Raw genomic sequence first — 57671 nt, 5'->3', positions numbered from 1 at the left:
CTATCCACGTTAAATTGGCGTACAGATGTACGCTCAAAGAGAGATAGAACTATAATGAAAAAACCTCCAATCATCTGGATGAATGTGAGCCTATTCACCATCACATTCGCCTCTGCAGTAATCTTCGTACCTTGGTACGGAATTGCATACGGATTTGAAGCTATCGAGTGGCTAGCCTTTGTGGTACTTGCTTTTGCTAGCGGCCTATCTATTACCGGTGGTTACCACAGATTGTGGTCGCACCGTACTTATAAAGCTCATGCTTCAATCAGATTTTTATATGCTCTAGGTGGCGCGCTTGCCCTGCAAAACAGCGCATTGCACTGGTCTTCCGACCATAGAGTTCATCACAAGCACGTTGATAATAACGACAAAGACCCCTACTCAGCCAAGATGGGTTTTTGGTACAGCCACATTGGGTGGATGCTGCGCGAATATCAATCACAGCGTTACCATGATTATAAGAACGTACGTGATCTGCAAAACGATAAAATCGTCATGTGGCAGCACAAGTATTATCTGCCGCTACTACTAATTATGAACTTTGGTTTACCGATACTATTAGGTTGGTTAAACGGTGACATACTCGGCATGCTTCTGTTAGCTGGATTGTTACGCCTAGTTGTGGTTCATCACTGCACCTTCTTTATTAACTCTTTAGCACATATCTGGGGCTCACAGCCGTATACAGATAAAAATACCGCTCGCGATAATGGCTTCTTGGCGCTGTTAACCTATGGCGAGGGCTATCACAACTACCATCATATTTTTGAGAATGACTACCGTAACGGTATTCATTGGTGGCAGTACGACCCAACTAAATGGCTAATTGATGGCTTAGCATTGGTAGGCTTAGCAGATGGCCGCCGCGTGGTGCCGCAAGAAAGAATTGAACATGCACGCCTGCAAATGCAGCTGAAACGTACCCAGAATAAGGTGGCACACTTACCAAATAGTGAAGAGCTTATCGACAAGCTTCAAGCCGAGTATGAAACCTTAAAAACTCACCTTGCTGAATATTACGCGGCCAAAAAAGCCTTGCTTGAGGCCAAGAGACAACAGCTTGCTGATAAGCATCTGCTTAGCCAAGTAAAAGAGCTAAAGCTGCGCTTTAAGCAACAGCAAAAAAGCTGGCACAGCCTTACTGCCAGCTTTGGTTAACCCGCAACTCAAAAAGCCGCTCCCTAGAGCGGCTTTTTATTTTCAGGTCAAAAATTACCAATTGAGTTGTTTATTCTCTTTAGGATAAGCCCCAAGTCTCAACTTGTACTTGCGGTTGATTGAAGTCACTGGGGTATGGGTCTATTATGATCGGCTACTTACCTTTTTAGGGCGATTTAAGCTCATGTCAGATTCAGAAATCAAACTTACCGAATATAGCCACGGTGCGGGCTGCGGCTGCAAAATTTCACCGAAAGTGCTGGGAACCATTCTTGCCACTCAGTTACCCGTTTTTGATGATCCTAATCTGCTGGTAGGTAACCAGACACGCGATGATGCTGCGGTTTATAAGCTAAATGAAACCACAGGTATTATCAGTACGACTGACTTTTTCATGCCTATTGTTGATGACCCGTTTACCTTCGGCCGCATTGCAGCGACGAACGCAATTAGTGATATTTACGCCATGGGTGGTACACCAATGATGGCGATTGCGATTTTAGGCTGGCCGGTTAATAAACTGCCAGCAGAAGTGGCCCAACAAGTAGTTGATGGCGGCCGCAAAGCCTGTGCTGACGCAGGTATTATGCTAGCCGGTGGTCACAGTATTGACTCGCCAGAACCTATCTTTGGTTTAGCCGTTACTGGGCAAATTCCGCTGGAAGAGTTAAAGCAAAACGATACCGCTAAAGCTGGCGATAAACTTTACCTGACTAAACCTTTAGGGATCGGCATTTTAACTACTGCACAAAAGCAGAAGAAACTTGCCGATGCAGACCTAAATACGGCAGCCGAAGCCATGTGCCAATTGAATATTCTTGGCCCTAAAATCGCAAAAATCCCACAAGTTAACGCACTAACAGACGTAACTGGCTTTGGCCTCGCAGGTCACTTACTAGAGATGTGCCACGGCGCAGATCTTAGCGCTAAGATTGATGTGAATTTATTGCCGCTGTTACCAAATGCACGCCACTACATAGAATTAGGCTGCATTCCTGGTGGTACACACAGAAACTTCGACAGTTACGGTGAGCACTTACCATCACTAACTAATGAGCAAAAAGCGATTATTTGTGACCCACAAACCAGCGGCGGCTTACTTATTGCCGTTGCCGAAGAGGGCGAAATAGCACTAACAGCATTACTCGCTGAAAACGGCATTGAGCCTATTTGTATTGGTCAGCTAATTAAAAATAATGCGGGTAAAACCGTGGAGCTGGTTTAATGTCATTCAATAAAGTGCCCGCTAGCGAATATCGCCGCATACTCGTTAGCGATCACCCAATAATGGATGCACGTGCGCCCATCGAGTTTGACAAAGGCGCCTTCCCTGCCAGCGTTAATCATCCACTTATGGAGGATGAAGAACGCCGTCTGGTAGGCACTTGCTACAAAGAGCAAGGTCAACAAGCCGCAATAGAGCTAGGCCATTCATTGGTGAATGGCGATGTAAAACAGCAAAGAGTCGCTGCCTGGGTTAAATTTTTTAGCAACAACCCTAATGGCTACCTTTACTGTTTTCGTGGTGGACTTCGCTCGCAGCTAACCCAACAATGGCTCAAAGAAGCAGGCTTAGATATTCCGTTTATCGAAGGTGGCTACAAAGCCATGCGCCAGTTTTTAATTGAAACCATTGATACTGCGCCAAACATAAAACCTATGCTGATTTTAAGCGGCATTACTGGCAGCGGTAAGACAGATTTTCTATTAAAGCGCCAAGAGGCCATTGATCTTGAAGGGTTAGCACACCACAGAGGATCTAGCTTTGGTCGTTACCACGAAAGCCAGCCAAGCCAGATCAACTTTGAGAATGCGCTTGGCGTCGCGCTGCTGAAGCATCAAGACAGTGCAGCTAAACACTTACTGCTTGAAGATGAAAGCTATCTCATTGGCCGTTCAGCGCTGCCACAAGCATTTTATGCGGGTATGCAGGCTGCCAATGTATTGGTATTAGAAGAGTCGTTAGAGGCTCGCTTAGCACGTCTGTTAAACGAATATGTACATAAGATGCATAGCGGTTATGTTCAAAGACTTGGTGAAGCTAAAGGCTTTGAGGCGTTCTCTCAATACCTAGCCCAGAGTATTACCGGGATTCAGAAACGTCTTGGCGGTAAACGCCATGATGAGCTGCAAGCAATGATTAGCAATGCGCTATCGATTCAGTTTAACCAAAACGATACCAGTGCGCACTTAGCCTGGATTGAGTTGCTACTGGTAAAGTACTACGACCCTATGTATCAATATCAAATTGATAAAAAAGCTGAACGGATTATCTTTAAAGGCGATCACCAAGCCATGCATCAATGGTTAGATAACCAATAAAACACTTGTACCTCACTAACAGCTGGCAATTTTTACTAACTAGGCTGCTGTTAGTGGGCGTATTTCTACCACTAATCGCTTTGCTGCATCATCTTTAACAGTCACTTCAATCACCTTGGTAGCGACACTAATGTAATCTTTTTGCTCTGCCTGAGCTTGCTTTAACTGCGTAGTACTGACGCAAATAACACTGTCGACATCAAGCTCAGCAGCCTCAATATTTGCAGTTCTATTACCATTAGCCAGATTACTTATACTCAATAACGTACGCGATAACGCACGACGATAAAGTCGATTGATACTTAAGCTTTGAGCCATGCCATCCGCAAAATGTACTGGGTGGGTAAAGCTGCCGTAAAGCAGCATCATGTCTCGCCAACTTAAGTTATCAGCCACTACAAGCAGCTTAGCTTGTTTATGCAATGCGTTAGGATCATCCAAGCTGACTTTATATTTAACTCTGCGATGGTAATAGCTGCTTATGCTTAGCAACAACTCCGGCCAGCCTAGCAATAACCAAGAGAACACCAGCATATTCGCCGCAGCCAATAGTAAAAACAGTTGTTCAATTTGCCACTGAAAAACATTCAAAATCAGCATGGCAAATATCGCAGAAGTCACCATAAATAACGCATTAATGATGTTGTTACTGGCAATAGCTTGCGCACACTCACCATCTTTAGCACGAGCCTGTATGTAGGTATACAGCGGCACAATAAATAAGCCGCCGCCCACACCTATCATAAACAGATCAAGCATCAGTCGATAATGACTCGCAGCGCCAATAAAGTCTTGTAGATTATAAAGCACTGCTAGCTCAGGTTTAGTAGGGATCGCAAAGTACAGATCAATACCAAAGCCTGCAAGTAAGACTAAACCTAGCGGCATAATAGCTAACTCTACTTGGCGACAAGACAGGCGTTCACAAACGAAAGAACCGACGGCGATACCGACAGAAAATAGCAATAACAACAAAGAAACCACTGTAGGATCTGCATGCAAGGTCACCCGCGCAAAATTCGGAAATTGCGTGAGATAAGTTGCGCCCACAAACCAAAACCAGCTTATGGCTAAAATGGCTATCCAAATACCCGGCGTGCGACGGGCTTTTTTAATGCTAGCAAGAGTTGCAGCAACAATAGAAAAATGCGGTTTTTGCGTAGAATGGGCCGGAATACTCGGAATAAACCAACTAGCAAACGCACCAATCAAGGCCAAAATGAATACGCTTGCAGCCGCCAGAGATGCTGCATTATTGCTGGCAACGATCAATCCTGCAGAAATAGTACCGGCCAAGATAGCGAGAAAAGTGCCCATCTCAACCCAGGCATTACCCGACACCAGTTCGCTATTATCCAGCACTCGCGGCAATAGTGAGTATTTTACCGGACCAAAGTAAGCTGACTGTACGCCCATTAAAAACAGTAATAGCAGCATTATCAGATAGCTATGACTAACAATAGCAAAAATCGCCACCGACATAATGGCCAATTCAAGCAGCTTTAATCTTCTAATTAATAATGCTTTATCGACGTAATCAGCAACCTGCCCCGCATGAGCAGAAAACAGTAAGAAAGGCAGGATAAATAAACCCGCCGCCAAGTTAACAAACAGGTTTACATCTATAGGTAACTCATCGACTTGGGAATAAGCCACTAACAGTAGCAAGACGTTTTTAAACACATTGTCATTAAGCGCCCCCAAGCATTGGGTGACAAAGTAGGGTAAAAAACGTCGGCTAAATATCATCGGCTTTAAGTATGCTCCGCTTTTAAATAGCGCATAACTTGTCTTGGCTCACCCTCACCAAAATAATCAGCTTCAAAGGCGTGTTCGACAAAGCCACTACGGGCGTACAAGGCTTTGGCTGGGTTGTTTGGGTCTACGGTTAGGTTAACTTGGGTTATCTGAGCTGGCAGCGTTTCAATCAGCTTTGAGATAAGCTTAGTGCCAATGCCTTTACCTCTAGCAGTATCGGCAACGGCAATAGATAAAATCCAGCAAACATCGGCCTCAGCGCCTGTTGATGCGAGTAGGTAACCCATCACTTTAGCTTGCGCGTCTTTTGCTACCCAAAAACTATGTGGCCAGCAATCTAGGGCTTGTCTAAAGAAAAAATCTGGATAGCAATGTCCAGCAAAGCATTGCTGTTCGAGGGCATCAATCGCGATAAGATCTGACTTAGTCGCAAGACCAAACTCAATCACATCATTCATTGATTAAGATCTGATCCCATTCTAAGGCTGGAGAACCAACAACGATAAAGTTAGGGTTTTCTAACGACTCACGCTCGTTATATGTCAAAGGTTGCAGGTTGAGATCCATTATCTGACCTCCCGCCTCTTCAACAATAATTTGCGCTGCGCCTGTGTCCCACTCACCTGTTGGACCAATACGTACGTAGCAGTCAGCGCGACCTTCAGCAATTAGGCAACTCTTTAACGCTGCGCCGCCTAGTACCACCAATTCACAGTGTTTATCTTGATTAAACAGCTTGATTACTGACTTAGGATCTTGACGACGACTGACTGCTAAGCGTAGAGAATCAGAGTCATTCGTTAGCTGTTTGCTGCTAATACGTACTTCAGCTCCATCTTTACGCTTATAAGAACCTAGACCAGCGATACCGTAGTAACAAACTTCGGTCATCGGCGCATATACCACGCCCATGATTGGGCGGTTATGCTCGACCAGCGCAATGATCACAGAGAAATCACCGCTACCGGCAATAAACTCGCCGGTACCGTCAAGTGGATCCACTAACCAATAACGAGGCCAATCACAGCGCTGCGCAAAAGGAATATCGGCATCTTCTTCCGATAATACCGGAATATCTGGAGTCAGCGCCTTTAACGCGTTGGTGATAATTTCATGGGCAGCGAGATCTGCAGATGTCACTGGCGTATTGTCAGACTTAATCTCACGCTCAAAATCCCCCTTTTGGTAAATATCGCGGATCTTTTTACCTGCAAGTGTGGCGATTTCAATAACCTGATCTACACAATTCTCTGGCTTCATAACTACTCCAACAGCCTAATACCCATGACCTACTTCGAATTTTGCTAACTTAGTTGTAGATGTTTTTGCGCTAAAAATAAAGCACTTACACTACGGGATTCAGAAAAATCTTCTTGATTCAATAAATCCTGCCAATCCGCTAGCGGCCAAGTCACCATATCTATCGGTTCTGGCTCGTCGCCTTCTAGGCGGCTTTCATACAAATCTTCAGCAATAAAGATCTGCATCTTACTGGCAAAGTATCCCGGGGCTAAGCTTAGCTCCATTAAATGAGTTAGCTTTTTAGCACCGTAGCCAATCTCTTCTTGCAGCTCGCGATTTGCTGCCTCGTGAGCTTCTTCACCAGGGTCAATTAGGCCCTTAGGAAAGCCCAGTTCGTAGCTATGAGTACCTGCGGCATACTCACGCCCAAGCAGTAACTGCTCGCCGTTGAGCACAGGGACAACCATTACTGCGCCACGATTATTGCCTTTCATGCGCTCGTACTGGCGCTCTACTTGGTTAGAAAAGCGTAAGTGCACTTGTTCGATTTGAAACAGTCGGCTTTGAGCAACGACTTCAGCGTGCAAAATTTCCGGTTTCTGATTTTTTTTAGTCATACACATCCCAGTGCCGCTGCCGACTTGTCATTTAATTCAGTATAATCTTACTATTGTTCACCCAATCTACAACATGAATTTTCTAGGATCGCGCAACTATGTTTCCATGGACAGATATTGACACCATTTTACTCGATATGGATGGTACGCTTTTAGACCTGCATTTCGATAACCACTTTTGGGTGCAGTTGATCCCTAAAGTACTCAGCGAGCAACGCAATATCTCAGTGCAACAGGCCAGTGAATGGGTTGAAGAGTGCTACACCAAGGTTGAAGGTACGCTGAATTGGTATTGCCTTGAATATTGGGAGCAACAGATGGGCTTAGACATTATGGCGCTGCACCGCACATTGGTTGAGCGGATTCAAATGCGCCAAGACAGCATGCCGTTTCTAAATGCGCTTAAACGTGCGGGTAAACAACGGATTTTAGTCACCAATGCGCATCCTAAAAACCTAGGGCTAAAATTGGAACATACCGAGCTAGGTTTAGGGTTAGACAGCATGATATCGAGCCACGAAACTGGTTATCCCAAAGAGCATCCAGAATTTTGGCTGCAATTATTTGAGCGCTTTAACCTAGAGCCTAGTCGTTGTTTGTTTATTGATGATAACGAAGCCATTTTAGCAGCAGCAAAACTCGCTGGTGTCGGTTATCAGCTAGGTATCGCTAATCCAGACAGCCAAAAGCCGAATAAGGTGTTTGATGACTTTCCTGCGATAGAGGATTATCACCACTTACTTGATGAACTACTGCAGCAAAAGTAAAGAGTCAGCCATAAAAAAGGCGCTATATCAGCGCCTTTATAAACTCTATCAAGAATGCTCTAACTAGATAGGTAAGCGGCCTTGATAAGTAATAGGGTAATATCCTTGACTGTCTTTCTTGCCTAAGAAAGAGAGCGCCTTTTTCAAATCATCAGGCTGAGTGTTCACTTCACGGATTTTGGCGTTAACTTGTACCATCTTGTTATCCGCTAAAACGATAGTGCCGTCTAACCCGAGTCCATTTAACTTTTCATCAGTGGTTAATTCCACTTTGCCATCAAGACATGCCAAGCCCAATGCGATATCGCCAAGTGGGTACTTACCAAACTGGTTAGTAACGTTTACCTGATTTAAAAACAGCTTACCTGAAAGCTGCTCACACCAAGGTAAGCCTTGCTCAAAGTTATCAACTAACACACTGAGGTCGCCATTAATCTTGGTTCTAAACGGTAAGTTAGTGCGTCCTAACAAAAAGCTGCTTGGCGCTTCAAACCTTAAGCCTGAGGCATCAAGTCCAGACATTGAATAAGCAACCGTCCCCTTGCCATTAACTGCACTTGCGCGGCTACCAATCACCACATCAGCCTTAACAGTGCCTGTTAATAATGACAGCACATCTAAGTCCCAAGTGATCATTTCTACTTGGCGCTTTTGCACGCTTAGCATATCAATGCTGCCAGCCCAAATCGTGCCAGATACACCGCTAATAGCGACATTGTTTGGCAGTGGAGCTAGCTTTACCGCCATGCTGGCTGGAAACAACACCACTAAAAATACCAAGTAGATTAAAAAGCCTAACGCTATCTTTTTTGCTAATTTCACCACAACACCTTATTTCGACAGCTGAATACGACGCACATTAACGTAGCCCGGAGTATCCGATTCGGCTAAATCTAAACTCTCTAGCGACAAGCCTTTGTTTTGCACTAGCTCGTTAAGATAATTCAATAACGTATCGAATGGCACTTCATCCATCCATACTTGAATTTTATTGCCTTGAGGCTGCATCCGGGTGATCTCTAGGCCGAATGCCCCCGCAGTTTGGTTTACAGCCGCGCTTAAACTGCCTTTAAAGGCATTATTAGTGCCGCTCTGTTTTAGGCCTGCAATACGGTTAGCGGTTTGCTTAACGTAGTTAAGCGTGCTTTGCTGACCTTCTAGGTTGCGCTGCGCCTCTGCTTCAGCATTAGCGATTGGCGTCCAAACGCCCCAATATAAAATGCCAATAACCAAGACCACGCCACAAGCCGAAACCATCTGCTTTTCACGTAAAACTAAGCCGTTCCACCATGCTTTTAAGTTTTCCATCTTATTTGCTCCTTATGGTTAAGGTGCTGGTGACTTCTGATTCACCGCTATTCATCGCACCACCAGTCAGCTGATAAGAACGTGCCACTATCTCTTTAAACTTCTCAATCTGCTCGTAATTTTTCGCCGTTACCTGCATGCGGATTTCATTACGATTGCTATCAAAACGCAGCGTGGTTGGCTTAAGCGCAGGCACTTGAGCAAAGGCATCTTGCATGCCTGAAAGCATGACAAAGAACTGAGTACCACTGCCACCACCTTGCAAAGTACGTACATAACTGCCCATTTGTGAGCGCAGGTTTACCACTCGAGAACTGCCAGGCACAACTTGCTTATAGATCTGCTCACTTTGCGCTTGTAATTCATCGGCGGCTGTATTCATTTGGTGGATGTTTAGGCCTTTGTTAACTAAGGCTAGAACGATCACTACAGCAAATGCGATAGCGGCATTACGCCACAATAGTAAGTGCTTACCGTATTCTTTCTTTGGCTTGTATACGCCTGATAGCAAGTTCATTGGCGCATTGAGTAAGCCCTTAGCCAGCACCAACATAGGCAAATCTAATGGCTGAGCTTTTATTTGCGTGCCCGCCAATTGCAACTCAGTGTAACCAGCAACCGTGGTTTGCGTGTCAGCAATTAACAGCTGAGGTAACGCCATATCAAGCCAGTTTTGGCTCAAACTCACGCCGCTACCCGCTCCTGTGCGTAGCAAGACTTCTTTGCCTAGGGTCATTGCCGCCCAATCGCAATCGGCAAGTGGCAGTGCTAAGCAATCTGGCACAATACATTTAGCTTTAAGGCCAGCATCACTAAGCCACTCGATCCACATTTGCATTTGCTCGTGTGCCACCACTGCAATACTTAACGCGTCGCCATTACGCGGCCCCGTCACAAAATGCAGTTCATCAACATTTTGCGCGAGGTTTTCTTCCAGCATAAATGGCAGCGCCTTAATCGCTTGGCGTTGGCTTTTTTCCGGCAAATCGACTTCGGTTAGCGTAATGCTTGATGCTGGCACTAAAACGTCAACACCGCGATTACCCGCTCTTTCAGTAAGGGTCGATAGTGCACTGGCATTGTTAAGCTCGCCAGAACCTATAATTTCTTGTTCCTGCTCAGACCAAACCAGCCAAGAGCATGCTTGCTCTGCGGTTTGTCCTAAACGGATAAATAGTCTTTCACTCACTGATTTATCTCCACAAGTCTCTTTAAATGGATTTAAAGGACTGTTGTTATTTTTGCCCACCAAACTGGCGAGATAACACTTCTAATTTCTTACTGTCGCCGTAAAGCACGCTTTCTAATCTAAATACTGCGGTGTCGACCTTCGCCCCCGCATCGAGTAGAAAGTACTTACTGGTTACCCCAAAGCTTGATTTTAGCTTGGCGTCACCGGCAAGCGATGCCACTGATGAGTTTTCCCAAAACTCATTGATGTCATCATAACCGTCGAGCGGTCTTTGATTGATGATGCTCTCAGCCTCACCAACAGAAATCTTGTTATCGAACATACCCGCAATAATTGCAGCATGCTCTACTGGCACGGTATTAACGTTTAATACCTGCGTTGTGTTGCCTGGGATAGCACATACGTAAGGTGCCAGTTTTAAATAAATATCTTGAGTAAAGCCCATAACAGCGCGCAGTTCGCTTTTATGGCTCAGCAAAGTATTTGCTGCTCGGTACGGTACATTACGCGACTCATATTCCGCATCTTCTGCACCATAAGGGCCACTTACGGTATCTTCATCTATGTAATCTTTGGTGGTTTGCGCTAAACGCTCTGCGGCAAACTCATCCATACCCAGCGCGACCAATAAGCCTTTAAACTGCACCGCTGGTAATGGCATTTTAGGCTGACCGTTTTCAACTTTCTCACTCGGTGCTGACAACGAATTGAGATTAAAACAGGCGCGCATATCGGTGATCTTACCGGCGATTTCACCTTTCTCAGCCGGAAAAATAACATCAGCCAGAGCCCAGTACTGCTGCAAGTGCACGGTATCAGAGTCTTCCAAATCTTGTTTTAATACTTTCTTGGCAATCTCTTCACCTGAAATGGCATACCAAAACGCTTGGTCGTATTGCGCCATATTCAACGTACGCCTAACAGACAACTGATTACGCGAAGTAATGTTGGTGGCAATAATGGCCACCATAGCCACAATCAACAAGACTACGATAAGAGCAACGCCGCGCTGCTTAGAAGGCATAATTACTCTCCTCCGCCTTGTTGGTTACCGTTGTCGTCATCAGGCTTAGAGTCATCACTATCGTTGTTATTGCCGCCATTATTATTACCACCATTGTTGCTGTCATCGTTACTGCCAGCAAGCGCGCCTTGTGGTACTAAAAACTTACGCTGAACTTTACCAATATCTTCAAATTCAATTTCGATGGCGATGGCTTTTGGTAGCTTGGTTGCGTCAGTTTTACGCTCCCATTTATCATCGGCAAAAAAGGCATATTCCACTGAAATAACCTTATCCATTATCACCGTTTTAATCGGCTCTGCGCCAAATTCAGGCTCAGGATATGCGTAATACCAGCGCTGTAACTTGCCTTCCATCACCACGTAAGCCACCGACTGCAAACTGCCTCTTGGCAGCAGTCCGTCAGGATTTAACCAGCCTAGGCGGAAAAACACTAATGACTCGGATTCCGAGTCGAGCATATTACTGCCCGTTTGAAATACTGTGGTGCCACGACCGCCCTCTAACAATCTCGGCGTGCGTGCTACCATTTGATTCAAGTCACGCTCAATAATACCGAACCCTTGCTGCATCGCCTTTAACTTGGCGGCAAAGTCACGGGTGGCGGTATCGTTTTTCATCACAGTACTCAGCACTGTGTTTGCTGCTAGCCCTAACATGGCAAAAATCGCGATAGCGATTAGCATCTCTAGCAGCGTAAAGCCGCGCATTGTGTTAATCCGCTTTAAGTACATAACTACTCACTTCAGCGATAGTACGGGAAAATCGCTCGTCATCACTGATACTGATGCGGATCATTCTAAAATTATCATCGGTCGTTTTAATGACCTCTTTACGCCAATACCACTCTTGATTGGCGAGCTCTACTTGGCCGTCTTTACGACCAATATCTGGAAACTTTGGATCAAGGCGTGCCTCAACCATTTGGTTGTGGGCGACCCATTGCGCCATGGTGCGCTCTTCTAAAATCGGCATATTGGCAATTTGTTCGCCAAGACTTTTGGTAATCGATACCGCGGCGATTGAAAACACCGCTAATGCGACGATCACTTCTAGCAAGGTCATGCCTTTTTGCTTAATAGCCATGGCTATAAGACTTCTTCATCTTCAAAACCCATTCGCAAACGCCCTAGCGCATCGCCAAACACCACCACTTCGATGTCTTGCTGCATTTCATCTTCACTGACAAAAGCCAGCTCAAATGCGCTCATTTCACCGCTTGGGAACAGCAAAATTTGTGGCTCAGGGAATTTCTTTTTATCTTCAGCTGACTTTTCAATTAAAGGCTCGTCAAACCAAGAATCTTGCTCTTCGTCTTCTTGCACTAACGGTAAACCATCAAGCACTAGAACTAACTCAACGCCTTGATCCATTTGTCTTTCAGCTAGCAATCTATCTTGCTGTAACGGTTGCCACTTACCTTCGTCGTAATACACATATTTATAGCTAGTGTCTTCGACCACAATGCCAACAAAATGGCCACTGAGCACTGTTTCATCCAGCACCATTTCGGTGGCCATCATAAATTGCTGCGCCGAGCGCTCAAGTGCCTTTTCTTTACTTGCTCCGCCCATACCCAGAGTCACGGCGGTTGCCGCTAGCCCCATAAGCAAAACAACGAGCAACACCTCCATTAAGGTGAAGCCCGTTTGGCGTGTAAAGTTCACTCGCGACAAGGTCACTTACTGGAAGTTCTGTAGGTTCCAGTTACCGATATCGTCTTCAGTACCTGGTTGACCATCTGGGCCTGAACTGAAGATATCTAACTTGCCGTTTTCACCTGGGCTTAATAGTAAGTAGTCATTGCGCCATGGATCTTGTGGTAAACGCTTAACATAACCATCAGCACGGTAGTTACGTGGTTCTGGCGAAATAGTTGGCTTTTGTACTAATGCTTCAAGACCTTGCTCAGTTGTTGGGTACACGCTGTTATCTAGCTTGTACATGTCCAACGCATTTTCCAATGCAACGATATCTGAAACCGCTTTCTGTTGGTCAGCTTTGTCCTTGTTACCCATTAGGTTAGGTACAACCATAGAGGCCAAAATACCTAGAATCACGATAACCACCATGACTTCTAATAGGGTAAAACCTTTTTGTTTATTACGTGTTTGCATTAACAAATTCCTTAAACTAAAAATCTCATGCCTCAACTAGTAACTGGGTTACCAAGTGCGCTGAGTATTAACCACTAATCATATTATTCAGCGCCAAAATTGGCTGAAGAATAGCGAGAACAATAAACAGAACCACGGCGGCCATACTAACGACCAACATAGGTTCAAATACCCCTAAAGCAATTGTCACATTCGACTCAAACTCTCGGTCTTGGTTATCAGCAGCGCGCTCAAGCATCTGCTCAAGCTGACCACTTTTTTCACCTGAGGTGATCATATAGAGCATCATTGGCGGAAAAAGTTTAGTGTTGGCCAATGCCGCACCTAAACTTGTACCCTCACGCACCCGCAGTGTTGCTTCTTCAACTGCCGCTTTAACTTTTACGTTTAGCAGTACATCGCTAGCGATACGCATAGCATCTAGCAATGGCACTGAACTGGCCGTTAAGATACTTAAGGTACGTGCAAAACGTGCGGTATTAAGACTCTTACTGACTTTGCTAATCACTGGCAGACGCAGCAACATGCTGTCGTATTTCATGCGGTTTTTCGGTGACACCAATAACCGCTTGGCAATAACGAACAAAGCGATAATCACACCCAATACAATGAGACCGTAATCGCGGATAAAATCTGACGATGCAATTAATAGCTCGGTAGTCCAAGGCAGCTCTTGGCCCATATGCTCAAACTGACCCACAACCTGTGGTACAACCGCTGCAAGCAAAATGGCGATAACACCAATAGCGACGACTGTCAGCACGATTGGATAAATCATCGCTTGAGTCATTTTACTCTTAAGCTGCTGACGACGCTCGGTGTAATCAGCAAGACGATTAAGTACCACTTCGAGGTGACCAGATTTTTCACCTGAAGCCACCATAGCGCGATACAACTCATCGAAAATATGCGGAAACTCTGCCATTGAATCAGCAAGGCTATAACCTTCAACGACCCGTGAACGTACTGCCATTACCATGCTAGCAAGGCGGTCTTTTTCACACTGTTGACCAACGGCTTTTAATGCTTCTTCAACCGGCAAACCTGCGGCAACCAAAGTCGCAATTTGCCGAGTAATCAATGCCAGCTCAGCGGTTGATATACCGCGCTTAAAAAAGCTAAAGCTGGCAGATTTTGCCTTACTTTCTTTTTCTACCACCGGTGTAATTTCCAGCGGCATTAAGCGTTGCTCACGCAACTGAGTACGAGCGTGTCTGGCGGTATCCGCTTCAACTACGCCCTTTTTCTGCTTACCGGTTTTATCTAACGCCTTATATTCAAATGCTGGCATGGCTTACTCCTCTCGAGTGACACGCAGCACTTCTTCAAGGGTTGTTTTACCCGCAAGCACTTTACTCATACCGTCGTGACGAATACTCGGCACAGACTGGCGAATATATTTCTCGATAGCTAACTCGCCGCGACCTGTATGGATAAGCTCGCGCACGTTATCGTCAACCACCAATAATTCATGAATACCTGTACGACCACGGTAACCATTATGCCCACAAGCCTGACAACCTTTAGCGCGGTAAATCACCTGCGGATCATCACTGCTAATACCTAACAACTCACGTTCGCGGTTATCAGGTACATGTTCTTCTTTACAGCTAGGGCATAAAGTACGAATGAGTCGCTGTGCAAGAACGCCAAGTAAACTCGAAGAAACCAAGAACGGCTCTACGCCCATATCTTGCAAACGGGTAATCGCACCTGACGCTGTATTGGTGTGCAAAGTTGAGATAACCATGTGACCAGTAAGCGATGCCTGTACCGCAATTTGTGCGGTTTCTAGATCTCGAATTTCACCAATCATCACCACATCAGGATCTTGACGTAGAATTGCGCGCAGACCACGAGCAAATGTCATGTCTACTTTGGTGTTAACTTGAGTCTGACCTATGCCTTCCAACTCATATTCAATTGGATCTTCTACGGTCAGAATATTGGTATCTTTTGAATTGATTTCAGTTAGGCCGGCGTACAAGGTAGTACTCTTACCCGAACCTGTTGGACCGGTCACCAAAATAATGCCGTGTGGTCTGCGGATCAGCTCATCAAACTGATGACGCACAGAATCGGTCATGCCGAGCTGCTCTAAGTCTAAGTTGCCGGCGTTTTTGTCTAACAAACGAAGCACTACACGTTCACCATGGCTCGAAGGCATGGTTGATACACGCACATCTACTGCTCGGCCAGCGATACGCAGTGAAATACGGCCATCTTGTGGTACACGTTTTTCAGCAATATCAAGCCGTGCCATAACTTTAATACGCGATACTAATAACGATGATAGTTTGCGATTTGGCTTAAGCACTTCTTTCAAAATGCCATCAACACGGAAACGTACGATTAATTGCTTTTCGTAAGTTTCAATGTGGATATCAGAGGCTTCTTCTTTAATCGCTTCAGATAACAAGGCATTGATTAACTTAATAATTGGCGCATCATCATCACCTTCAAGCAGATCTTCAGTTTGTGGTAGCTCTTCGGCAAGAGTGAACAAGTCCATCTCGTTACCGATATCTTCCATCATCTGCTGCGCTTCTGACGAATTAGCTTGATAAGCTTGAGTTAAGCGGGCTTCAAATGCCGCATCTTCAAGCTTAATTAATGGCAGCTCTTTACCGCAGTAACGACGTACCTCTAATAGTGCGCTTAAAGGCGTACTTTGCACATGATATAACGACAACTCTTGGTTATCGTTAGGTGCTAACGCCACCTTAAAACGGTGTGCAAAGGCAAACGGCAAACGCTCTTTACTGCTTGAATGAAAGACCTGATCGGCTTCTTCTTCAGAGACTAGCCCAAGCTCACTTGATACTTTGGCTAGCTCTTCATCAGCTGGAACTAAATTATCACTCATCTGCTGCATCTTTATCTGTTGCGGCTGCTTCTGCATCGGCATCTTTACTGCCCGAGATGCTCTTTAGGGTTGGATCTGTTTCACGCATCTTAGTGTCTAAGCCTTTACCGTCTTTATAACGATTAAGCACTTCGTTCACGTCATCTGGTAGATACGCTTCTTGATCCCACTCTTCCAATACTGGTACATCAGTATTTGGCATCAAGTTAACACCACGTTCTTGCTGCTCAAGCTGCAATGCACGGAAATAGTTATACTTACGACCTGCGATGCCTTCCATGGTGATGCCGTCACGGATAATTGTTGGCTTAATAAATACCATCAAGTTTTTCTTCTTCTTACCGCTTGAAGATGACTTGAATAGATGGCCAATAATTGGGATATCACCTAAGAATGGTACTTTCTGTACCGACTCTTGCACTTCTTCGTTAATCAAACCACCAAGCACTACGATTTGACCTGAATCTGCCATCACAGTTGTGGTTAAACGACGAGTAGCAAAGGTTACGTCGACGCCGGTTTTACCATTAATACCTGAGACTTCTTGTTCAATGGTCAGCTTAACGGCATTACCTTCGTTTACCTGTGGAACAACTTTAAGCTTTACCCCCACTTCTTTACGCTCAACCGTTTGGAACGGGTTGCTGTTACCATTACTTGAGTTTTGGCTACCAGTAAGAATTGGCACTTCGTCACCGACAATAAACGAGGCTTCTTGGTTATCTAGAGTGGTGATTGATGGCGTTGCCAGTACGTTTGACTTAGTGTCACTTGAAACCGCTTGAATAAGCGCACCAAAGTCGCCCATTGCCACGCCCCAAGCCATACCGTTAACTTTACCTAAAGCTTGCGCCAGTAAAGTAATATCGCCGCGAGTGTCAGGGTTTTCAGTACAGGTACCGTCATTACAAACGGTAGAACCTTCTTCACCTTGTGCCTGCCAAATACCGGCACCGATTTCACCAATAGTTGGGCCTAAGTTATTAAACTGAGTACCACCGCCAGCTTCAGTGGCCCACTGCACACCAAAACCAACATCATCGCCTTCAGATACTTCGACAATAATGGCTTCTACAAGAACTTGAGCGCGGCGAATATCTAATTGATTAATCACACTTTCAATTGTGCGCATTTGATCTGGTTCAGCACTAATTACCAATGCATTGGTATCTGTGTGAGCCATAATATTGATTTCGTTACGACGCTTGCTGCCACCGCCAGCTTGTGGAGCACCTTTATCATCGACTAGCTGCTCAGCAAAGCCTGTCAATACTTCAACTAAATCTTCCGCCTTGGCATAACGTAAATAGCGAACTTTGGTGTTACCTGTGTTGGCTTGTTCAGCATCAAGGTTTTTAATTAGCTTAACTACACGCTCGCGGCTTTTTTCATCACCACTTACCACTACAGCATTGGTACGTTCATCGGCAACGACTTTTGGCGCTTGACCAGGCATTTGTGCTTGGTTGGCTGTTGAGCGGTAAAGGGTATCAACAATACGCACGATTTCACCCGCAGAGGCGAATTCAAGCTTAACCACTTCAACCGCGGTATCACCTTGCTTATCAACGCGGCGAACAATTTCAACTAACTTGTTTACTACAGCCGCACGGCCAGAAATCATTAGTACGTTGGATGGGTCGTAGTTCACTACGTTACCGCCGCCAGCATTGTCGTTTAACTGACGTAATAACGGTGCAAGCTGCTTAGCTTCAGTGTTGTATAGCGCAACAATGCGGGTAACCATCTCATCGCCTAGGCCCGGTGCATTATCATCAGCAACACGAATAGACGCCGTTTTGGCATCTTTATCTTTGATCACCTTGATGATGTTGTTGTCCATTTCGACAACGGCGTAACCATAGACTTGCAGTACGTTGAGGAAGAATTGGTAATATTGTTCGTCGTTAAGTAGATCGTAACTACGCACATTAATTTTACCGCGAACCGTAGGGTCGACAATAATAGTCCGGTTCAAGTTTTTACCAACGATATTGATAAACTCTTGAATATCCGTGCCCTTAAAGTTAGCCGCATATTGCTCAGACCAAGCAAGTTGAGGTGCTAATAATGAAGCACCCATAACCATACCGGCGATTAGTCTGCGTCTAATCCGCTTATTATTCATTGTTTTACTTCCCCTAAACCCTTTCGTTGCCGCAAATACTAATTGTGTATTACTGCAAAATTTTATTGTTATTTCTGCTCAAATTACTCTGGCAGACTAAACATTATTTCTATCAGCTGGCTATCTCGCTCTACCATTAAGGCAACTTCAGTCATCTCTGGTAGCTGTGCCATTACTTCTAGCGCTTGACCCATGTCCGTTAGGTCATAGCCATTAATCGATTTGGCTAAATCGTTTGCTTTGAAACCTGCTTGAGTAAACAGTTCCCTGTCTTTACCCGGATTAAGACGATAACCCGCTAATTCACCGCCACTTTTAACCGGTGAAATTGACAAATAGTCAGTTATCTTACTTGGATCCGCTAAAATTTCGTCTCGTGATTGGCTTAACTCTGCTGCCACGGCACGATTTGTACGGTTATCAATGGTTTTGCCTTTTGACACACTTTTGGCTTTTTGCAATTGCTGATTAGCTGCGCCATTCGTGCTGTACTCTAAGCCATCTAACATTAGCGTCTCATAACGGCCGCTATTAGTAATGATGATACGGTCGGCATACACTTCTTTCAGTGAAGCGGATGTGCCTTTAATCTTGTCACCCAAGCTGTAGGTATCTTGACTACCACTTGAGGCAATAACAGCCAGACCTTTCTTTTCTGTTGTTGAGGCAACCACACCCGTTAACTGAATTGATAAAGAAGTCTTAGGCGCATCGGTAATAATCTCTTCTACCGGCGCCGCTTTGGGTTTAGCGCCTTCAGCGTCAGCTTTACCAAATAATGAAAGTTGTTGTAGACCAAGTACATTGACTTGCCCAGGAGAGTTACTTGAAACAGGCGTAGGTACCCAGCGCGTAGGAGCTGAGTCATTAGGAATGAGTTTCCAAGTCATTTGCGCGAGCAAATACAGAGCAATTAATACTCCGAGACTAAATATTGCTGTGCTAACTGGTTTTTGAGGCACTCCAGCCGCTTTCGTTAAAAATTTATCTAATAAATCCATATTTATTTGGACCTTATGTACAGGTCTCTGTTCTGTTTATAGTAATTTTTTGAAACCTGACTCATGCTACCCCACACTGCGTATTGCAACAAGCCCATAACAGCAGCAATGTTGGCGATATTTGGACAAATATGCTAACTTTACGCGCCTTAAAAGGGTGTGAAGCTTGCCACTATTTTGCCAGTAAGAGCGTAAAGATTTGTATATTCTTGCTGAGCTTGTGAAGTTCCCCCTACTTTACCTATGCTTAATTTACTACTGGAGTCGTTCATGAACGACAACGAACAACAAGTGTTCAAAGTCCGGCTTGATAAATGGCTTTGGGCTGCACGTTTTTATAAAACCCGTGCCATCTCAAAAGAGATGATCAATGGTGGTAAAGTACACTACAACGGCCAACGTACTAAATCGAGTAAATTTGCTGAAGTCGGTGCCACGATTAGATTACGGCAAGGACATGACGAAAAAGAGATCGTCATAAAACAATTATCTGAATATCGCCAAAAAGGGTCTATTGCACAAACCCTTTATGAAGAAACACCGCAAAGCATAGCCAAGCGAGAAACCTATGCTGAGCAACGACGCTTGAACATTCTTAATAATCCGGCACCTGCTCAAAAGCCAGATAAGAAGCAACGTCGTCAAATTATGCGCTTTAAAGAAAGCTAAAAATTGGAAAACTGTTATGACAGAGAAAATGAGTAAAGACAATCTATACCGCTACCTTTTCGAAAACGCCAGCGTTCGCGGAGAGCTAGTACAACTTGAAAGCAGCTATCAAGAAGTCATTTCAGCCCATGACTACCCGCTAGCCATCCAAAAAGTACTGGGTGAGTTAATGGCGTCTACGTCACTATTGACTGCTACGCTAAAATTTAGCGGCGATATCAGCATTCAATTGCAAGGCGACGGTCCTGTGTCTCTTGCAGTTATCAACGGTAATAACCTACAGCAACTTCGCGGCGTATCACGTTGGGATGGCGAAATTGCTGACGATGCAAGCCTGCAGCAAATGTTTGGTAAAGGCTATATGGTTATCACGTTAACGCCGAACGACGGTGAGCGTTACCAAGGTGTAGTAGGTCTGGAAAAAGACACCCTAGCTGAGTGTTTAGAAGATTACTTCCAACAGTCAGAACAGCTGCCAACTAAGATCAAACTATTTGCCGACACTAAGCAAGCAGCTGGTATGTTCTTACAAGTATTGCCAACTGACGGTAACCACAATGAAGAATTTGATCACTTATCAATTCTGACTGAGACCGTTAAGCAAGATGAGTTATTTAGTCTTGAAGCTGAAGAAGTACTACACCGTTTATACCACGAAGAAGAAGTACGCCTATATGAGCCTGTAGCCGTTACCTTCAAGTGTACTTGCTCAAAAGAGCGCAGTGCTAAAGCAATCCGTACCGTTTCAAAAGAAGAAGTCGATGCGATTATTGCTGAAGTGGGTAAAGTTGAAATGGGCTGTGAATACTGCAACAGCAAATATATCTTCGACTCTATCGATATCGAAGCTATCTACGCTAACGCGCCAAGCAACGATGTAACTCAATAAATATTATTAGCTAATTTTATTATTTAGTTAAACTAAAGGCGCCCTTCTCGGCGCCTTTTTTATATCAAGACTTCTCTCCGGACTCCGCTGCCTAGCACAGCTTTATGACACCAACTGCAGAGCAAAATCACTTTTTCGCATTTTTTTTGAACTGCAGCACATTTTAACCGCTGCATAAGTTACAATCGGCTAATACAGAAAGCTGGCATTAAAGATCAGCAACAGACTATGACCTCAAAGATGGAGACCTTACCTATGGCGGATGGATCAAACCGCGAGTACCTAAACCTTTCCACAGGCCAGCTAGTCGAGCTTGCATTGGCGCGCGGTGAAGGCGAATTAACGGCTAATGGAGCGCTTGTTGCCAGAACGGGCGCACGTTCAGGCCGTTCGCCAAATGACCGCTTTATCGTCAAAGAGCCAAGCTCTGAAGCTGATATTGAATGGGGAGCGGTTAACAAGCCTTTTGAAGCAGTAGCTTTTAACGCGCTTTGGGAGCGTGTTGAAGCCTATTTAGCTGATAAAGAGACTTTCGTTTCTGAGCTAGAAGTTGGGGCAAGTGCCGAGCATTACCAACCCGTCAGAGTGACGACTCAGTATGCTTGGCATCAACTGTTTGCGCGCAATTTATTCATCGTGCCACAAGAGTTCAACGCAAGTGACAAGCCAGTATGGCAGATCATGAACGCTCCTGAATTTGAATGTGTACCTAAGCGCGACGGAACCCACTCTGATGCTACGGTTATTATTAATTTCGCCGAACGAAAAGTGCTACTCGCTGGCCTTAAATATGCTGGCGAAATGAAAAAGTCGATGTTCTCGGTACAAAACTTCTTGCTGCCAGCCAAAGGCGTATTGCCTATGCACTGCTCTGCTAATGTTGGTGAGAACGGCGATACAACGCTATTCTTCGGCCTTTCTGGTACTGGTAAAACAACATTGTCTGCCGATCCTAAGCGTTTTCTTATCGGCGATGATGAACACGGCTGGGCACCAGGCGGCGTATTCAACATTGAAGGCGGTTGCTACGCCAAATGCATCGATCTCAGCCAGAAAAACGAGCCGGTGATCTGGGATGCTATCCGCTTTGGTACTGTACTTGAAAACGTGGTTACCGATGAAAACCGCGTACCAGACTATACCAACTCTAGCTTGACCGAAAACACTCGCGCAGCTTATCCGCTTGAGCATATTGCTCAACGTAAACTTGATAACTGTGGTGCAGAACCACACGCAGTGGTGTTCTTAACTTGTGACGTTTCAGGTGTACTACCACCTGTGTCTAAGCTAACTAAAGAACAAGCCGCGTATCACTTTTTGTCAGGTTACACAGCCAAAGTAGGTTCAACTGAAATGGGCTCAACAGCTGCGATTCAGTCAACCTTCTCAACTTGTTTTGGTGCACCTTTCTTCCCACGCCCAGCAGGTGTTTACGCTGAGCTACTAATGAAGCGCATCGAATCTTTCGGTAGCCAAGTTTACCTTGTAAACACAGGTTGGACTGGCGGGCCACATGGCATTGGTAAGCGTTTCGACATTCCAACCACTCGCGCGATTGTTGATGCAATTGTGTCGGGTGAACTAAAAGATGTTGAAACTGAATACTTAGAAAAACTTAACCTGCACGTACCCGTTGCCGTTGCTGGCGTAGATAGCAATCTACTTAACCCGATTAACACTTGGGAAGATAAAGCTAAATATGCTGAATTTGCACAGCATCTCGCTGAAAGCTTTGAGGCAAACTTTGAGAAGTATCAGGTACCGGATTCAATTAAAGACGCCGGCCCTAATGCATAATTGAAAATGCGTTAGAAATTAAGGCGTGCCATGCACGCCTTATTCTTTTCTGAAACAATTAAATTTAAAACTTAAACGTACTCACGCTATCTCGTAACCTCATCGCCATTGCATTCAGTGACTCAGAGGTAGCAACATTGGTTTGCACATCCGCTGAAGTATCGCGAGCAAGATCATTAACCGTAACGATGTTTTTATTCATCTCCATTGCCACTTGAGATTGCTGCTCAGAAGCCGTCGCAATTTGGTGGTTCATGTCCTGCACTCGCTGAATTTCGGTTTGAATAGCTTGCAACGCCAAACTAGTTTGCTCTGCCTTAGTTGAGGTTTGCTCAGCGCTCTTGGCATTTTCATCCATTAACGAAACCGATTGCGTTGCCTGCTCTTGCAATAAACTAATCATGGTTTGAATTTCATTGGTGCTTTGCTGTGTTTTGGTCGCTAGAGAGCGTACTTCATCTGCAACAACGGCAAAGCCTCGACCGTGTTCGCCAGCTCTTGCAGCCTCAATAGCCGCATTTAATGCCAATAAATTGGTTTGTTCGGCAATGCCACGAATAACGTCTAAGATCCCCCCCACATTTTCAGTTTCAGCATGCACGCTGCGGATCACAGCTTGCACCTTAAAAATATCAGCCATTAGACGCGAAATGTCAGCATTCATTTCAGATACAAGACTTAGCCCTTGCTGTGAACTTACGTTTACGTCTGTAGATGAGTTAGATGCATCCATTGCACTTTGCGCTACGTCTGCAACCGTTGTTGTCATCTCGTTCATTGCAGTTGCCACTTGCTCAAGTTGACTCATTTGTAGCTGACAAGAATTGTCTACCTTGGTAGAAGATTGCTCTAACTGACCAGAAGCTCCAATCAACTGCTTCGACGAATCATTAATGTCGGTAATCATTTCCTTGAGTTTAGTTGCCATCAATAATGTTGAGCGATAAACACCGACACAATTGTCACTAACTTGGGGGATTTCAGTGAGATCACCACTGGCAATTTTGTCTACTAAAGCTTCGATTTCTTTAGGTTCGCCACCAATTGGCCTATACATTAATCTCTGTATCAGCAGTGACACACCAACAATACCAAGAATAATAAAAATGAGACCGGAAACCAGATTGCTGATCACTGCATCTTTTGATGTTTGATTAATATCTTGCCAGCTGGCAAACGCCCAAACCGTCCAGTTAAGTACCTCTGACTTAGCAGAAACCACATAATATTCACCTCGCCCAGGAAGATTGTAGGAGTGTGAACTCGTTAGCTTTGCAGCATATGCTTCGTATGAAGGACGCAATTCAAATAGGTTTTTTCCAACAAGATCAGCATTATAAGCCGCCATCATAAAACCATCATCGCGGGATACGAAAATATTATCATCCATGCTTAGTTGATTTATAAATGTTGTTAAATCATCCATTAACAAACTTAATCCAACCAAGCCAATAACTTGCCCTTGATGCTTAATAGGCACAACCAAAGAGATAGACATATTGCCGGAGCTTGCTTTAAACGGTGTCGTCACTACGCGATCCGCCCCCGTCATGCCTTTTACGTACCATTCCCGCTGCGCTTCAACAGCGTTAAATGTTGGGTGCAGCCCCTTAGAAAGAGCGTCATACATTGAACCATCTGGTAAACCAATAAAGTAATTTGAAATATCTAATCTTTCATTACTTTTAATCAGAGCCTTAACAGCTTGCTCATCAACAACCACTTCGCCGTTGATGACTTCTAAAGAGGCAGCCAGAGCTTCCAAGCTGGTAAAGTAAGTATTGACCTTTTGCTCTGTAGCAGCAGAAATAAGCGATGCAGTATTAGAAAGGTCATGCTGGTAGCTATTAGTCGATGAGTTACTTACTTGCACATAACCCAATATTGAAACAAAAGAAATAATAAAAGAAATCAATAGCCCTATCGAAAGCAGAAGCTTATTTTTCGCGCTCATATATGCACCATACCCGCAACAAGCAAACTCATTTGAGGCTTAAATCCATTTAATAAAGATTGTTTAACAATTAACATATTTGAACTGTCCATTCGTGTATCTAAAAAGGTAATAATTCAGTTTTTAATTAGAGGCTTACCAACAAAATAAAAACAATAACCCCCTCAAAATTAAGGTTGGACACTATATATTAAAAACACAGAGACAAAACAAGAGATAGACAACAAAAATGCAAACAATTAACAATAATTAACCTTATAAAACAGCACATTAAGCAGCATATACTAAATAAGCAAAAACACTTAAAAGCTTAAATACAGGTGCTCCCAACAAAAAAAGCCTACTTATTCTTATCCGTGGTCAGTTTATTAAGCTTTAATTTAAAGGCTTATTCATAAGCCTTTAGATCACAGTCGATAATGAGTAAGCCGTCATGAACATGCATATTTAGAAACAGTTAGGCGGTTGCACTTCAGCTCGCTTTAATGAAATATAACTGGCTAATAATAATTCAAAATAGTTCAATCTCAGGTACCTAAACATGCGCTTAACCTCTCTTGCCACAGCAGCTCTAATTGTCACTTCCAGCAGTAATTGCCTTGCTGCTGAAGATGAAAATCTACAACTCAATGAAACACCCCAAATCGCAACCACATTTGTTAACGATGCAATTTTACCGCTGATAAAGCCTTGGCATGGTGCTAGCGAGTCACTCGTTGTTGCAGCCGATGATCCATGGGCAACACCTTTCGAGCAAAACGGCCTTAAAACCAGCCCAAGTTACGATGACACCTTTGTGTGGCTAGATAAGCTAATAGCGCAAAGTGAGATGCTGCATAAAGTCAGCATCGGCAAAAGTCCGCAAGGTCGAGAGATCTGGATGATTGTCGCCTCTAAAGAAGGCGCCGCAGATGCGGCAACATTGTCAAACAACGACAAGCCAACCTTACTGGTACAAGCTGGCATTCACTCGGGTGAGATTGATGGTAAAGATGCAGGCATGATGTTATTACGTGATATCGTCTTTAACGGTAAAGCACATCTGCTGGATAATGCTAACTTATTATTTGTGCCGATCTTTAGTGTTGATGGTCATGAACGCGCAAGTGAATTTAATCGCGTAAACCAACGTGGGCCTGTAAATATGGGCTGGCGCACCACAGCACAGAACCTCAATTTAAACCGCGATTACGCTAAAGCTGATACCCCTGAAATGCAGCATATGCTGCGAGCTATCAATATATGGCAACCTGATCTGTATATCGATGTGCATGTTACCGATGGCATCGACTACCAATATGATGTGACCTTTGGCTATAACCTAGCTCAAGGCAAAAGCCCATCAATCTATAAATGGTTAGAAAACAGCTATCGCCCAGCAATTGAAGCGGCGCTAACTAAGCAAGGTCATGTGCCAGGGCCATTAGTTTTTGCCATGGATAATACTGATATTACTAAAGGTATGTCACTCTGGAACGCCAGCCCACGTTTTTCTAACGGCTATGGCGATGCGCGCCACTTGCCTACCATTTTGATAGAAAATCACAGCCTAAAACCCTACAAACAAAGAGTGTTAGGCACTTACGTTATGTTAGAAGCTTCGCTTAACAGCATAGCTGACGACAACACCAAACTGACTTCTGCCATCCAGCAAGATAAGTATCGTTACTCACCAAGGCTGACGCTAACTTGGCAACAAGAGCAGCAAGCTCAAGGTTGGGACTTTAAAGGCATTGGTTACACACTGGAGCAAAGTGCTATTAGTGGTAATGAAATTGTACGCTGGAATGGTGAGCCTAAATTATATGAAAATTTACCTGTAATTGGCGGCACCAAAGCCGATATTAGCGTAAGTCGCCCCGGAGCTTATTACATTCCGCCGCAGTGGCAAGAGGTTATCGAGCGCCTAAGTGTGCACGGCATACGTATGACCACGCTAACTCACGCGGCAGAACAAACTGTGCAGCAATATCAATTTAGCGATGCAAAGTTTGCCAAAGCCGATTATGAAGGCCGCCAGCGAGTTAATGCCACCGTTGAGAGTCAATCAGTAAAGCTTACCCTGCCAGCAGGTACAGTTCGCATTGACACTAAACAACCGCTAGGCGATCTCGCTATGATGCTATTAGAGCCGCAATCGCCAGACTCACTATTTCAATGGGGTTTTTTCAATCCTATCTTTACTCGCACTGAGTACATTGAAAACTACGCCGTTGAACCTTTAGCTCAACAGATGCTAACGCAAAATCCAGCGCTACAAACTGAATTTAACCAAGCTTTAAAAGATGAGGCCTTTGCAGCGGATCCTAAAGCTCGCCTGCGCTGGTTCTATGAGCGCAGCCCATACTACGACAATCAATATTTAACGTACCCTGTCGTTAGAGCTAACCAATAGGCTTAGTTATATTTACCCGACATAAAATCATGGCTTTTTAGTCGCTAAAATCGAATAGGTTAGCGGTAATCGCTGGCCTTTTTGCTCAACAAAATATCGCTTACAAGGTTTCATTCCACTCGGTAGTTCTACATCGACAACTTCTTCAGTTAAGCCCTCAAAGCAGTTATAGGGACTAAACGGAAATTCATTGAACTGATTAATTTCAAGCCCTGCCTTAATTAATGCATTAATCACGTCAGCTAACGAGTGCGGCCAGCTCATAAAAGTATGCGTGTCGTCATTAGCATTTTCGGTATAGGTCGCTTCATCTTCGACATCTGGCGCATCCTGATGAAAATAGTTATACCCTTCAAATACCGCTTGAGCAGGATGAAACTCCACCATATAAAACTGACCACCAGCCACTAATTTGTTGGCAATAACCTGTGCCCACTTATCAAGATCTGGTAACCAAACTATGGCGCCGTATGAAGTGAAAACCACATCAAATTCGCCTTTAACCCTGTCGGGAACGCTATAAACATCACTACAGATAAAGTCCGCCGTTAGTCCAACTTGCTCAGTCAACGATTTAGCTTGAGTGATAGCTGCGGGAGACAGATCAACACCTGTGACATCGGCCGTCATTCTTGCCCAAGACAAGGTGTCTAGACCAAAGTGACATTGCAGGTGCAATAAGCTTTTGCCAGCAACGTTAAGCTGCGCCAGCTCGATCTCTTGCAGCGAGCTTTTACCTTGTAAGAAGCCTGCAACGTCATAAAACTCAGAAGTCACATGGGTTTGCACCCGCTTATCCCAACTTTGCTGGTTAACCGATAAATAATCCATATTTAGTCATCCCTTAGATTTAGACACTATATGTTTACGGTTTAGCACCCACTATCAAGCCACATATAAGTCATTGAGTAATTTCACTAATAAATAAACATTCAGCGTAAATTAATAAGCTAATTCACCACTATCGACAACCACTAACTAACAAAAAACCAAGATAACATAGCTAAAACAATTAGATAACCTATTGGCACGCTTTCTGCTTATTCATCAATATCAACATTAAGCAGCTTGCCATGCTGCCAACCAAAAATAATAAAAGGACGTTACCCGATGAAACTAACATCTACCTTGCTTGCCGGCGTAATCGCTATGTCACTTTCTGGCTGTATCATCAATGTCAATGGCGCTAATGCAGGCCCGCTCAACCACCAAAAAAAGCAGCTACAAATTGATGCTAAGCAAATTGATACCTTGGTCGCTGAAACCGCTGCAGGCGATCTCAACATTCAAGGTGTGGATGGCCTAACTCAAATCATGGTTACCGCTGATATCTACACCTATGGCGATATCGAAAGTAACCTCAGCCTTAAACAGAGCGGCTCTAAAGCCAAATTGATTGCCGACTTTGATAGCAGCATCAACTTTAAGCGCTCGCCTTATATCGATCTCACCATTCAAGTTCCAAGCAACATGATGCTGAATATTGATGATGGCTCTGGTGATATTGAAATCAAAGGCGTTATGGCAGATATCAAGCTTGATGATGGTTCTGGTGATGTGTGGATTAAAGGTGGTAAAAACCTCGACATTCAAGACGGTTCCGGCTCAGTTGATATTAGCAATACCACAGGCCAACTCACCCTTGAAGATGGGTCAGGCTCAATTAACCTACAAGGTATTGGCGGTGACACTCATATTGATGACGGCTCAGGTGACTTAAGCGTTGTAAACGTAAATGGCACAGTTGTAATTGATGATGGTTCCGGTGATATCGACGTAGAGAATACCCTTGGACTCAGCATTATTGAATCTGGCTCGGGCGATTTAAGTGTCGATAACATTAACGGCTCCGTCAGCATGCACTAAATACTTTACGTTAAATATCTTCCCGGCGCAGGGACTGCTGCCGACCCAATACGTTTAGTCATAAGCAGCTGCTATATGGCTAGGCGTATAAGTTTTCAGTAGTCCCCTGCCCACTTAACGCATTCAACGAACTCCCCAGAAACTAGCAGCGAGATCCTCTCATGAACAAGTTACACAAACTTTGGCGCAGCAATAGGCAGCTAATAATCTTTATCTTACTGATGTCTGTTTTTAGAAGTGCGGTCGCAGACTGGTACTCAGTACCCACAGGTTCAATGCAACCAACCATAAAAGAAGGCGACCGTATCGTAGTTGATAAAATGGCTTATGATCTTAGAGTGCCTTTTTCTGATATTTCGATATTGGCAACCGGTGAACCTAGCCGTGGTGAAGTCGTGGTATTTGAGTCAGTAGCTGCCGACAAACGTTTAATCAAACGAGTCATTGGCTTACCTGGCGATACTGTTAGTTTGCACAATGAAGTACTGTTTATTAATGGCCAAGCGCTAGATTACGCAGTGCTATCTAACGATACTCAACAACTCATTGCTACAGAAAACTTACTTGGTTTAAACCATAGTATCCGCATTGAAAAAACAGCCAGTGACAATCTCAGTGACTTTAACTCCATCACAGTACCAGCCAATCACTATTTGGTAATGGGCGATAACCGCCGTAACAGTGCCGACTCACGAGTTTACGGCTTTGTTCCAAGGGCTGAGCTAAAAGGCAAGGCAACCAGTATTGCCTTCTCGTTAGACTATGATGACTACTACCTACCGCGAAAAGAACGCTTTTTTACCAGCCTTTATAATCAGTAATCGCTTAAGGGTTCGAATAAACGATTCAAATATTAACTGTCAAATACCAACGCCCAAATAAAAGCGGCTCAAATGAAAATGGCGTAACTTTTGAAGTTACGCTATTTATCGCTAGTCACAGCACTCACTCAAACTCAGAGATCAATGCCAGCTTCTTCGCTCTTGGCCATTTCTTTAACGCTATTTCTCGCTTAAGCGCATCTGAATGGCTACCAACCGTTTCTGAATACACCAAACTTAGCGGCCCTTTGCCCCGTAAAAACTTGGCAGATTTAGCACTACCACTTTGATGTTCACTAAAGCGACGCGTTACATCAGTCGTGATCCCTGTATAAAGCTGACCATTGGCGCAGCGCACCATATATAAGAACCACAAAGTAGCGCTACGTTTGTCGTGCCCCTTAACAGATAGTAACTCACTATTACTTTTAGCGGACTTATCTGTAGCCAATGCTGTTACTTCAGCTTTAGGGTTTACAGCCGTATTTAACCTGCTTACCATTATAATTTGCTACTCATTATCTTTAACGGCTGCATCCTGTGCCTTTTCATCTAGGTCGAGCAAACCAATAAAGAAGGCATATTCTTGCGCCTTGTCCTCATACTGACGATAGCGGCCACTCTTGCCGCCGTGTCCTGCTTCCATATCAGTATCGAATAACAGCATATTGTCGTCAGTCTTCATCTCACGCAGCTTAGCGACCCATTTAGCAGGCTCAAAATACTGTACTTGTGAGTCGTGTAAACCGGTAGTGACTAATAAGTGAGGATAGGCTTGCGCGCTGATGTTATCGTAAGGCGCATAGCTAAGCATGTAGTCGAAATAGACCTTTTCATTTGGATTACCCCACTCGTCATATTCGTTAGTGGTTAATGGGATCGATTCATCCAGCATAGTAGTGACTACATCAACAAATGGCACATGAGCAGCAACTGCAAAGTAATGTTCAGGCGCTTGATTGATCACTCCTCCCATCAGTAGGCCACCAGCACTGCCACCAGCAGCGACTACTTTGCCTTTGGCGCCATAACCTTGCTCTACAAGGGCCTTAGTCACATCAACAAAATCATTAAAACTATTTTGTTTATTGAGCATGCGTCCGTCGTCGTACCAAGCTCGACCTAACATCTCTGAGCCACGCACATGGGCGATGGCGTAAACCACACCTCTATCAAGTAGACTTAAAATAGATGAGCTGAAATCAGGCTCAACCGTGTAGCCGTAGGAGCCATAACCGTATTGATATAGCGGGTTAGTGCCATCTTTACTGAATTTATCTTTACGATAAACCAAAGTAACAGGCACCTCTTTACCGTCACGAGCATTAATAAATAAACGCTCCGCTTGGTAAGCTTCACTATTAAACTCGCCCAGCACCTGCTCTTGTTTTAGCAGCTCGCGCTCATTTGGCTTTGCTAAGGCATATTCATAAATGGACTCAGGAGTAGTTGGGCTTGAGTAATACACTCTTAGCTTGTCGCTTTGCTGGCTAGCGTTAATATCCAGACCCACAACATAGGCAGGGTCGTTAAATTCAAGCTCAAACTCAGCTTGGCCATTAAACGGATAAACTCGAATACGGCTAATGCCCTTTTCACGAGTTTGCACCACCATATAGTCATTTAGTAGCAATACATCTTCTATGCGCGAATTAAGATCATGGGCTATCACATCTTGCCAAGCATTCTTATCTGCTGCTTGGCTGATTGCGACTTTCATTAAACGGAAGTTACTCGCTTGCCAGTTAGTTAAGATGTAATAGCTATTACCTAACTTAGAAACTGAATACTCATGCCCTTCTTCTCTTGCAAGTACCGGGGAAAATGTAGCTAAAGGCTGGTTGGCGTCCAGCATACTGACTTCACTGGTTACAGTACTCTCTGCATAAAGCACTATTTGAGTTTCATCTAGTGACTTACCTAAACCTATGTAAAAAGCATCATCTTGTTCTTCATAGACTAAAACGTCATCAGACTGTGGCGTACCTAACTTATGACGGAATACCTGAAAACCTAACAAGGTTTGTGGATCTTTCGCGATATAAAACAGATGCAGATTGTCGTTAGCCCACACTACGGAGCCATCGGTACCTTCTAGCACATCTTCCATTAACTCACCTGTAGTGAGATCTTTGACATACAAGCTATAAATACGGCGACTCAATAGATCTTCAGCAAATACCAGCTTAGTTTCATCAGGGCTAGTAGAGACTTGTCCCAAACCATAGAAGTCTTGCCCTTCTGCGCGCAAGTTTACATCTAAAAGTACTTGCTCTTGCTGGCTTGCTAGCTCAGATTTACGTGCAATAACTGGATATTCAAAACCTGCTTTGTAATAACGGTAATACCAATGCTGATGCCAAAAATACGGAACACTCGACTCATCTTTATCTAAGCGCCCTACCAGCTCATCAAACAAGCGCTGCTTTAAGTCATTAAATGGCTGAAACTGAGATTTTGTATAGGCATTTTCGGCATTCAGATGCGCGATAATACGCGGGTCTTTGCGCTCGTCATCTCGCATCCAGTAATAATCATCAACACGTGTTACACCGTGCAGTGTCATGCTGTGGGGAATTTTATCGGCTTGAGGTGGTTTAACGGTTTGGTTTGCAGTCATATTATTACATCCAAATAGCAGTACAGCACTGAGTATGAGCGGAGCAATTTTTTTCATCGAATATCCTTATACAATTACAGCCAGCCTATTCCATAGGTTAGCTGGCGGCGCTGGCATTTTTTGAGCTAAATCGCCATTTTTACAGCTCAGCTTGTCATTTAAATCAATTAGGGGCAACATAACGCCACTTGGTCGATGGGTTAATTAACTAATTTAATCATCAACCAAAATAATTCTCAGGGCGGGGTGAAACTCCCCACCGGCGGTAAGTTATGTAGCCTATTTTAAGTGCAACATAAAAGCCCGCGAGCGCCTAGTTTACGCGATTAAACATCAATAGCCACAAGGTAAACTAGGGTCAGCAGATCTGGTAAACAGACCTTTACTTCGACGCCCGTCGTTTCTAAGGTTGCACCTACTCCAGAGCCGACGGTAATGGGTACTAATTAGTTAGTACACTGAGTCCGGATGAAAGAGAATATAAGAATAAACGAGGGAACCGTAAGCTAGTAATAGCTTCGTGGCGCCCTTTGTCGCTCTTATTATGCACATTGCTATGGCCAGATTTGGGCTCCAGCTATGTGTCATTTTCTGCACGCCCTGATTCTGGTCAACCCAATGTCGTATTTTAAGGATGTTATCCATGAATCAGTCTTTACTTGCCCCTTTTGGCAATCCAATTGAACGTGTTAACGCTGCACTAACTGCACTACGCCAAGGTAAAGGTGTGTTAGTGGTTGATGATGAAGATCGTGAAAACGAAGGCGATCTTATCTATGCCGCAGAAACCCTTACCAACCAACAAATGGCACTGCTTATCCGTGAATGTAGCGGTATTGTTTGCCTATGTCTTACCGATGAACGTATTGAGCAATTACAACTGCCGCCAATGGTAAGTGATAACAATAGCCAATATGGCACTGCCTTTACTGTGAGTATTGAAGCTAAACAAGGGGTGACAACTGGCGTTTCAGCAGCTGATCGTGTCACCACAATCAAAGCCGCAATTGCTGATAATGCTAAACCTGATGACTTAGCTCGCCCTGGCCATGTTTATCCGCTGCGCGCCCGCCCTGGTGGAGTATTAGAGCGTCGTGGCCACACTGAAGGCACGGTAGATTTAATGAAGCTTGCAGGTCTAAAGCCTTTCGGCGTGTTATGTGAGGTTACCATGCCGGATGGCACTATGGCTCGCTTACCTGAAATCATTGATTTTGGCCGCCAGCACGATATGCCTGTTTTAACGATTGAAGATATTGTCGCTTACCGTAATAGTCAGTAATCAACAATCTACACAGCAGCCATTATTCTTATGGCTGCTTTGTACTCGCCCCCTGCCTTTATACACCCCTTTCTTAACAACTGTCTAAACATCAACTTTCACAGCCAATCAAAACTATTTATTAGTCAAACACTTGGAATATAGTTTAAAATTCGTGACCTAGATTAGACTTTGGTGAACTAGGTGAGACACATCACCTACAACTTGGTTAACATCTAGCACTAGATTTATACTTTGCCCACACATAGTTACACAACAAAAACAATGTCCTGCGGAGGGCCGCCTACACATGCCGCTCGTATTAAGCCAATTGAGCTTAAGAAACAAACTGTTTTTATCTGTATTTATACCTATGGTTATTTTGGTATTACTGGCAGTTATGAGTGCCGCAGTATTGTTTAAGCAATATCAGAATGCGACTTCCAACGTGCTCACCACTCGGGTGACATTAGGTATTGAAAATCTGATTTATGAGTTGCAAAACGAACACGGTTTATCTGCAGGCTACATCAGCAGCAACGGTCGCTTGTTCAAAAGCGCATTACAACAGCAATGGCTCACCACCGACCAAAATATTCAAGGCTTGATATCCAGTCCATCACTACTTAAAACGATAAACAACACTAAAAGTAATCTTGAACTCTTCAACGCCTTACAAACCCAGCTGAGTCAAAGCAATACAGCACAAAAAAATTTAGTTATTGAAAGACAAAACATTCTTGAGTTAAACGCACCACACGCAAATGATTTTTACTCGGCTACCACCCAGCATTTAATTAATTTTGTGTCTAAATTGCGTTTTAATAGCGATAACTCAGATCAGGTCCTATTGCTTTCAGACCTAATAAACATGCTAAAAATTCAAAATTTGGCAGGGCAAGAACGCAGCTTTATCAATCAGCTATTAGCATCACCGACTCTAGATCATCTCGCTTTTCAGCAATATGTTGAAACCACTGAACAACTAGAAAATAGTATTAATAACTCCCTTATGGTTATGAGTCCAAATAGCCATAGCAACCTGACAGCATTCCTCAATAGCGAGCAGTATCTGTTAATCCTCAACTACCGTGAACAATTGCAGCGCCAATTTAGCCAGGTCATACAAATCCAAGCAATTGAAGATCTCATTGGTCATGACGGGATTAACGACAACTTTAACCATTATGTCGCGACACTAAATCCGAAGTTTCTGACACTATTTCGACAAAAGGATATTGCACTAAAACAAGCACTGCACAAACTTGCTAACGAACATGAGTTAACGCTAGAGCAGCAAACCATAGTCACCAAACTACAGCGGTTGGCCGAAGACTATCAAGTGTACGCTAATCAAATTGAAGAGTCGCAATCTGCGATCCCCGCTATCACACTCAAACTAATGGCCCAAGATGTAGATTTTCATAATAGTTTGCATCAACTGCAGCAACAACCTCCTGTCATTAATAGCTTAGATTGGTGGCAGGCCGCAGATGTAGGAATTAGCAAACTACATAAACTTAATACCCAACTAACAGAGAAAATAATTCGCCAAAATGAGATAGAAAAGCAGCAGATCTTGTCTTATTTCTATATAAGCTTTATCGCTAGCTTACTGTTTTTCTATTTGATTTACTTATTAGGTAAAAACATTACTCAAAATCTAATGAACTCAGTGACAGGGATTGTTGATGATGTTGAGAAACTTGCCCAAGACCCGGGGCTAGAGCTCGACCTAGCAGTAAAAGGCAATGATGAATTTGCGCAAATCTCCATTGCTATTAACCAAATGGTTTCAGAAAGAATGAAGTCAAAGCAAGCATTGCACCGAGCATCTGCGGTATTTGAACACTCATCTGAAGGCATTATGGTTACAGATGCAGATAACAACATCGAACTCGTTAACCCTGCCTTCACTAAAATCACTGGCTATAGCCTTAGCGATGTAAAAGGTAAAAATCCGCGCATATTAAACTCAGCTCATCATCCCTCTGAATTTTATCAAAAGCTATGGCAGTCGTTAGCTAAACATAACGAGTGGGAAGGCGAAATTTGGAACAAACGTAAAGATGGGCAGATTTACCCTGAGTACCTCAAAATTACTGCCGTAAAAAATTGTCAAAATGAGATTACTCAACATATTGGACTCTTCCTTGATACCAGTAATTACAAACAATATGAGCAAGATCTTTGGTACAAGAGCAACTATGACGCATTAACTAAACTGCCAAATAGGCATCTATTCTCATCGCGTCTGCAGCAAGCAATTGACAATGCAAAACAGAGTAATGCTCAGGTCGCAATTTTCTTTATCGACCTAGACAGATTCAAATATATTAACGAGCTACATGGTCACGCTTCTGGTAATAAAGTGCTCAAGCTGACCGCAGCTAGACTGGAAACGGTTTTAGGTCCAAACGATTCAATAGCACGTTTTGGTGGCGATGAATTTGTGGTGATAGCCCCCCAAGCTCACAATAGTGATGGTGCTGAATCTTTAGCGCAAAAGTTGAGTGAAGCCCTATCTCGACCATATATTTTAGAAGGTAAAGAAACCAATATCTCATCAAGTTTTGGTATCGCTTTTTATCCTGAAGATGGCCAAGATCTTGAAATGCTACTGCACAACTCTGAAACCGCCATGTATCAAGCTAAGCGCAATGGTCGTGCACATTACCAATACTACGCCCCAGAGATGAACGTAGAAATGTTAGCCCGCATGCACTTAGAGCAAAGATTGCGTAAAGCGGTAAAACAAGGGGAATTTCACCTAGAGTATCAACCTATTGTGGATATGCGCAGCGGGGTTATTACCAGCGTTGAAGCATTGATTCGTTGGCAAGATCCAGATTACGGCTTGATATCACCCGAATCCTTTATCCCTATCGCAGAGGAAACCGGCTTAATTGAACCTTTAGGTGAATGGATATTACATCAGGCTCTTGCAGATCTTGCCGATATACATGCCCAAGGCATTGCACTTTGCATGGCGATAAATGTGTCTGCGCGACAATGTATGAATTCCAAAGGGATCTGCTTCAGTGAAGTATTAAAACAAGCATTAGCCACCCATGGCATTGAAGCTAAAGATGTACATATAGAAATCACCGAAAGCTTACTTATCGAAGATAAACCGCTGCGATTAGAATGTTTAGATGCCATTAAACAGCTGGGAGTCGACATCTATCTCGATGACTTTGGTACAGGCTACTCAGCATTAAGCTATTTAACCCAATGCCCGATTTCAGTGATTAAAATCGATAAAAGCTTTATTGATAATATTGCCGATAACCCGTCAGACGTAAAGCTTATTCGTGCGATTCTAATGATGGCAAAAAATCTTGAACTACCTTTGGTTGCAGAGGGAGTTGAAACCCTTGAACAGTGGAACTTTTTACAAGCGCTAAACTGCGATTATGCTCAGGGCTATTTAATCTCTCGGCCAGTTGCAAAACAGCAGCTACTCGCCTTTTTACAACAGAGCAAGCCGTTGCAGTATCTTAGTAATCAGAGCGAGCTAAAAGCGGTTACACAGTGATACTCAATAAGCGTATCGAGTAAAAAACAAAAAAGAGCAGCCAAGGCTGCTCTTTGGTTAAGCGAGTTTAACGCTTAGACTGCTGCGCTAGTCATCACACTTGCTGACTCTTCAACAGCCATTTGAGCTAAGTCTTTATCAACAAAGAATAGTGCCTTGCCGTCTTCGCCAACTAAACGAATTTTATCAACGATAGACTTAAACAGTTTTTCTTCTTCATGCTGTTCAGACACATACCACTGCAAGAAGTTAAACGTAGAGTAATCTTGATTGGTAAACGCAGCATGGGCAAGTTCGTTGATCTTCTTAGTGATCAATTGCTCATGCTCGTAAGTGTATTCAAACAGAGCAAGTAAAGATGGGAAGTCAGCCTGTGGCGCTTCAATCGTACCAAGTAATGGCATACCACCGGTTTCACTCACATAAGTGAATAAGCGATGCATATGACCCATCTCTTCATCAGCGTGAGCACGCATAAATTTTGCAGCCCCTTCAAAACCTTTATCTTCGCACCACGCACTCATTTGCAAATAAAGATTTGAGGAGAAAAACTCCATATTGATCTGGTCATTTAACTGGTCAATCATCTTCTGGGCTAACATATCAATTCCTTAGGGCTTTCTGTTTATGGCACCTATTGTTATCAAGCTAGCTATTAATTGCAATAAAATTTACTTAAGTGATTGTTAATTAAATAATAATGGTTTTCATTTACATACTTTTCAGTTACCTTAACCTCGATTGTATTTAACAAAAAACTGAGTTAAATCAGAGTTAAGCCTTTAAATTGGGCTCAAAGTGATAACCACTGAACTTTCATCGTAAATACGAACTCTATTACAACTGTGTTTAAAAACTGCCGCGCAGATCATAGCCATCTGTATTCACCGTGGCATAATGCACTATATTCGTTTTTACTTAACGTTCCGATTTACGTCTCAAGGATAGATAGATGCAGACTCATGCAGATCCATGTTCTCAACCTAGCCTAATGCATCCCGATCAGGCTATCGTTAAATTATTAGAACAAGTTAAGCCAATCACAGACTCTGAAGTCGTGACGCTGCCTCAAGCACTAGGTCGTGTGCTCGCCGAAGATCTTGCTTCACACATCGATCTTCCACCATTTGATAACTCTGCAATGGACGGTTACGCCTTTCGTTTTGCAGATTTAGCCGCCGGCCAACCACTTAAGCTTATTGGTCAATCTTTCGCTGGTCACCCTTTTACTGGTGAATGTCTGCCAGGTGCTTGTATTCGCATTATGACTGGCGCGCCAGTTCCACACGGTTACGATACCGTACAAATGCAAGAAAAAGTCACCGCTGATGGCGAGCAAATTACCATTGAAGCGCCAAAAGAGATCGGTGCCAATGTACGTTGTCGCGGCGAAGAACTTAGCAGTGGCACCAAAGTACTGAGTGCGGGTACGTTAATCGGCGCAGCCGAAATGGGTGTATTGGCCACAATTGGTGCAAGCCAGTTACGCGTTAAACGCATCGTTAAAGTCGCTTTTTTCTCTACTGGTGATGAACTACGTCCAGTAGGCAGCGAGCTTGGCCCAGGCCAAATCTACGACTCTAATCGTTATAGTATTCAAGGCATGCTAAGCCGCGGCAATATCGAATGGATTGATTTAGGCGTTGTTGAAGACAACAAAGAAGCAATTCGCCAAGCATTTCAAACCGCTGCGGATTGTGCCGATATGGTTATCACTTCTGGCGGTGTATCAGTTGGCGATGCCGATTACACTAAACAAATCCTTGATGAAGAAGGCCAAATTACTTTCTGGAAGCTTGCCATCAAGCCCGGAAAACCTTTTGCTTTTGGCCATTTAGGCGATGCCGTTTTTTGTGGCCTACCTGGCAACCCAGTGTCATCAATGGTGACTTTCTATAAGTTAGTTTGGCCACTACTGACCAAAATGCAGGGCTTACCACAAAGCCAACCTGTGACTTTACAAGCCAGACTCAAAGGCGAGATCCGCAAGCAAGCGGGTCGTGTTGAGTATCAACGTGCTATTTTAAGCTATAACGCCAACGGTGAAGCTGAAGTAGCAATCACTGGTGGCCAAGGCTCTGGCATGTTGACCTCAATGACAATGGCTAACTGCTTTATTATTCTGGCGCAAGACTGTGATGGCCTAAGTGATGGCACACAAGTTACTGTCGAACCTTTTAACGGCGTGCTTAGCTAAGCAGCCATAGTGTAAACATATGAGATCTATTTGATGTCTACCGAACAGCATGCAACAGACGAGATCCTGTCTGACGCAGAAATATTGCGTTACAGCCGCCAAATCTCGATTAAGTCGATGGATTTTGAAGGCCAAGAAAAGCTTAAACTCGCCAAAATATTGATTATTGGGGCTGGCGGCTTAGGTTGCGCTGCAAGTCAGTATTTGGCTGTTGCAGGTGCCGGGTCAATGACCTTAGTGGATTTTGATACTGTTGAAATATCAAATCTACAGCGACAAGTACTGCACCAGGAAGCTAACGTCGGCCAAGCTAAGGTAGATTCAGCCAAGCAGAGTTTAACAGCGCTTAATCCTCATATTCATATTGAGACCATTAACGCGGTTTTAGACGATCATGAAATCGACGCCTTAGTTGAGCAGCACAGCATCATTATGGATTGCACCGATAACGTTGCAGTGCGTGAGCAGCTAAATCAAAGCTGTTTTAAGCACAAAAAACCGTTGATTTCAGCAGCTGCTATTCGCATGGAAGGCATGGTTACCGTATTTGACTACCAAGCTGATTCGCCTTGTTACCACTGCTTCAGCAAGTTATTTGGCGAGCAGCAATTAAGCTGTGTTGAGTCAGGTATTTTAGCGCCAGTAGTCGGTATGATTGGCTGCCTACAAGCAGTAGAAGCGATTAAAGTGATTGCGCAAATGGGCAAAAGCTTAGCGGGTCGTATTTTGATGATTGATGCCATGACTATGGAATTTCGTGAAATGAAGCTACCTAAAATGCCACAATGCAAAGTCTGCGGTTAGGCAATTAGCCTCAATTTAAGCCACTTGCTCCACAAATATTGAGTACTACGGCAAACACAGCCTATGGCGGTGTTTGCTGTTTTGTTTCTTCCCTTGCACTTTTTAGCTTATCTTCTTGTCCCCAATAGCGAGCAAACTCTTCGAGCGTCATTCCAGATTTATTCGTCAGCTTAGCTGAGCACTCTTGCTGGTATAGCTGTTTTACAATGGCAAACTCCGCTTTAATCAGCGCGCCCATAATTGCAATATTGCCACGCTTATCTTGTAGGCATGCATTAGCCCCATGCTGAAGCAGGATTTTGGTAGCTTGTAGTTGTCCGTGATAAGCCGCTACCATCAACGCGGTATAGCTTTGACTATTACGCTGATCAACCGGAAAGCCTGAGTCGATAAACTGATTTAATACTTCAACATTACCTGTTCGCGCAGCTGCAAAGAAATAGTCCATTAACAAATGCCCATAGCTCACCTTATCTTTATCTGTTTGCTCTTGCTTATTATCTGATTGTGCAAGCTCATCAGTAACGTAGGCATAAGCCTGTGCATCATGATTAGTGAACACTGCCACAGCAAAAATCAGCCAGAAGCCAATTAAATTTTGTTTTAATGAAAAGTAACCCAGCATAACGTTGACCTCCATCGCTTATATCAACGTCCAATAACTAACCCATGCAATCGATGCTTGCTGACTACATTAGTATTTATTGATATTTTGGTTGCCCGCAAGACGCACTCTGAGCTGGGCAGAAAAGAGCTACACGCGCCTCACGGGACTTACTTAAAAAATCGGTACCGCCCAGTAAATATTAAGCAAAAAGTTGCTAACTATTGGCGCGCCTTTTTACCTCACTTAAATCGCCAGCTACAGCTTGGGTCAAACGCTCACCAAAATCCTTATCGGCTAAATAGAAATAACTCAGCATTTGATGTTTTACATTAGTGTCTCGTACCTTGCCTAAATCTGCTGATAAGTTAGTAATCAAGTCACGCTTGTCTTGTTTACTCAAACTACGGTACAACTTACCTGCTTGAGTAAAGTTATCCTGCTTAGTGATAACTGCTTGCTGCACATGACCCGATAACGGAGTCTGCACCGCGCGATAACGAGTATCTTCAGCTAAAGTGAGTTGCGAGCTAGGTTGATAGTTAACATCCGAGTTGGTATGGCCATAGTTCGCCGCCCCTTCTTGGTTATGATTAACTACGGCCACTTTAGGCAGATTAATGGGTAACTGAGATAAATTGGCCCCTAAGCGATACAGCTGAGTATCGGCATAAGAAAAAATGCGCCCCTGTAACAACTTATCCTCTGATGGCTCAATACCTGGAATTAAGTTAGAAGGTGCAAAAGCGGCCTGCTCAGTTTCTTGAAAGAAATTGCTCGGAACACGATTTAACGTCATGGTCCCCACTTTGGTTTCTGGCACATCAAGCCACATTTTTGTTGCATCTAGCGGGTTATAATCAAATTTATCCAAGTCCTCTGGGCGCAACACTTTTACCATCAGATCCCATTTGGGAAAATTGCCGTTATTTATCTCGCTATAAAGATCATCGGTAAGGTGGTTAAAGTTCTGTCCTTGTACTTTTATCACTTCGTCAGGTCGTAATCCCTCAACCCCTTGCTGACTCTTCCAGTGAAACTTAACGTATTTAACCTGATGCTCATCGTTAATGAACTTATATGCATGCACGCCCCAACCATCCATTTTTCTGTAGCTGGCTGGCGTGCCTAGATTGGTATAAACCCAAGTCAACATATTGGTTGCTGTTGCTTCATGACTAAAGAAATCAAAAAAGCGATTCGGATCTTGAAGATTTGTAATTGGAGATGGTTTAAGGGAATGCACCATGTCAGGGAACTTGATCGCATCTCGAATAAAGAACACAGGTAAATTATTACCAACGAGATCCCAATTCCCCTGCTCGGAATAAAAACGTGTAGCAAAGCCACGAGGGTCGCGTAGCGTTTCCGGTGACCCTTTTGAGTGAATAACAGTTGAGAACCGCACAAATACCGGAGTAACTTTTCCGGCTTTAGCAAAAGGAGCCGCTTGAGTTAATTGACTCCAGTCACCGCTAGCAATGAACTCTCCATGAACACCTGTGCCTCTAGCGTGAACAACACGCTCGGGGATCCGCTCTCGAGCAAATCTTTGTAGCTTTTGTATTAACTGTACATCTTGCAGCAATACACTGCCGTTGCTACCCGCTGTAATTGAATTTTGATTATCTCCAACAGGCGCACCGTTATCACGAGTTAGGGTTTCGGCCTGAGCATTGGCCATAATCAATGACAAAGATAATGCGAAACTTGCCTTTTTTACTATTTCCATGAGTATTCCATTAATTAACAAAGTGCGCTCTTTCTGCCTAAAAACAGTGTGAGTGAAATTGCTAATTAAAAGAAGCGACCTTTATCGATTGGATATATCGCAAAAACCTATCGATTCGATATAAATCATCAGTAACAAGCAAAAGTTCAGACAAATCATCCAACAAACTCATCAGTAAATCGATGACGAAGAAACCGATAAACTGCAAATTTTCATATCTCAGGCTAACCGACGCTATTAGTTACTTGTGATCAAGTTAAAGCTTCCGTAGATTAATCTCGAGATGGATAACCCTTTTTAAACTGAATAACGTTATTAACGCTATAAGCCTTAATAAATACAGTTAAAGACAGCAATGGAGTCGCCAATGAGCCAGATGAATTGTTTAATACAACATAAGATCACCGCATTAATAGCGGGAGCCTTGCTCCTGTCAGCTTGTAATCCAGCAGCAGACAAAACCCCACCAGCAACTCAACTGGCAAATCCAGCCTCAACCTATTGCGTATCATTGGGCGGTAAAGTCGAAATTGAAAAGCAGACTGACGGTGAAGTTGGCTATTGCGTATTGCCAAACGGTGAGCGTATTGAAGAGTGGAGTTTATACCGTAAAGATCATCCGCAAAAACCTGCCAACAAAAATACCGATGAACTAATTAAGCCACAAGTTGGTAAACCTAACCCTGCAACTGAAAACTGCATTGCACAGGGGGGAAAAGTCGATTTAGCCACAGCAATTTGCACGCTAACCACAGGTGAACAAATAGACCAATGGGCGCTATATCGTCGCGATAATAAGGTTACTGACTAACACAAAACATGACTACAGAGCTGCAATTAATCTGGCGCTGTAGTCATTTACTTTCGCAGATCTGCCACTAATAAAAGTACCAACTTTCTACTTTGCCTTAAGCTAAATATACTTACTTTAAATGCACTAACTCTCTGAACTGGCTGTAGCCATCAACAAACCTCTTTCGACCCAAATAGCAATGTCCACCCCCCTTACCACGAGCTGAATGGGGAGGTCGCCATTATCAATATTGGGCAATTTACCGTATCTAGCCGAGTCATATTGCACTTCGTATAAAGTGACTAACCGATTGTTATCATTAAATCTAATTTGCGCAGCAGTCAGCCCTTGTATCGAGCAATAACGCCCACCGAGCATCTGACTCGTCGAATTTATTTGCCGTGAATTCACCAGAGTAAAGTCGAGCTCAGTAAAGTAATTTCTCAGTGATGATAGTTGCGCCGCTTGGATCTCCAAGGGTTTCATTTTGATATGATTTGTCGCCACTTCCTCTGCTATTTTGCGGGCCATATTACTCGTTACGCCATCACCATTTATTTGAGACTCTGCATTCACAAAGCTCTGCTGCCAATCAAGCTCCAAGGAGGTGTTAAGTACAATGGCTAATAATGCACATCCAGTTACAGCCAACATAACAGCAACTAACGACTTAACTCTTTTGCCATGACCAACAAGTGCAGTTTTAGCTGTTGCCGTTGAAGTTAGTTCCGAAGCAAGCGCCCTATCTGCATTTGGATTTATCTCATCCAGATCTGCTTTAGCCATTGCCTGCTCTTTACTAAGAGCCTCTAATACTGGCTGTTTGTTTTCAAAAAGCGCGCTAATTTTAGCAAAGCCTTCACTGGTTAAGTTTTGGCTTTCGATATGCTGTTTTACTAGGGATTTAAAACCCGACGTACGATTGCTCACGGTCATTATCCCCTTATTTGTTGCTTAGCATGAGCTGATACCATTAACTGTGCTGCCTTAACTTTTACCCTGTGTAAGCGTGACAAAATAGTGCCTCTTGGCTGCTCTAAATCAATAGCAATTTCAGCTGCGCTATAACCTTCTATTGCCCACAGATAGAGCACTTCTCTTTCTGCTGCATTAAGTTGCTCGAACAGGTATTCAAGCAGATTGTGTTGGATCTCTATATCCTCTAAACAAGACTCGCCTAACAGTGCCGGGGCATTTTCTTCTAAAGGTTCAAAATCGACTAAATTATTGCGCCGACAGTTATCAATAAATTGATTACGAATAATTTTACGTATGTATGCGCCAATATATTCTGGTGTAGCGGAGCTTGTTAACCATCGCTCAATTGCGGATTGCAATAGGTCTTCAGCTTGAGAGGTATTAGCGGTCAAACAGTAGCAATATCGATACAAACTTTGCAGTAATACCTTATCCATCTTCAGTCACATCATCTAACTGCTGCAAGCTAAAACCACACAGCCATTGTCGCTCGATTAACTCGGTAAGCAGATTAAGATCGATCTCTGATGCTGTTAACTCTGCCAAAGTTTGCTGCGAAGCAATGGCTTGCAATAATTGCATTTGATTAGGCTCAACACTGCAAACCTTACTCTGATATTGCTGCCGATATATAACTAAATGCCGGTGTTTATCTCGCAGCTTTTCATTTGAAAGCTGCTCCGCGGGACCTTGTTCGTCTTTTGCTTGGTTTGAGTTTGATGAAGTTGAATCTTGCTCGACCTGAGCATGGCTAGCTCTATGAGACTGATACTTTTGCCAAATTTTCTCGACAGGAAACCCACAATTCAACAAGCTAACTGCGGGAGATAAAAGCAATATTGCTTGCTGCTGCGCTGCATCAGCTAAGCTTGCTAATTGAGCAAGCTCATTGTGATTTAACATAAAGCTATCGCTATCCATAGCGTAATAACTTTGGTTTATTTGCCACTCCAATTGCGCTAACTCCCCCAGATAAGCTAAATCTTTAAAGGCACTATAATTGGTTATTTCTTGCGTTAACCAACCTGGGAAGTTTTGCCCATAGCTATTGAGGTTTAGATCTCGCAGTGGATATTGCAATGTATAGCGCTTAGCTAATTGGCTAAAGCAAAGCTCACCTACGACTATGTGACAAACAGGAAAGGTTTGTTGCAGTGCATTTAGCTGAGCTTGAAAGGCATTGTTTTGGTAAATATGAAATCTCTGTTTTTGCTCATTAGTAACCAAATCGAGCAATGACGCGTCACTTTGTTGTGGCGCTAATGCGTTCACAAATGCCGATTGCCACTGCGCTAAGCGCATTGCTCTGCACCTTGCTGACTATCTTGTCCATTAGCCTGTAAAATACCTGCAGCTAATTGGCGCTCTTGTAAAAGCCTAGGCAAGCTTGGTAAGTCACTATCCCATTCAATCATGCTAGGGAGCGCACCGTGTTTCTCAATAAAGGTGCGAAATGCCAACCACACTTGAGGAGCAACCGGATGATTGTGGGCATCGAGTAAGTGCTCACCCTTATCATCAAAGCCAGCTAAATGGATCTGTTTAACCCTCTCTACCAGTATTGCATCAATAAATGCCTGCATCGACTGACCTAAATTCACACTTGTGACAAAAGCATTATTAATATCTAGCAATAAGTAACAATCAGCCTCTTTGGCAATCGCGGCAATAAACTCTCCCTCACTCAACTCATTATGGCGGCAGCTCATGTATGTCGAGACATTCTCCAGCAAGATCCGCTCACCTAAAAAGTCTTGAGTTTGCTTAATTCTCTGGCTGATATGCATCACCGCCTCTTGGGTATAAGGCAAGGGCAAAAGGTCTGCAACTTTAAAGTCGGCATCACCTGAAAAGCTAGCGTGCTCTGAATACCAATGAGCGCCAGTTTGCTGTTTAAGGGTTTTAATTTGAGTTAAATAGTCAAAATCGAGGGCGTTGGGGCCACCAAGTGATAAACCAACAGAATGCAGCACCACAGGGAAGCGCTCACTAACAGCTTGAAGCAGATACTTATTGAGTCCACCGGCAGCCATCCAATTGTCGGCCAAGAGCTCAAGCCAAGGGATAACTATAGTTTCGTCAGCGAGGAGCTGCTGAGTATGGGGAGTGCGCAGACCTATGCCCGCGCCAGATATGACAGATTGCGGCATTAGCCTTTGGCCGGTTTAACCGCTTTAACTTCACCACCAGTAATTTTGTCACAAGTGCCTGCAGGCACATACACCCATTCAGTTGGCATATTGTCTTCTTTGGCTTGCCCTGCACAGCCATGACTACCGTCTAATGCGCCGCAATCATTGGCACCAGCTTTGGCTATACCGGCACATTTCTCCCACTCTTTTGGCTGTTCAGGTACAGCTTGAGCAGCCATGGAAATACTTGCAGCAAGGATACCCGCTACTGTGGCACTAACTGCCGTTTTAGTTGATTTCATGTTGTTAATCCCTTTTGATGGATAAGATGTTCAATAGCTGTAACGAGTGGACGTGGCTATTGATTGCATCTCTGTCAAAAGTAATTTTAGTCCAACATAGAATTATCGGGGGCAAGTACCACTTTCACAGCGCTGTTTACCTGTGAGTAAATATGAAATTCGGTATCGATGTTTAGCAAAAAATCGGTAGCCTAGGTCTGCGGCAGGCTTTACAAGCGGACAGCGCAGCAAAGCTACCCAACGCGCTTTGCCTACTGCCGCCCATGCTTCATAAGTCACATCTAGCCCTTTGATTAACGTGCCATCAGCCAGCTCACCATGCAAAATTTTGTTAGCATAGGCAAAATCAATATAAGGGAACTTTTGCTCAAAGCCCTCTTGATTCAAATCTTGAAGCTCTACATTGTCATCAACATCAAGCGCTTTAATTTGCTGCATTTCAGCAGCGCACAGTGGACACAATGAATCATAGAATATTCGCAATTTCATCTTAATCCTCCAGTTGCTAGGTGCAACAACATCATTAAGTGGGTTAACAAGGCGACAAAGGTTAGGCGAACACGCATTTGCCTGTAACTGGTGTTATTCGGCAAATTCTGACAACTCTTTTCAACGCTAAGCAAACTGAAGTAGCCAAATGCGAGTGCGATCAAACCAACAGCTGGCATAGAAATAAGTAACGAAACCCAAGCGAGTATGGCGTATAAATTACTCAGGATAAGCAGGTTGGCCACATTATCGATAGAATAGAGAGACAGCACCCTGCCCCACAATGTGCCAGCAAGAAAGCTCAAAATGATTGCGCTGTAACTAATGAATGCATGAATAGGCTCTAGCCACGGTAACGCCCAACCCGTCCACACCATCAGTGTGGAGATGATAAATGGCAGTAGCCCTGCGTACCCAAGCCAAGTCCATATTTGTTGCGTACTTTTCATTGCCGTCCACTCTGTAAAAACTGTGATTTTATTTACGGCAATTACAGCAGTTTGGATCTATAAAACTGGTAATAATATTCACTCAGATGATCTAAATTACTGAATATCGCGTACTCTGGCCTATAGTTAAAAGAAAAGGACTGCCTATGCCAACGAGTAACGCGATAATAAAAATTACCAATTTACGCCTACGTACTTACATTGGATTTAACCAAGAAGAACGTGAAAAAATGCAAGACGTGGTGATAAATATTGAGATCCATTACCCGGCGCAACATGCAATCAACGAAGACAACGTTGAAGAAGCGCTTAACTATAAGAAGGTCACCAAAGCGGTGATCAAACATGTTGAAGCAGGACGCTTCCTGTTACTAGAAAAATTAGTGTCAGACGTACTCGATATTAGTCGCGACCATTGTTGGGTGCAGTTTGCTCGAGTCACGGTTGACAAGCCTCATGCACTGCGATTTGCAGATTCAGTATCGCTAACGCTGGAATATCAGCGTGACTAGCATTACGCAACTTACTAAAGCGATTTACCGCCTCGTTAGGAGTTGATTATGGAATTATCACCCGCAGAACAAGTTAAGAACGCTCTCATTGCTCAAGGGCTGGAAACGCCACTTGTGGATTCGGATATGAGCGCCGAACAAAAATATACTCGTATTAAGGGCCTAATGACTGAAGTGGTGTCAACACTGGGACTCGATCTCAGCGATGACAGCTTGTGCGAAACACCGCACCGCATAGCAAAAATGTACGTTAACGAGATTTTTGCCGGCCTAGATTACGCAAACTTTCCTAAAATCACCCAAATTGACAACAAAATGGGCGTGGATGAAATGGTAAAGATTAGCGATATTAGTGTAGTCAGCACTTGTGAGCACCACTTCATTACCATCGATGGCCTAGCAAAAGTGGCTTATATTCCTAAGCAAACCATTATTGGCCTATCGAAAATCAATCGCCTAGTGCGCTTTTTTGCCCAACGCCCTCAAGTACAAGAGCGCTTAACCAAGCAGGTATTGGTTGCACTACAAACTCTACTCGGTACCGAAGACGTAGCAGTGAGCATAGATGCGACCCATTATTGCGTTAAATCGCGCGGTGTTATGGATACTCAATCGCAAACTCAAACTACGGCTTTGGGTGGTGCATTTAAAGCCAACTCTGCGACTCGAATAGAGTTTCTTCGATAACAATTAGTACCTAATAGGATGGCAATGAGTAAAACGATTCTTATCACCGGAGTAGGCAAGCGGGTGGGCTTTTACCTCGCGCAGCACTTGAGCAAATCAGGCTATCAAGTCATAGGGACTTATCGCACTCCTAGACCTGAGCTGCAACAACTAGAAGCCCTTGAAGTACAGTTGTTGCAATGCGACTTTTACGATATTCAACAAACCGAGCAACTTATCGCAAAGATCAAAGCAAACAACTCAAGTTTAAGAGGCATTATTCACAACGCCTCTGATTGGCTACCAGACAGCGATAGCGCTTGTTCTATTTCGACTATAGAAAAAATGATACGGATCCATGCCAGCACTCCGTACGCGCTCAACCTTGCGCTAGCGCCACTGTTACAAAACAATCCACTGCAGTTTAGCGATATCATCCATATTACCGATTATGTCGTCGACAAAGGTAGTAAAAAGCATGCCGCCTACGCCGCGAGCAAAGCTGCACTGCAAAATCTCACGCTTTCGTTTGCAGCTAAATACGCCCCCAAAATTAAGGTCAATAGCATAGCTCCAGCAATGTTGATGTTTAACCCTGATGACGATGACAACTACAAAACAAAGGCGTTGAATAAAGCGCTTATCAAGCAAGAGGGCGGAGAAGCAGAAGCATTGCGAGCGGTAAATTACTTACTCGACAGTGGTTACACCACTGGGCAAACTTTAAAAATTGATGGCGGTAGGCATTTAGTCTAACCGTTTTAACAGTTAAAAAAGTCACCTTTTAAAGAAGTTGGCTTAGGGCTGAAAGCAAAAAGGCACGCTATGCGTGCCTTTTTCTATAGTGATATACAGGTTAAAGAATAAAACCGATATATCCCTGTAGAACAATCAAATTAACGATATCAATAAAGAAAGCACCAACAATAGGCACAACCATAAAGGCTTGCGGTGACGGGCCATTGCGCGAAACTAGTGCGCCCATGTTCATCACAGCAGTTGGGGTTGCTCCCATACCAAAACCACAATGACCACCGGCCATAACCGCAGCGTCATAATTCGACCCCATTACTCTAAACGTCACAAAGTACGCAAAGCAAGCGAGCACCACAGTTTGTACCATCAAGATGATGAGTAGCGGGATTGCTAAATCAAAGATTTCCCACAACTTTAAGCTCATTAGCGCCATAGCTAAAAATAGCGACAAAGCCACAGTGCCTAAGATATCCACGCACTCGTTATTCATCTTGTAGCCACGAGTCATCTCGGTGAGATTGGTTATCACCACCCCCAAAAACAACGCGTAAACAAAGTCAGGCATCTTTAGCCAACTAATATCAAAACTCGCCACTAAATGGCCTACCCAACGTGCACCGGCAACACACAGCATGATAATAAACAAAGTCTCTAAAACACTTTTAGCGGTGACATTGTCTTCTTCTAACTGATCATAAGTCACCAAATCCGGATGGTCTTTATGGTGATTACCACCAATGCCGTATGAGGACTCAAGCTTATGCTTATCAATCAATCGCTGCGCAACTGGGCCACCAATAATGCCGCCCATGACCAAACCAAAAGTAGCCGCAGCCATAGCAAACTCAAGGGTGTTCATATTGTAATGCTCGGCAAAGGTTTGCGACCAAGCAGCGCCCGTGCCGTGTCCACCAGAAAGTGTAATCGAGCCAGCTACCAGACCCATTAAGGGTTCAAGCCCTAAAGCGGTGGCTAAGCTTACGCCAACGGCGTTCTGCAAAATGATGTAAATTGACGCAATACCGAGGAAAATAAATACTTTTTTTCCACCTCGAGCTAGTAGTTTGTAGCTAGCAGCTAGGCCTACGGTACTGAAAAACATCAGCATCAGCGTATTTTGCATCGGCAGTGAAAACGCTAAAGTAATATTCTGAAAATGAAGCACTGTGATAACAGCTGCGACGACCAGACCACCAATAATCGGCTCTGGGATGTTGTACTTTTTGAAAAAAGGAACGTGACGATTGACTGTGTGGCCGATAAACAATACCAAGATGGCGACCAAAAACGATTCTAGTTCTCCGATTGAATATACAGTATTCATGAAACTCCTATCCGTTAGGTTTTGTAGTAAACAACCTACAAAACCAAAATTAGCCGGCTATTCTTGCATATTCATTAGGGTAATTAATATTAGCCGTGTCGGAATTATGGCATCTGGATCATGAAAAGTGGCTTTTTGCGCAATAAAGAAACTATTCGCCGTCTATTTGTGCAGCTTCGGCAGCCTCTAAAGCAGCCAAACGCTCTCTTTCCGCTTTAGAAACGTACTTAGGCTTGTTGCTATTTTGCAGTTTCGCATTAGCTTTTTTGAGCTTGCTCATGTGTTTTAAAGTGATTTTTTTGGTGCGGTTCATAAATACTGAATCAAATGCTCATTAGGACTATGCTAAAGTATAGCTTCTAAGCCATACAATATAAAACATAACAGTGCTTCAAATAGTGGTACATGACAGGATAAGATAGCAATAATATCTAGAGTCAGGTAACCGTTTTGAGTGTTGGCTATCTGCAATCCATAAAGGTAAAAACGTGAAAATCTTACTTGTATTCGGTACTAGACCTGAAGCAATAAAAATGTGCCCATTAGTTTTAGAGTTAGCAAAAGTTGCAGACTTTGAGGTAAAAGTGTGCGTAACAGCGCAGCATAGAGAAATGCTTGATCAGGTACTGAACATATACGAAATAGAACCTGACTACGACTTAAACCTAATGCGCAACAATCAGACACTAGAATGGTTAACTGGTGCAATCATTGAGGGCGTAGGGGATGTAATTAAAGAATTTGCCCCTCAATTAGTATTAGTTCACGGAGATACTACAACCTCATTTGCCGCTGCTTTAGCTGCATTCTACCAAAAGGTAGATGTTGGCCATGTAGAAGCTGGATTAAGGACTGGCGACATAAAGTCTCCATGGCCAGAAGAAGCAAATCGCAAATTAACTGCGACACTATCAACCCTTCACTTCGCTCCGACCGAGTCATCTAAAAACAACCTTTTGAATGAGGGTATTTTAGCAAGTAAGATTCATGTTACGGGTAATACTGTAATCGACTCACTTTTCCAAGCGATTGATATTATAAAAAAGGACTCATTCAAAGAGTCTGCAGTTATCTCGTCACTAAAAAAAGAGTTAGGTGCTCAAAAGGTAATACTGATTACTGGGCACCGTAGAGAAAACTTCGGTCCAAGCTTTGAAAATATCTGCTTAGCTTTAAAAGAAATTGCAATTACCAACCCAGACTGTCACTTAGTATATCCAGTTCACTTGAATCCTATGGTTCAAAAACCTGTATTCAATCATTTAGGTTCTCTCAGCAATGTGCATCTGATCGCTCCTTTGGATTACCTGTCTTTCGTTTCATTAATGGATCGAGCGGATATAATTCTGACGGACTCGGGCGGTATTCAAGAAGAAGCACCTTCTCTTAAAAAACCAGTTCTGGTTTTAAGAGAGAAAACCGAAAGACCAGAAGCAGTGAAAGCTGGAACGGTACAATTAATCGGCACCAATAAGTCTACGATTGTCAAAGCTGTAACTGAATTGCTAGACAATTCAGAGTTATTTGAAAGCCAACAAAACCCTTATGGCGACGGTCTAGCTTGTCAGCGTATTGTAAATATTATTCGAGAAGAATATGAGCTCTAAAAATATCTATATCATCTATAGAAGTATGTTCGATCAAAATGGAAAGCAAACCGGCTTGGGTGGTATCGAAAATTATATCACGGCGCTGGCAACGACTTTCAAAGAGCAAGGGTGGAATTGCACTCTAGTTCAACCAAGTAAGCAGAGTTTCACAGTTCAAAAAGACACCTTAACAATTGCCGGTATAGAAACAGGTTTATTGCGCGGTAACCTAAAGAAATATGCTTTGGCGAACTGGGTAAAAAAACACGCAAATAAAGATCAAGATGTCGTTATTTTTGCGACGGATTCCTATTCAGTTAACCTTAAAGGTTATAACGTTGTCGCAATCCAACACGGTGTATCTTGGGATAAGCCCAGAAAAACAAAGTCAAAAGCAGCTAGCTTTCTTGCATCACTAACTAACCAAATAAAGTACTTTAGCTTTATCAAAAGCTCACACACACTCGTTTGTGTAGATCATAACTTTGTAAATTGGTATCGAACTTGGGCTGATGTCCAACCCAATAAGGTTAAAGTTATTTATAATTTTTTTGATGAGAAAATCACTACAGAGGCTTTTGAACAAAAGTGGCAAGCTAATGACGAAAGAAGCACAAACATTATCATTGCAAGACGATTTGTTGAGTACCGCGGTATAAAACTCATCATACCGGTAATACAAAAATTGCTAGCAAAGCACCAAAACTTGAAAGTCACCTTTGCTGGTAATGGTCCATTACAACAAGATCTAAAAAATGCTTTCAAAAGCTCACCAAATGTAAGTATTGAACAATATGAAGCTAACGAAAGTTTTAAATATCATAGTGCTCATCATATTGCAGTGATACCAACACTGGGATCTGAAGGAACCTCTTTATCTATGATTGAGGCCATGGCTGCAGGTTGTACTGTTGTAACTTCCAATGTCGGAGGTCTATCCAATATCATCGTTGGCGAGTACAACGGATTGTCAGTCATTCCTGATGAAACTCAATTTTTCAATGCTCTAGATAGATTAATTATCGACAAAGAGTTAAATCGAGAATTAGCCCTTGCAGGCCTTCAGTCTATTTCAAAACCTTGTTCAAAAGCTCACTGGAGCAAACAGTGGGTTGAATTAATTAAAGAATTCTAAATCCACTCGCTAACTTTCAATCGTTAGAAAACCGAAAAATTGGCGCCATAAGCAGACCATTTATAAATAATGTAGCTTTAAGTTGTTTGCATGTTCTTGGTCGTTTTTAAGAACGAGTAGCAACAACTTAAAGCTAGTTAATAAAGGCTATTGGTGACAAAATTTAAACCTATATTACTGATTTTATGAGCAACAAAGCTTACGATGCTCAACACTTATACACAAACAGTTTTAATTTTAAGCGAAAGTTTGTTAAGCCTTATCGTTCATAAACAAAGATAACTTTGCTAGTATTTAATCCAGCATTAATAGTTCCATCAAATTGCCTATTTTAAAGTTAGGCTCTTATAACCTTATTAATTACATTCTCCACACTAACAGCTGAATAATGGACTAACCTCATTGGTGTCGGATACTCATAAATATTGATAACCATTATGAAAAAACACAGTTTATCCGTTATTTTAATTACCAAAAATGAAGCTGACCGCGTGGAGAGCTGCCTGAGATCTGTTGCTGAAATCGCTGATGAAATTATCGTACTAGACAGCGGTTCAACAGACGATACTGTTGCTATTTGCCAAAAGTATACCAGCAATATTACAGTCACTGATTGGCCGGGATTTGGTAAGCAAAAACAACGAGCATTAGATAAAGCAACTTGTGATTGGGTATTGTCTATCGATGCTGATGAAGCGCTGGATGATGAAATGAAACAAGCCATTCTCGACCTGCTTTCTCAAGAGAGTATAGAAGCGACATCCTACCGCCTTCCTTGGGGGGTAACTCTCTATGGTACCACCCTAAAATACGGTCGCAGTGCACGTGCTGTACTGCGCCTGTTTTTACGTGAAGGATCGCGTTACACCCTAGATGAAGTACACGAAACTGTAATTCCGGCCGAAGGCTCAACAGGCAAACTAGCTGGCTTGCTTTTGCATTATACCCATAGAGATTATGGTCATGGTTTAGATAAAGCAGCCCAATATGCTTGGCTAGGTTCACAAAAATATGCCCGAAAAGGCAAAAAATCAAAAGGATTGGCATTAGCTTTATTACGCGGCCTCTGGACTTTCTTCCATATCTATTTCATTCGTAGAGGCTTTTTGGATGGAAGTGTGGGATTTATTGTTGCAATGACATATGCGCAAGTAAACTTTAACAAATACGTTGGGCTGTGGCTGATTGAACAAAAGAGAAGTTAACAGCTACACAATAGCTCCTCCACTAAGGAGCTATCGTTACTTTACAGATAAACTAAGTCAGCGCTCTTAAAATAGCTTCCAATATCCAAGTTTTTTACGCATTTTAAGGTGTCGAATTAAGTTCGCAGGCTTAACCTTTAAGTCTGCAGTTCCATTGTCTATCATACTATCAACAGCAGCTAAAACACGTTCACTCGATAAACCATCTCTGTATGGGTGGATCTGTTCACAATAACTTTCTATTTGAGCAATTAACTCAGCGGGGCGAGATAATGCTTTTTCTATGGCGGGCTCAATTTCCTCTAACTTTTCAACATTAAGCAAATGCGAGCAAGGCTCCTGATTCCGAAAGGTCACGACAGGCTTCCCCTGAAGTAAAAACATCAACAATACAGAAGAGGTATCACAAAGCATCACATCGGCCGATTGCAACAGTGGCAATACATTATCAGTTTCGATAAAGGTCAAATTTTCATTTTGCAACGCCTTATATTTCTCAACAGTTTCTAGATTCATTTTAGGATGAAACTGCACTAACCAACGCCAATTCCCTTTGCATGACATTGTCTTAATTTGCTCGTAAACGGTATCTGCACAAGATAAATTACGCGAAAATGTTGAGCAAAATAATACCGTTGGTCGCTTATCCCCCTCGATGTAATAAGGGTTATCTGCGCCTTGCTTGTACATAGGATCGAGCATTGCCCAGCCCGTTTCAGCAACTTTGAATGTTGCAAATTTTTTTGCTAACTCGATAAATGGTAATGTTGTGTCAGGCCCTTGAGTACAATAAAGATCAAAGCAGTCGCGGATTTCAAAGTGGTCCTGTCTGCCACGTCGATTCACTTTTCCAGCATTAAAACCATGAAAAACGCCAACTTTAACACCAGGAATAAAACGAGGAACCACGTTTCCCGGTACCAAAACAGCATCCGGCGCCCAAGCTTTTACTTCAGAGACTGTTTTTAATTGCCTCTCACTTGCTTTTAAGAACGAAGGATCAACCTCATTTCCCTCTAAGAACCAGCAAGCTTCATCACCACGCGCCAATATCGCCTCTTGAAGCGGCCTTAACATGGCATAAGCATAATTTTGAGCTATGTATAATAGATAACGCTTGTTGTTTGAGCTCACAACAACTCCCCCACCCACTTAGATGTTAATTTCATACTGCTAAGATTTTAGATTTATTATTTTAAGTGCAGCCAAACTTACTTCTGTATAAGGCAGCTATCTCCTTCATTCCAACGTTTAAGCCGTTAACGCAGTTACATAATTCCAGAGCTGCTTCCAATTTTTGCAGACTGTCACCTTCTATAAGTTTAGTCGCACCTAGCGCGATACTCTCAGCATTGTGTGCAGCACAAACGGTTAGATCGTTATTTTGACAAATTTTTAATCGATAATTCTGATCTTTAGAAACAGCTACCGATAATGTAGGTTTCTTTAATGCAATCGCTTGTAACAAGGTATCTCCACCACTTAAAACAGCTATTTTCGCCTTATCAATTAGCGAAATTAGCTCTACATGCGATAACTCTTTAATCGCAGTGACACCAGAAACCTGAGTAAACTCTTTCGGATAATTAGGGCCATAAACCATAATGCAGTGAAGTCCAGTCGCTTTATGAATATTCACAGCCGCTTTGGCAAACTCTTCAACTATATAACCTTGAGCATTCATATGCCCACCAGATCCAGCATTTAGCAATACATATTCACCAGCGCATAAATCATAACGCTTGAGCAAGTCGACTTGAGTTGATTCATCCGGATTTACAAACACAGGGCCAATAACGAGAGGCGCAGGCTTATTGATCAGCCGCAATTTAAATCTATCTAACCAGCTGATTGCACCGATAACAAACTCTGGTTGTACAACCCAATGACTATCAGTCACTCGAGCACGGAGGACTTTCATTCCACGACTGCGTTTTCGCTTATGTTGACTAATAAAAATAACTTTAGCGCCTAACTTATTTGCGTGGGCTAATTGTGAGCGTCGGCCAGACGCATCAAAAATTACAAAATCAGGCAAGAAAAATGACATAAAATCATTAACCGCTTTAATATTTTTAGTCGGCGTATCATCTAAAAGTGCTGCTGGATAAGGGCATGTCGCCGCATAGGGCGCATGGCGATTCAAAATAAATTGAATCGTTGCATTCGGCCATCGACGCTCCACTTCTCTTGCAATAATTAAAGATCGCATATACTCCCCCACGCCCGCCGCAGAAGACACTGGTACGAATAAAAACTTCGGAGAGATTAGGGTCATTAACTCAGCCTATTTTAGAGTAGAAAGTACGTTATAACCTCGGACATTAACCGAGTTTATAACGAATTGCGCTTCAGCAGAGAGTCCAATTGTGTCATTACGTCATCAATCCCAATCCGAGACATCAAGTTCTCACCTTTAGCACGCGTCCCCCAAGGGATCTCTCCTTGTTTTTGCTCACGAATCACTTTGTCGTAAACACTGACTACTGAGTCAAGGCTAGTATATGGGCCCGTTCGCCCAGGGTTTGAGTGAGCATATAAACCTATCACTGGCGTACCTTGGGTTACCGCCATATGTGCAGGCCCCGTATCAGGCGCTAACACAAGGCTTGCTTGTTTAAGGATGGCGAGTAATTGCAGTAAGGATGTCTTACCGACTTGATTCTCTAGCCCTGACTTTGCGGCAGCTTG

Annotated in this window: 56 protein-coding genes and 1 riboswitch (1 of these 57 only partly in view); of the genes, 21 read left to right on the top strand and 35 right to left on the bottom strand. The window is 43.4% G+C overall.

The window, feature by feature from the left end:
- Window positions 1-54: 54 nt before the first annotated feature.
- The 3 genes from L2740_RS18625 (at window position 55) to mnmH (ending at window position 3483) form a co-directional block, all read left to right on the top strand.
- A complete protein-coding gene (locus L2740_RS18625) occupies window positions 55-1161 on the top strand; it encodes a fatty acid desaturase (RefSeq protein WP_248951551.1) in 1107 nt (368 codons plus the stop codon).
- A gap of 184 nt (window positions 1162-1345) precedes the next feature.
- Window positions 1346-2386 (top strand): selenide, water dikinase SelD, encoded by a 1041-nt coding sequence (gene selD, locus L2740_RS18620; RefSeq protein ID WP_248951550.1) that lies wholly within the window; start codon window positions 1346-1348, stop codon window positions 2384-2386.
- A complete protein-coding gene (mnmH, locus tag L2740_RS18615) occupies window positions 2386-3483 on the top strand; it encodes a tRNA 2-selenouridine(34) synthase MnmH (protein WP_248951549.1) in 1098 nt (365 codons plus the stop codon). The genes selD and mnmH overlap by 1 nt, the downstream gene beginning before the upstream one ends.
- 39 nt (window positions 3484-3522) lie before the next feature.
- On the opposite strand, the gene L2740_RS18610 is transcribed toward mnmH, so the two are convergent.
- Genes L2740_RS18610 through nudE form a run of 4 tightly spaced genes read right to left on the bottom strand, consistent with a single transcriptional unit; the run spans window position 3523 to window position 7100 of the window.
- Window positions 3523-5232: an MFS transporter gene (locus L2740_RS18610; RefSeq protein ID WP_248951548.1), complete on the bottom strand. Its 1710-nt coding sequence runs from the start codon at window positions 5230-5232 to the stop codon at window positions 3523-3525.
- Window positions 5233-5237: 5 nt separating this feature from the next.
- Complete coding sequence (locus L2740_RS18605) at window positions 5238-5699, bottom strand: GNAT family N-acetyltransferase (protein ID WP_248951547.1); 462 nt, start codon at window positions 5697-5699, stop codon at window positions 5238-5240.
- On the bottom strand, window positions 5692-6501 hold the full coding sequence (cysQ, locus tag L2740_RS18600; RefSeq protein WP_248951546.1) for a 3'(2'),5'-bisphosphate nucleotidase CysQ: 810 nt from the start codon (window positions 6499-6501) through the stop codon (window positions 5692-5694). Before cysQ ends, L2740_RS18605 begins: the two co-directional genes overlap by 8 nt.
- A 44-nt stretch (window positions 6502-6545) precedes the next feature.
- Window positions 6546-7100, bottom strand: a complete 555-nt coding sequence (gene nudE / locus L2740_RS18595) for an ADP compounds hydrolase NudE (protein WP_248471669.1) — start codon at window positions 7098-7100, stop codon at window positions 6546-6548.
- A 98-nt stretch (window positions 7101-7198) separates the two neighbouring features.
- Between nudE and yrfG the strand changes: the two genes are divergently transcribed.
- The gene (gene yrfG / locus L2740_RS18590; RefSeq protein ID WP_248951545.1) at window positions 7199-7867 is read left to right on the top strand and encodes a GMP/IMP nucleotidase; all 669 of its coding nucleotides are present in this window, start codon (window positions 7199-7201) and stop codon (window positions 7865-7867) included.
- Between the two features lie 63 nt (window positions 7868-7930).
- On the opposite strand, the gene L2740_RS18585 is transcribed toward yrfG, so the two are convergent.
- From L2740_RS18585 to gspC, 12 genes are all read right to left on the bottom strand, one after another.
- Complete coding sequence (locus tag L2740_RS18585; RefSeq protein ID WP_248951544.1) at window positions 7931-8689, bottom strand: type II secretion system protein N; 759 nt, start codon at window positions 8687-8689, stop codon at window positions 7931-7933.
- Between the two features lie 9 nt (window positions 8690-8698).
- On the bottom strand, window positions 8699-9175 hold the full coding sequence (locus L2740_RS18580; RefSeq protein ID WP_248951543.1) for a type II secretion system protein M: 477 nt from the start codon (window positions 9173-9175) through the stop codon (window positions 8699-8701).
- Window position 9176: 1 nt separating this feature from the next.
- Window positions 9177-10364: a type II secretion system protein GspL gene (gspL, locus tag L2740_RS18575; RefSeq protein ID WP_248951542.1), complete on the bottom strand. Its 1188-nt coding sequence runs from the start codon at window positions 10362-10364 to the stop codon at window positions 9177-9179.
- Window positions 10365-10410: 46 nt separating this feature from the next.
- Complete coding sequence (gspK, locus tag L2740_RS18570) at window positions 10411-11391, bottom strand: type II secretion system minor pseudopilin GspK (protein ID WP_248951541.1); 981 nt, start codon at window positions 11389-11391, stop codon at window positions 10411-10413.
- Between the two features lie 2 nt (window positions 11392-11393).
- A complete protein-coding gene (gene gspJ / locus L2740_RS18565; RefSeq protein WP_248951540.1) occupies window positions 11394-12125 on the bottom strand; it encodes a type II secretion system minor pseudopilin GspJ in 732 nt (243 codons plus the stop codon).
- Complete coding sequence (gene gspI, locus L2740_RS18560) at window positions 12106-12477, bottom strand: type II secretion system minor pseudopilin GspI (RefSeq protein WP_248471662.1); 372 nt, start codon at window positions 12475-12477, stop codon at window positions 12106-12108. Before gspI ends, gspJ begins: the two co-directional genes overlap by 20 nt.
- 2 nt (window positions 12478-12479) lie before the next feature.
- Window positions 12480-13025 carry a GspH/FimT family pseudopilin gene (locus tag L2740_RS18555; protein WP_275974382.1) on the bottom strand — a complete coding sequence of 182 codons (546 nt, stop codon included), beginning with the start codon at window positions 13023-13025 and terminating at the stop codon, window positions 12480-12482.
- Window positions 13026-13073: 48 nt separating this feature from the next.
- Entirely contained in the window at window positions 13074-13508 is a 435-nt protein-coding gene (gspG, locus tag L2740_RS18550) for a type II secretion system major pseudopilin GspG (protein ID WP_202723570.1), read from the bottom strand.
- Between the two features lie 67 nt (window positions 13509-13575).
- Complete coding sequence (gene gspF / locus L2740_RS18545) at window positions 13576-14799, bottom strand: type II secretion system inner membrane protein GspF (RefSeq protein ID WP_248951538.1); 1224 nt, start codon at window positions 14797-14799, stop codon at window positions 13576-13578.
- A gap of 3 nt (window positions 14800-14802) precedes the next feature.
- Window positions 14803-16374 (bottom strand): type II secretion system ATPase GspE, encoded by a 1572-nt coding sequence (gene gspE / locus L2740_RS18540; RefSeq protein WP_248951537.1) that lies wholly within the window; start codon window positions 16372-16374, stop codon window positions 14803-14805.
- Window positions 16367-18502, bottom strand: coding sequence for a type II secretion system secretin GspD (gspD, locus tag L2740_RS18535; protein WP_248951536.1), 2136 nt, complete (start codon window positions 18500-18502; stop codon window positions 16367-16369). The genes gspE and gspD overlap by 8 nt, the downstream gene beginning before the upstream one ends.
- Window positions 18503-18585: 83 nt before the next feature.
- Window positions 18586-19503, bottom strand: a complete 918-nt coding sequence (gene gspC, locus L2740_RS18530) for a type II secretion system protein GspC (protein WP_248951535.1) — start codon at window positions 19501-19503, stop codon at window positions 18586-18588.
- A gap of 270 nt (window positions 19504-19773) precedes the next feature.
- Between gspC and hslR the strand changes: the two genes are divergently transcribed.
- The 3 genes from hslR to L2740_RS18515 all read left to right on the top strand — a co-directional run bounded on the left by hslR (window position 19774) and on the right by L2740_RS18515 (window position 22858).
- Window positions 19774-20172 carry a ribosome-associated heat shock protein Hsp15 gene (gene hslR, locus L2740_RS18525; protein ID WP_248471656.1) on the top strand — a complete coding sequence of 133 codons (399 nt, stop codon included), beginning with the start codon at window positions 19774-19776 and terminating at the stop codon, window positions 20170-20172.
- Window positions 20173-20200: 28 nt separating this feature from the next.
- Window positions 20201-21061, top strand: a complete 861-nt coding sequence (gene hslO, locus L2740_RS18520; RefSeq protein ID WP_248471684.1) for an Hsp33 family molecular chaperone HslO — start codon at window positions 20201-20203, stop codon at window positions 21059-21061.
- Window positions 21062-21301: 240 nt separating this feature from the next.
- Entirely contained in the window at window positions 21302-22858 is a 1557-nt protein-coding gene (locus L2740_RS18515) for a phosphoenolpyruvate carboxykinase (RefSeq protein ID WP_275974381.1), read from the top strand.
- A gap of 64 nt (window positions 22859-22922) precedes the next feature.
- Here the strand turns inward: L2740_RS18515 and L2740_RS18510 are convergent, their stop codons facing one another.
- Window positions 22923-24812, bottom strand: a complete 1890-nt coding sequence (locus tag L2740_RS18510; protein WP_248951533.1) for a methyl-accepting chemotaxis protein — start codon at window positions 24810-24812, stop codon at window positions 22923-22925.
- 541 nt (window positions 24813-25353) lie between these two features.
- Between L2740_RS18510 and L2740_RS18505 the strand changes: the two genes are divergently transcribed.
- Entirely contained in the window at window positions 25354-27207 is a 1854-nt protein-coding gene (locus L2740_RS18505; RefSeq protein ID WP_248951532.1) for a M14 family metallopeptidase, read from the top strand.
- 27 nt (window positions 27208-27234) lie between these two features.
- On the opposite strand, the gene L2740_RS18500 is transcribed toward L2740_RS18505, so the two are convergent.
- Window positions 27235-28038 (bottom strand): class I SAM-dependent methyltransferase, encoded by an 804-nt coding sequence (locus L2740_RS18500; RefSeq protein WP_248951531.1) that lies wholly within the window; start codon window positions 28036-28038, stop codon window positions 27235-27237.
- Between the two features lie 279 nt (window positions 28039-28317).
- Between L2740_RS18500 and L2740_RS18495 the strand changes: the two genes are divergently transcribed.
- Entirely contained in the window at window positions 28318-29073 is a 756-nt protein-coding gene (locus L2740_RS18495; protein ID WP_248951530.1) for a DUF4097 family beta strand repeat-containing protein, read from the top strand.
- Between the two features lie 161 nt (window positions 29074-29234).
- Entirely contained in the window at window positions 29235-29894 is a 660-nt protein-coding gene (lepB, locus tag L2740_RS18490) for a signal peptidase I (RefSeq protein ID WP_248951529.1), read from the top strand.
- A 124-nt stretch (window positions 29895-30018) separates the two neighbouring features.
- Here lepB and L2740_RS18485 read toward each other — a convergent pair whose 3' ends face one another.
- Together L2740_RS18485 and L2740_RS18480 are read right to left on the bottom strand one after the other, a co-directional pair.
- A complete protein-coding gene (locus L2740_RS18485; protein ID WP_248951528.1) occupies window positions 30019-30396 on the bottom strand; it encodes a GIY-YIG nuclease family protein in 378 nt (125 codons plus the stop codon).
- A gap of 9 nt (window positions 30397-30405) precedes the next feature.
- Complete coding sequence (locus tag L2740_RS18480; RefSeq protein ID WP_248951527.1) at window positions 30406-32571, bottom strand: S9 family peptidase; 2166 nt, start codon at window positions 32569-32571, stop codon at window positions 30406-30408.
- Window positions 32572-32742: 171 nt separating this feature from the next.
- Window positions 32743-32998, top strand: a riboswitch (FMN riboswitch).
- A 159-nt stretch (window positions 32999-33157) separates the two neighbouring features.
- On the opposite strand from L2740_RS18480, the gene ribB reads away from it, so the two are divergent.
- Both ribB and L2740_RS18470 read left to right on the top strand, forming a co-directional pair.
- The gene (gene ribB / locus L2740_RS18475) at window positions 33158-33796 is read left to right on the top strand and encodes a 3,4-dihydroxy-2-butanone-4-phosphate synthase (protein ID WP_248951526.1); all 639 of its coding nucleotides are present in this window, start codon (window positions 33158-33160) and stop codon (window positions 33794-33796) included.
- Window positions 33797-34085: 289 nt separating this feature from the next.
- Window positions 34086-37313 (top strand): EAL domain-containing protein, encoded by a 3228-nt coding sequence (locus L2740_RS18470; RefSeq protein WP_248951525.1) that lies wholly within the window; start codon window positions 34086-34088, stop codon window positions 37311-37313.
- 74 nt (window positions 37314-37387) lie between these two features.
- On the opposite strand, the gene ftnA is transcribed toward L2740_RS18470, so the two are convergent.
- A complete protein-coding gene (gene ftnA / locus L2740_RS18465; protein ID WP_248471644.1) occupies window positions 37388-37915 on the bottom strand; it encodes a non-heme ferritin in 528 nt (175 codons plus the stop codon).
- Window positions 37916-38265: 350 nt separating this feature from the next.
- Between ftnA and moeA the strand changes: the two genes are divergently transcribed.
- Window positions 38266-39510: a molybdopterin molybdotransferase MoeA gene (moeA, locus tag L2740_RS18460; RefSeq protein WP_248951524.1), complete on the top strand. Its 1245-nt coding sequence runs from the start codon at window positions 38266-38268 to the stop codon at window positions 39508-39510.
- Between the two features lie 33 nt (window positions 39511-39543).
- Window positions 39544-40314 (top strand): molybdopterin-synthase adenylyltransferase MoeB, encoded by a 771-nt coding sequence (gene moeB / locus L2740_RS18455; RefSeq protein WP_248951523.1) that lies wholly within the window; start codon window positions 39544-39546, stop codon window positions 40312-40314.
- A gap of 61 nt (window positions 40315-40375) precedes the next feature.
- On the opposite strand, the gene L2740_RS18450 is transcribed toward moeB, so the two are convergent.
- A complete protein-coding gene (locus L2740_RS18450; protein WP_248951522.1) occupies window positions 40376-40939 on the bottom strand; it encodes an ankyrin repeat domain-containing protein in 564 nt (187 codons plus the stop codon).
- Between the two features lie 196 nt (window positions 40940-41135).
- Window positions 41136-42602, bottom strand: coding sequence for a catalase KatE1 (gene katE1, locus L2740_RS18445; RefSeq protein WP_248951559.1), 1467 nt, complete (start codon window positions 42600-42602; stop codon window positions 41136-41138).
- Window positions 42603-43017: 415 nt separating this feature from the next.
- Here katE1 and L2740_RS18440 point away from each other — a divergent pair, with 415 nt between their 5' ends.
- Entirely contained in the window at window positions 43018-43461 is a 444-nt protein-coding gene (locus tag L2740_RS18440; RefSeq protein WP_248951521.1) for a putative hemolysin, read from the top strand.
- Window positions 43462-43587: 126 nt separating this feature from the next.
- Here the strand turns inward: L2740_RS18440 and L2740_RS18435 are convergent, their stop codons facing one another.
- The 7 genes from L2740_RS18435 to L2740_RS18405 all read right to left on the bottom strand — a co-directional run bounded on the left by L2740_RS18435 (window position 43588) and on the right by L2740_RS18405 (window position 47793).
- Complete coding sequence (locus L2740_RS18435) at window positions 43588-44373, bottom strand: hypothetical protein (RefSeq protein ID WP_248951520.1); 786 nt, start codon at window positions 44371-44373, stop codon at window positions 43588-43590.
- 5 nt (window positions 44374-44378) lie between these two features.
- Window positions 44379-44858 carry an RNA polymerase sigma factor gene (locus L2740_RS18430; protein WP_248951519.1) on the bottom strand — a complete coding sequence of 160 codons (480 nt, stop codon included), beginning with the start codon at window positions 44856-44858 and terminating at the stop codon, window positions 44379-44381.
- Entirely contained in the window at window positions 44851-45723 is an 873-nt protein-coding gene (locus L2740_RS18425) for an HvfC/BufC N-terminal domain-containing protein (protein WP_248951518.1), read from the bottom strand. Before L2740_RS18425 ends, L2740_RS18430 begins: the two co-directional genes overlap by 8 nt.
- Window positions 45714-46571: an MbnB/TglH/ChrH family RiPP precursor modification enzyme gene (locus tag L2740_RS18420; protein WP_248951517.1), complete on the bottom strand. Its 858-nt coding sequence runs from the start codon at window positions 46569-46571 to the stop codon at window positions 45714-45716. The genes L2740_RS18425 and L2740_RS18420 overlap by 10 nt, the downstream gene beginning before the upstream one ends.
- Entirely contained in the window at window positions 46571-46855 is a 285-nt protein-coding gene (locus L2740_RS18415) for a BufA1 family periplasmic bufferin-type metallophore (RefSeq protein ID WP_248951516.1), read from the bottom strand. The genes L2740_RS18420 and L2740_RS18415 overlap by 1 nt, the downstream gene beginning before the upstream one ends.
- A 102-nt stretch (window positions 46856-46957) precedes the next feature.
- A complete protein-coding gene (locus L2740_RS18410) occupies window positions 46958-47344 on the bottom strand; it encodes a thiol-disulfide oxidoreductase DCC family protein (protein ID WP_248951515.1) in 387 nt (128 codons plus the stop codon).
- Window positions 47341-47793 carry a DUF3429 domain-containing protein gene (locus L2740_RS18405; protein WP_248951514.1) on the bottom strand — a complete coding sequence of 151 codons (453 nt, stop codon included), beginning with the start codon at window positions 47791-47793 and terminating at the stop codon, window positions 47341-47343. Before L2740_RS18405 ends, L2740_RS18410 begins: the two co-directional genes overlap by 4 nt.
- 146 nt (window positions 47794-47939) lie before the next feature.
- Between L2740_RS18405 and folX the strand changes: the two genes are divergently transcribed.
- From folX to folM, 3 genes are read left to right on the top strand one after another with little or no spacing between them, the layout of a single operon-like run.
- On the top strand, window positions 47940-48305 hold the full coding sequence (gene folX, locus L2740_RS18400; RefSeq protein ID WP_248951513.1) for a dihydroneopterin triphosphate 2'-epimerase: 366 nt from the start codon (window positions 47940-47942) through the stop codon (window positions 48303-48305).
- A gap of 48 nt (window positions 48306-48353) precedes the next feature.
- A complete protein-coding gene (folE, locus tag L2740_RS18395; protein WP_248951512.1) occupies window positions 48354-48992 on the top strand; it encodes a GTP cyclohydrolase I FolE in 639 nt (212 codons plus the stop codon).
- 24 nt (window positions 48993-49016) lie between these two features.
- Entirely contained in the window at window positions 49017-49727 is a 711-nt protein-coding gene (folM, locus tag L2740_RS18390) for a dihydromonapterin reductase (protein WP_248951511.1), read from the top strand.
- Between the two features lie 100 nt (window positions 49728-49827).
- Here the strand turns inward: folM and gltS are convergent, their stop codons facing one another.
- On the bottom strand, window positions 49828-51051 hold the full coding sequence (gene gltS, locus L2740_RS18385) for a sodium/glutamate symporter (RefSeq protein WP_248951510.1): 1224 nt from the start codon (window positions 51049-51051) through the stop codon (window positions 49828-49830).
- 151 nt (window positions 51052-51202) lie between these two features.
- Complete coding sequence (locus L2740_RS18380; protein WP_248951509.1) at window positions 51203-51364, bottom strand: DUF2986 domain-containing protein; 162 nt, start codon at window positions 51362-51364, stop codon at window positions 51203-51205.
- A gap of 175 nt (window positions 51365-51539) precedes the next feature.
- Here L2740_RS18380 and wecB point away from each other — a divergent pair, with 175 nt between their 5' ends.
- From wecB to L2740_RS18365, 3 genes are all read left to right on the top strand, one after another.
- Entirely contained in the window at window positions 51540-52658 is a 1119-nt protein-coding gene (gene wecB / locus L2740_RS18375; protein ID WP_338056266.1) for a non-hydrolyzing UDP-N-acetylglucosamine 2-epimerase, read from the top strand.
- Complete coding sequence (locus L2740_RS18370) at window positions 52648-53775, top strand: glycosyltransferase family 4 protein (protein ID WP_248951508.1); 1128 nt, start codon at window positions 52648-52650, stop codon at window positions 53773-53775. The genes wecB and L2740_RS18370 overlap by 11 nt, the downstream gene beginning before the upstream one ends.
- Before the next feature lie 437 nt (window positions 53776-54212).
- Window positions 54213-54980, top strand: coding sequence for a glycosyltransferase family 2 protein (locus L2740_RS18365; protein WP_248951507.1), 768 nt, complete (start codon window positions 54213-54215; stop codon window positions 54978-54980).
- A gap of 66 nt (window positions 54981-55046) precedes the next feature.
- On the opposite strand, the gene L2740_RS18360 is transcribed toward L2740_RS18365, so the two are convergent.
- The 3 genes from L2740_RS18360 to L2740_RS18350 all read right to left on the bottom strand — a co-directional run.
- Window positions 55047-56057, bottom strand: a complete 1011-nt coding sequence (locus L2740_RS18360) for a CDP-glycerol--glycerophosphate glycerophosphotransferase (RefSeq protein WP_248951557.1) — start codon at window positions 56055-56057, stop codon at window positions 55047-55049.
- 118 nt (window positions 56058-56175) lie between these two features.
- The gene (locus L2740_RS18355; RefSeq protein ID WP_338056265.1) at window positions 56176-57192 is read right to left on the bottom strand and encodes a hypothetical protein; all 1017 of its coding nucleotides are present in this window, start codon (window positions 57190-57192) and stop codon (window positions 56176-56178) included.
- Window positions 57193-57314: 122 nt separating this feature from the next.
- Window positions 57315-57671, bottom strand: partial view of a glycosyltransferase family 9 protein gene (locus L2740_RS18350; protein WP_248951505.1) — the end only. Its footprint extends 729 nt past the window's final position; only the last 357 of its 1086 coding nucleotides appear in the window; the start codon falls outside the window, past its right edge — the gene reads right to left on this strand; the stop codon is at window positions 57315-57317.

It is taken from the genome of Shewanella pneumatophori, assembly GCF_023283895.1.
GTDB lineage: Bacteria > Pseudomonadota > Gammaproteobacteria > Enterobacterales > Shewanellaceae > Shewanella > Shewanella pneumatophori.
The sequence above is the reverse complement of the archived record's forward strand: the minus strand, read 5'-3'. Positions and strand labels throughout refer to the sequence as shown.

What these genes read in the sequence shown, in the direction of transcription:
- L2740_RS18505 (WP_248951532.1), top strand. Translation starts at nt 25,354, where the DNA reads ATGCGCTTAACCTCTCTTGCCACAGCAGCTCTAATTGTCACTTCCAGC.
- gltS (WP_248951510.1), bottom strand. Translation starts at nt 51,051, where the DNA reads ATGAATACTGTATATTCAATCGGAGAACTAGAATCGTTTTTGGTCGCC.
- gspI (WP_248471662.1), bottom strand. Translation starts at nt 12,477, where the DNA reads ATGGCTATTAAGCAAAAAGGCATGACCTTGCTAGAAGTGATCGTCGCA.
- L2740_RS18610 (WP_248951548.1), bottom strand. Translation starts at nt 5,232, where the DNA reads ATGATATTTAGCCGACGTTTTTTACCCTACTTTGTCACCCAATGCTTG.
- gspK (WP_248951541.1), bottom strand. Translation starts at nt 11,391, where the DNA reads ATGCCTTCTAAGCAGCGCGGCGTTGCTCTTATCGTAGTCTTGTTGATT.
- L2740_RS18450 (WP_248951522.1), bottom strand. Translation starts at nt 40,939, where the DNA reads ATGCTGGGTTACTTTTCATTAAAACAAAATTTAATTGGCTTCTGGCTG.
- L2740_RS18580 (WP_248951543.1), bottom strand. Translation starts at nt 9,175, where the DNA reads ATGGAAAACTTAAAAGCATGGTGGAACGGCTTAGTTTTACGTGAAAAG.
- gspC (WP_248951535.1), bottom strand. Translation starts at nt 19,503, where the DNA reads ATGGATTTATTAGATAAATTTTTAACGAAAGCGGCTGGAGTGCCTCAA.
- L2740_RS18605 (WP_248951547.1), bottom strand. Translation starts at nt 5,699, where the DNA reads ATGAATGATGTGATTGAGTTTGGTCTTGCGACTAAGTCAGATCTTATC.
- folE (WP_248951512.1), top strand. Translation starts at nt 48,354, where the DNA reads ATGGAATTATCACCCGCAGAACAAGTTAAGAACGCTCTCATTGCTCAA.
- L2740_RS18480 (WP_248951527.1), bottom strand. Translation starts at nt 32,571, where the DNA reads ATGAAAAAAATTGCTCCGCTCATACTCAGTGCTGTACTGCTATTTGGA.
- L2740_RS18360 (WP_248951557.1), bottom strand. Translation starts at nt 56,057, where the DNA reads ATGTTAAGGCCGCTTCAAGAGGCGATATTGGCGCGTGGTGATGAAGCT.
- L2740_RS18555 (WP_275974382.1), bottom strand. Translation starts at nt 13,025, where the DNA reads ATGGAGGTGTTGCTCGTTGTTTTGCTTATGGGGCTAGCGGCAACCGCC.
- L2740_RS18405 (WP_248951514.1), bottom strand. Translation starts at nt 47,793, where the DNA reads ATGAAAAGTACGCAACAAATATGGACTTGGCTTGGGTACGCAGGGCTA.
- L2740_RS18500 (WP_248951531.1), bottom strand. Translation starts at nt 28,038, where the DNA reads ATGGATTATTTATCGGTTAACCAGCAAAGTTGGGATAAGCGGGTGCAA.
- L2740_RS18370 (WP_248951508.1), top strand. Translation starts at nt 52,648, where the DNA reads ATGAGCTCTAAAAATATCTATATCATCTATAGAAGTATGTTCGATCAA.
- ribB (WP_248951526.1), top strand. Translation starts at nt 33,158, where the DNA reads ATGAATCAGTCTTTACTTGCCCCTTTTGGCAATCCAATTGAACGTGTT.
- L2740_RS18495 (WP_248951530.1), top strand. Translation starts at nt 28,318, where the DNA reads ATGAAACTAACATCTACCTTGCTTGCCGGCGTAATCGCTATGTCACTT.
- L2740_RS18470 (WP_248951525.1), top strand. Translation starts at nt 34,086, where the DNA reads ATGCCGCTCGTATTAAGCCAATTGAGCTTAAGAAACAAACTGTTTTTA.
- L2740_RS18430 (WP_248951519.1), bottom strand. Translation starts at nt 44,858, where the DNA reads ATGGATAAGGTATTACTGCAAAGTTTGTATCGATATTGCTACTGTTTG.
- folM (WP_248951511.1), top strand. Translation starts at nt 49,017, where the DNA reads ATGAGTAAAACGATTCTTATCACCGGAGTAGGCAAGCGGGTGGGCTTT.
- L2740_RS18415 (WP_248951516.1), bottom strand. Translation starts at nt 46,855, where the DNA reads ATGAAATCAACTAAAACGGCAGTTAGTGCCACAGTAGCGGGTATCCTT.
- lepB (WP_248951529.1), top strand. Translation starts at nt 29,235, where the DNA reads ATGAACAAGTTACACAAACTTTGGCGCAGCAATAGGCAGCTAATAATC.
- L2740_RS18510 (WP_248951533.1), bottom strand. Translation starts at nt 24,812, where the DNA reads ATGAGCGCGAAAAATAAGCTTCTGCTTTCGATAGGGCTATTGATTTCT.
- L2740_RS18380 (WP_248951509.1), bottom strand. Translation starts at nt 51,364, where the DNA reads ATGAACCGCACCAAAAAAATCACTTTAAAACACATGAGCAAGCTCAAA.
- ftnA (WP_248471644.1), bottom strand. Translation starts at nt 37,915, where the DNA reads ATGTTAGCCCAGAAGATGATTGACCAGTTAAATGACCAGATCAATATG.
- gspJ (WP_248951540.1), bottom strand. Translation starts at nt 12,125, where the DNA reads ATGTACTTAAAGCGGATTAACACAATGCGCGGCTTTACGCTGCTAGAG.
- L2740_RS18515 (WP_275974381.1), top strand. Translation starts at nt 21,302, where the DNA reads ATGGAGACCTTACCTATGGCGGATGGATCAAACCGCGAGTACCTAAAC.
- folX (WP_248951513.1), top strand. Translation starts at nt 47,940, where the DNA reads ATGCCAACGAGTAACGCGATAATAAAAATTACCAATTTACGCCTACGT.
- L2740_RS18365 (WP_248951507.1), top strand. Translation starts at nt 54,213, where the DNA reads ATGAAAAAACACAGTTTATCCGTTATTTTAATTACCAAAAATGAAGCT.
- L2740_RS18410 (WP_248951515.1), bottom strand. Translation starts at nt 47,344, where the DNA reads ATGAAATTGCGAATATTCTATGATTCATTGTGTCCACTGTGCGCTGCT.
- gspD (WP_248951536.1), bottom strand. Translation starts at nt 18,502, where the DNA reads ATGAATAATAAGCGGATTAGACGCAGACTAATCGCCGGTATGGTTATG.
- L2740_RS18485 (WP_248951528.1), bottom strand. Translation starts at nt 30,396, where the DNA reads ATGGTAAGCAGGTTAAATACGGCTGTAAACCCTAAAGCTGAAGTAACA.
- selD (WP_248951550.1), top strand. Translation starts at nt 1,346, where the DNA reads ATGTCAGATTCAGAAATCAAACTTACCGAATATAGCCACGGTGCGGGC.
- yrfG (WP_248951545.1), top strand. Translation starts at nt 7,199, where the DNA reads ATGTTTCCATGGACAGATATTGACACCATTTTACTCGATATGGATGGT.
- moeB (WP_248951523.1), top strand. Translation starts at nt 39,544, where the DNA reads ATGTCTACCGAACAGCATGCAACAGACGAGATCCTGTCTGACGCAGAA.
- gspF (WP_248951538.1), bottom strand. Translation starts at nt 14,799, where the DNA reads ATGCCAGCATTTGAATATAAGGCGTTAGATAAAACCGGTAAGCAGAAA.
- gspG (WP_202723570.1), bottom strand. Translation starts at nt 13,508, where the DNA reads ATGCAAACACGTAATAAACAAAAAGGTTTTACCCTATTAGAAGTCATG.
- L2740_RS18440 (WP_248951521.1), top strand. Translation starts at nt 43,018, where the DNA reads ATGAGCCAGATGAATTGTTTAATACAACATAAGATCACCGCATTAATA.
- L2740_RS18355 (WP_338056265.1), bottom strand. Translation starts at nt 57,192, where the DNA reads ATGCGATCTTTAATTATTGCAAGAGAAGTGGAGCGTCGATGGCCGAAT.
- katE1 (WP_248951559.1), bottom strand. Translation starts at nt 42,602, where the DNA reads ATGGCCAATGCTCAGGCCGAAACCCTAACTCGTGATAACGGTGCGCCT.
- cysQ (WP_248951546.1), bottom strand. Translation starts at nt 6,501, where the DNA reads ATGAAGCCAGAGAATTGTGTAGATCAGGTTATTGAAATCGCCACACTT.
- gspE (WP_248951537.1), bottom strand. Translation starts at nt 16,374, where the DNA reads ATGAGTGATAATTTAGTTCCAGCTGATGAAGAGCTAGCCAAAGTATCA.
- L2740_RS18420 (WP_248951517.1), bottom strand. Translation starts at nt 46,571, where the DNA reads ATGCCGCAATCTGTCATATCTGGCGCGGGCATAGGTCTGCGCACTCCC.
- moeA (WP_248951524.1), top strand. Translation starts at nt 38,266, where the DNA reads ATGCAGACTCATGCAGATCCATGTTCTCAACCTAGCCTAATGCATCCC.
- mnmH (WP_248951549.1), top strand. Translation starts at nt 2,386, where the DNA reads ATGTCATTCAATAAAGTGCCCGCTAGCGAATATCGCCGCATACTCGTT.
- nudE (WP_248471669.1), bottom strand. Translation starts at nt 7,100, where the DNA reads ATGACTAAAAAAAATCAGAAACCGGAAATTTTGCACGCTGAAGTCGTT.
- hslR (WP_248471656.1), top strand. Translation starts at nt 19,774, where the DNA reads ATGAACGACAACGAACAACAAGTGTTCAAAGTCCGGCTTGATAAATGG.
- L2740_RS18425 (WP_248951518.1), bottom strand. Translation starts at nt 45,723, where the DNA reads ATGCGCTTAGCGCAGTGGCAATCGGCATTTGTGAACGCATTAGCGCCA.
- L2740_RS18625 (WP_248951551.1), top strand. Translation starts at nt 55, where the DNA reads ATGAAAAAACCTCCAATCATCTGGATGAATGTGAGCCTATTCACCATC.
- hslO (WP_248471684.1), top strand. Translation starts at nt 20,201, where the DNA reads ATGAGTAAAGACAATCTATACCGCTACCTTTTCGAAAACGCCAGCGTT.